40 protein-coding genes and 1 pseudogene are annotated in these 46,126 nt (G+C 53.2%); 17 read left to right on the top strand and 24 right to left on the bottom strand.

Annotated elements, in window-relative coordinates:
- Positions 1-1,011 (top strand): glycosyltransferase family 39 protein (locus tag BLS94_RS07210; RefSeq protein ID WP_371130240.1); only part of this gene is annotated, 1,011 nt, incomplete at its 5' end.
- A 31-nt stretch (positions 1,012-1,042) separates the two neighbouring features.
- Positions 1,043-2,506, top strand: a complete 1,464-nt coding sequence (locus tag BLS94_RS07205; RefSeq protein ID WP_090959005.1) for a DUF4139 domain-containing protein — start codon at positions 1,043-1,045, stop codon at positions 2,504-2,506.
- A 156-nt stretch (positions 2,507-2,662) separates the two neighbouring features.
- Here BLS94_RS07205 and BLS94_RS07200 read toward each other — a convergent pair whose 3' ends face one another.
- The 4 genes from BLS94_RS07200 to pdxJ form a co-directional block, all read right to left on the bottom strand.
- Positions 2,663-3,100 carry an Hsp20/alpha crystallin family protein gene (locus tag BLS94_RS07200; RefSeq protein ID WP_072768922.1) on the bottom strand — a complete coding sequence of 146 codons (438 nt, stop codon included), beginning with the start codon at positions 3,098-3,100 and terminating at the stop codon, positions 2,663-2,665.
- Between the two features lie 244 nt (positions 3,101-3,344).
- Positions 3,345-4,394 carry a beta-N-acetylhexosaminidase gene (gene nagZ / locus BLS94_RS07195; RefSeq protein WP_090959002.1) on the bottom strand — a complete coding sequence of 350 codons (1,050 nt, stop codon included), beginning with the start codon at positions 4,392-4,394 and terminating at the stop codon, positions 3,345-3,347.
- A 131-nt stretch (positions 4,395-4,525) separates the two neighbouring features.
- Positions 4,526-4,903 (bottom strand): holo-ACP synthase, encoded by a 378-nt coding sequence (gene acpS, locus BLS94_RS07190; protein ID WP_072768920.1) that lies wholly within the window; start codon positions 4,901-4,903, stop codon positions 4,526-4,528.
- Positions 4,900-5,625 (bottom strand): pyridoxine 5'-phosphate synthase, encoded by a 726-nt coding sequence (gene pdxJ / locus BLS94_RS07185; RefSeq protein ID WP_072768919.1) that lies wholly within the window; start codon positions 5,623-5,625, stop codon positions 4,900-4,902. The genes acpS and pdxJ overlap by 4 nt, the downstream gene beginning before the upstream one ends.
- A 403-nt stretch (positions 5,626-6,028) precedes the next feature.
- Here pdxJ and BLS94_RS07180 point away from each other — a divergent pair, with 403 nt between their 5' ends.
- Positions 6,029-6,391, top strand: a complete 363-nt coding sequence (locus BLS94_RS07180) for a YidH family protein (protein ID WP_090958999.1) — start codon at positions 6,029-6,031, stop codon at positions 6,389-6,391.
- Between the two features lie 124 nt (positions 6,392-6,515).
- On the opposite strand, the gene BLS94_RS07175 is transcribed toward BLS94_RS07180, so the two are convergent.
- From BLS94_RS07175 to BLS94_RS07120, 12 genes are all read right to left on the bottom strand, one after another.
- Positions 6,516-7,376, bottom strand: coding sequence for an MBL fold metallo-hydrolase (locus BLS94_RS07175; RefSeq protein ID WP_090958996.1), 861 nt, complete (start codon positions 7,374-7,376; stop codon positions 6,516-6,518).
- A 217-nt stretch (positions 7,377-7,593) separates the two neighbouring features.
- Positions 7,594-8,319 carry a DNA repair protein RecO gene (gene recO, locus BLS94_RS07170; protein ID WP_072768916.1) on the bottom strand — a complete coding sequence of 242 codons (726 nt, stop codon included), beginning with the start codon at positions 8,317-8,319 and terminating at the stop codon, positions 7,594-7,596.
- A gap of 16 nt (positions 8,320-8,335) precedes the next feature.
- Entirely contained in the window at positions 8,336-9,247 is a 912-nt protein-coding gene (era, locus tag BLS94_RS07165) for a GTPase Era (protein ID WP_072768924.1), read from the bottom strand.
- Positions 9,248-9,340: 93 nt separating this feature from the next.
- The gene (rnc, locus tag BLS94_RS07160; protein ID WP_072768915.1) at positions 9,341-10,015 is read right to left on the bottom strand and encodes a ribonuclease III; all 675 of its coding nucleotides are present in this window, start codon (positions 10,013-10,015) and stop codon (positions 9,341-9,343) included.
- Positions 10,016-10,111: 96 nt separating this feature from the next.
- Positions 10,112-10,915 (bottom strand): signal peptidase I, encoded by an 804-nt coding sequence (gene lepB, locus BLS94_RS07155; protein ID WP_072768914.1) that lies wholly within the window; start codon positions 10,913-10,915, stop codon positions 10,112-10,114.
- 97 nt (positions 10,916-11,012) lie between these two features.
- The gene (lepA, locus tag BLS94_RS07150) at positions 11,013-12,809 is read right to left on the bottom strand and encodes a translation elongation factor 4 (RefSeq protein WP_176767821.1); all 1,797 of its coding nucleotides are present in this window, start codon (positions 12,807-12,809) and stop codon (positions 11,013-11,015) included.
- A gap of 161 nt (positions 12,810-12,970) precedes the next feature.
- The gene (locus tag BLS94_RS07145; RefSeq protein WP_072768912.1) at positions 12,971-13,261 is read right to left on the bottom strand and encodes a glutaredoxin family protein; all 291 of its coding nucleotides are present in this window, start codon (positions 13,259-13,261) and stop codon (positions 12,971-12,973) included.
- Positions 13,242-14,657, bottom strand: coding sequence for a DegQ family serine endoprotease (locus tag BLS94_RS07140; RefSeq protein WP_072768911.1), 1,416 nt, complete (start codon positions 14,655-14,657; stop codon positions 13,242-13,244). The genes BLS94_RS07145 and BLS94_RS07140 overlap by 20 nt, the downstream gene beginning before the upstream one ends.
- A gap of 301 nt (positions 14,658-14,958) precedes the next feature.
- Positions 14,959-15,945 (bottom strand): MucB/RseB C-terminal domain-containing protein, encoded by a 987-nt coding sequence (locus BLS94_RS07135; protein WP_072768910.1) that lies wholly within the window; start codon positions 15,943-15,945, stop codon positions 14,959-14,961.
- Positions 15,942-16,469 (bottom strand): sigma-E factor negative regulatory protein, encoded by a 528-nt coding sequence (locus BLS94_RS07130; RefSeq protein ID WP_090958992.1) that lies wholly within the window; start codon positions 16,467-16,469, stop codon positions 15,942-15,944. Before BLS94_RS07130 ends, BLS94_RS07135 begins: the two co-directional genes overlap by 4 nt.
- A 1-nt stretch (position 16,470) precedes the next feature.
- Positions 16,471-17,073 carry an RNA polymerase sigma factor RpoE gene (gene rpoE, locus BLS94_RS07125; RefSeq protein WP_072768908.1) on the bottom strand — a complete coding sequence of 201 codons (603 nt, stop codon included), beginning with the start codon at positions 17,071-17,073 and terminating at the stop codon, positions 16,471-16,473.
- Positions 17,074-17,562: 489 nt separating this feature from the next.
- On the bottom strand, positions 17,563-17,907 hold the full coding sequence (locus BLS94_RS07120; protein WP_218124756.1) for a four-helix bundle copper-binding protein: 345 nt from the start codon (positions 17,905-17,907) through the stop codon (positions 17,563-17,565).
- A gap of 423 nt (positions 17,908-18,330) precedes the next feature.
- Here BLS94_RS07120 and nadB point away from each other — a divergent pair, with 423 nt between their 5' ends.
- Positions 18,331-20,031 (top strand): L-aspartate oxidase, encoded by a 1,701-nt coding sequence (gene nadB, locus BLS94_RS07115; RefSeq protein WP_090958986.1) that lies wholly within the window; start codon positions 18,331-18,333, stop codon positions 20,029-20,031.
- A gap of 195 nt (positions 20,032-20,226) precedes the next feature.
- Here nadB and BLS94_RS07110 read toward each other — a convergent pair whose 3' ends face one another.
- The 4 genes from BLS94_RS07110 to BLS94_RS07095 form a co-directional block, all read right to left on the bottom strand.
- The gene (locus BLS94_RS07110) at positions 20,227-20,580 is read right to left on the bottom strand and encodes a DUF1428 domain-containing protein (RefSeq protein WP_072768557.1); all 354 of its coding nucleotides are present in this window, start codon (positions 20,578-20,580) and stop codon (positions 20,227-20,229) included.
- Positions 20,581-20,753: 173 nt separating this feature from the next.
- Positions 20,754-21,866: an ADP-ribosylglycohydrolase family protein gene (locus BLS94_RS07105; protein WP_072768556.1), complete on the bottom strand. Its 1,113-nt coding sequence runs from the start codon at positions 21,864-21,866 to the stop codon at positions 20,754-20,756.
- Positions 21,867-22,016: 150 nt separating this feature from the next.
- Positions 22,017-22,448: a hypothetical protein gene (locus BLS94_RS07100; RefSeq protein WP_072768555.1), complete on the bottom strand. Its 432-nt coding sequence runs from the start codon at positions 22,446-22,448 to the stop codon at positions 22,017-22,019.
- Positions 22,445-23,377 carry a zinc dependent phospholipase C family protein gene (locus BLS94_RS07095; protein WP_072768554.1) on the bottom strand — a complete coding sequence of 311 codons (933 nt, stop codon included), beginning with the start codon at positions 23,375-23,377 and terminating at the stop codon, positions 22,445-22,447. The genes BLS94_RS07100 and BLS94_RS07095 overlap by 4 nt, the downstream gene beginning before the upstream one ends.
- 626 nt (positions 23,378-24,003) lie before the next feature.
- Between BLS94_RS07095 and BLS94_RS07090 the strand changes: the two genes are divergently transcribed.
- Positions 24,004-25,833 (top strand): ABC transporter ATP-binding protein, encoded by a 1,830-nt coding sequence (locus tag BLS94_RS07090; RefSeq protein WP_072768553.1) that lies wholly within the window; start codon positions 24,004-24,006, stop codon positions 25,831-25,833.
- Positions 25,834-25,953: 120 nt separating this feature from the next.
- On the opposite strand, the gene BLS94_RS07085 is transcribed toward BLS94_RS07090, so the two are convergent.
- The gene (locus BLS94_RS07085) at positions 25,954-26,898 is read right to left on the bottom strand and encodes a CysB family HTH-type transcriptional regulator (RefSeq protein WP_090958983.1); all 945 of its coding nucleotides are present in this window, start codon (positions 26,896-26,898) and stop codon (positions 25,954-25,956) included.
- Between the two features lie 235 nt (positions 26,899-27,133).
- Positions 27,134-27,279: pseudogene (locus BLS94_RS15210) on the bottom strand (aminotransferase class V-fold PLP-dependent enzyme); the annotation flags it as partial.
- Positions 27,280-27,311: 32 nt separating this feature from the next.
- Here BLS94_RS15210 and BLS94_RS07080 point away from each other — a divergent pair.
- Positions 27,312-27,650, top strand: a complete 339-nt coding sequence (locus tag BLS94_RS07080; protein WP_090958979.1) for a hypothetical protein — start codon at positions 27,312-27,314, stop codon at positions 27,648-27,650.
- Between the two features lie 148 nt (positions 27,651-27,798).
- Complete coding sequence (locus BLS94_RS07075; RefSeq protein ID WP_072768568.1) at positions 27,799-28,197, top strand: hypothetical protein; 399 nt, start codon at positions 27,799-27,801, stop codon at positions 28,195-28,197.
- A 211-nt stretch (positions 28,198-28,408) separates the two neighbouring features.
- On the opposite strand, the gene BLS94_RS07070 is transcribed toward BLS94_RS07075, so the two are convergent.
- Positions 28,409-28,948, bottom strand: a complete 540-nt coding sequence (locus BLS94_RS07070) for a protein YgfX (protein ID WP_256325318.1) — start codon at positions 28,946-28,948, stop codon at positions 28,409-28,411.
- An 89-nt stretch (positions 28,949-29,037) separates the two neighbouring features.
- On the opposite strand from BLS94_RS07070, the gene BLS94_RS07065 reads away from it, so the two are divergent.
- From BLS94_RS07065 to BLS94_RS07020, 10 genes are all read left to right on the top strand, one after another.
- Positions 29,038-30,090 carry a CAF17-like 4Fe-4S cluster assembly/insertion protein YgfZ gene (locus BLS94_RS07065; RefSeq protein ID WP_090958976.1) on the top strand — a complete coding sequence of 351 codons (1,053 nt, stop codon included), beginning with the start codon at positions 29,038-29,040 and terminating at the stop codon, positions 30,088-30,090.
- A gap of 448 nt (positions 30,091-30,538) precedes the next feature.
- On the top strand, positions 30,539-33,301 hold the full coding sequence (locus BLS94_RS07055; protein WP_256325317.1) for an endo alpha-1,4 polygalactosaminidase: 2,763 nt from the start codon (positions 30,539-30,541) through the stop codon (positions 33,299-33,301).
- Positions 33,291-36,008: a tetratricopeptide repeat protein gene (locus tag BLS94_RS07050; RefSeq protein WP_090958973.1), complete on the top strand. Its 2,718-nt coding sequence runs from the start codon at positions 33,291-33,293 to the stop codon at positions 36,006-36,008. The genes BLS94_RS07055 and BLS94_RS07050 overlap by 11 nt, the downstream gene beginning before the upstream one ends.
- Positions 36,005-37,276 (top strand): protein PelD, encoded by a 1,272-nt coding sequence (locus BLS94_RS07045; RefSeq protein ID WP_090958970.1) that lies wholly within the window; start codon positions 36,005-36,007, stop codon positions 37,274-37,276. Before BLS94_RS07050 ends, BLS94_RS07045 begins: the two co-directional genes overlap by 4 nt.
- Entirely contained in the window at positions 37,276-38,370 is a 1,095-nt protein-coding gene (locus BLS94_RS07040; protein ID WP_090958965.1) for a protein PelE, read from the top strand. The genes BLS94_RS07045 and BLS94_RS07040 overlap by 1 nt, the downstream gene beginning before the upstream one ends.
- Complete coding sequence (gene pelF, locus BLS94_RS07035; RefSeq protein ID WP_090958962.1) at positions 38,367-39,953, top strand: GT4 family glycosyltransferase PelF; 1,587 nt, start codon at positions 38,367-38,369, stop codon at positions 39,951-39,953. Before BLS94_RS07040 ends, pelF begins: the two co-directional genes overlap by 4 nt.
- A gap of 393 nt (positions 39,954-40,346) precedes the next feature.
- A complete protein-coding gene (gene pelG / locus BLS94_RS07030; protein ID WP_090958959.1) occupies positions 40,347-41,717 on the top strand; it encodes an exopolysaccharide Pel transporter PelG in 1,371 nt (456 codons plus the stop codon).
- Between the two features lie 276 nt (positions 41,718-41,993).
- Positions 41,994-43,223, top strand: coding sequence for an MFS transporter (locus BLS94_RS07025; protein WP_090959032.1), 1,230 nt, complete (start codon positions 41,994-41,996; stop codon positions 43,221-43,223).
- Positions 43,224-43,837: 614 nt separating this feature from the next.
- Complete coding sequence (locus BLS94_RS15385) at positions 43,838-44,344, top strand: glutathione S-transferase family protein (RefSeq protein WP_305367565.1); 507 nt, start codon at positions 43,838-43,840, stop codon at positions 44,342-44,344.
- The gene (locus BLS94_RS07020; protein ID WP_305367564.1) at positions 44,263-44,949 is read left to right on the top strand and encodes a glutathione S-transferase family protein; all 687 of its coding nucleotides are present in this window, start codon (positions 44,263-44,265) and stop codon (positions 44,947-44,949) included. The genes BLS94_RS15385 and BLS94_RS07020 overlap by 82 nt, the downstream gene beginning before the upstream one ends.
- A 42-nt stretch (positions 44,950-44,991) precedes the next feature.
- On the opposite strand, the gene BLS94_RS07015 is transcribed toward BLS94_RS07020, so the two are convergent.
- Positions 44,992-45,759, bottom strand: a complete 768-nt coding sequence (locus BLS94_RS07015; protein WP_176767819.1) for a PEP-CTERM sorting domain-containing protein — start codon at positions 45,757-45,759, stop codon at positions 44,992-44,994.
- Positions 45,760-46,126: the final 367 nt, after the last annotated feature.

Here is a 46,126-nt window from a genome sequence, read left to right as displayed (position 1 = left end):
GCGCTGCTGTTTGTGATCCTCGATCCTGCCTCACGCCGCTGGCTGCGCCGGCCGCATGCGTATCTGGCCGCTGCGCTTGCGCTACTGCTGTTTTCGCCGGTGATCATCTGGAATTTCCAGCACGACTGGGCCTCGATCCGATTTCAATCACAGCGGGCTACGGGAATAGGCAACCAATTTTCTTTGCAATGGTTGTTTCTTCATATTTTGCTGGTTTTAACGCCCGTAGGCATGTTGGCTGCCGGTCTGGCATTGCTCGGTAAAGATGGCGCCGACAACCCGTACATGCGCAGGCGACGCCTGTTCATACGTGTGTTCACCGCCGTGCCGCTCGCCGCATTTTTTTGGCTCAGCCTGTTTGGGGCGCCAAAGTTTCACTGGACGGCGCCGGTGTGGCTTGCGGTGCTGCCCACCATGGCGTGGATGATGGGTCAAACCGGCAATAGGCAAGTTCTGGCAAACCGCGTCAGAGCGGCGTGGAAACCTACCATCGGCGTTTGTTTATTTCTCTATGCATTCGCGCTTCACTATGTCGTGCTCGGCATACCCGGGGTTCCATACGCGGTTTTCAATCAGCACTATTTCTGGCGAGAGGCAACAGAGGAGGTCGAGCGGGTTGTATCGGCGGTTCGACAGCAGGCCGGGCAGGAGCCTATCGTGGTGGGAATGAGCCGGTGGTCGGTCGCCAGCGCCCTGTCTTTCTATAATAAAGAGGAGCCGATGGACATACGCTCGCGCAACATGTTCGGCCAGAACGCCGCGATGTACGATTTCTGGTATCCATCGGAGCCACCAACGACCCGGCCGATCATTCTGGTGGGCATGAAGCCCCATCAGCTCGAGCATGATATCGCGGGGGTAGACGATATTACACCCGCGCTGGTTCAACCGGGGCCAGTAAAGGAGTTGGCGCTCATGCGGGACGGTAAACCATTGCGGCATGTATATTATCGTGTCGCGCAGGGGTATTCAGGCCTCCGAGACAAGCCCACTATAGAGCTTGCTGAGTAACCGGGTAAGAAAACAGAAATCAGGTAATGAAATGCTGAAAATTTGGGTAACAGGAATTGTCACCGCGAGCTTCGCAATGGCTTCCTTCGGGGCCGTTGCGGCTTCTGGAGGAGCCGGTGAAGAGAAAGTCATCGCTGCCGCTGAACAAAAAGGCATGGCTGTCACGATTTACAATGATGATCTGGCGCTAGTGAAGGATACGCGCCGGGTCAAGCTTGACCTGGATTTCAACAAGCTGGCCTGGCGTGACATCTCCGGCCAGATACACCCTGAAACGGCGCAGCTGCGTAATCTGACTCACTCCGCGGGATTTCGATTACTGGAGCAGAATTTTAATTCCGAACTGTTGACGCCAGAAAAATTACTGGAAAAGTATGTCGGAAAGGAAGTAATCGCCATCCGCACCAACCCGGCGACCGGTACTGAAACCAGAGAAACGGCCATAGTGCTAGCGGCAAATAACGGGGCAGTACTCGAGTTCGGCGATCGTATCGAGACGGGTAATCCAGGCAGACTGGCGTTTCCAGGTGTGCCAGAGGGTTTGCGCGATAAGCCGACCCTGGTGATCTTGCTCATCAATTCAGCTCAGGGCGAACAGAATCTCGAGCTTTCCTATTTAACGTCGGGCCTTTCATGGCGTGCAGATTACGTGGCGGAATTGAACGATCGTGAGGATCATCTTGATTTCAACGGCTGGGTTACGCTGATCAATCAAAGTGGAATTGCTTATCCGAATGCCCGGTTGCAACTCGTGGCGGGTGATCTGAACCGGGGCCGCCAGCGGCTCCCAATGCAGCGTAAAGCGATGAGCATGACGGCGGAAATGGCGGATTTCACGCAGATGAAGCAGGAGTCGCTGCTTGATTATCACCTGTATACGCTCCCGCGATCCACAACGTTGGCGGAGGCTCAGACCAAGCAGGTAGCGCTGATGTCCGCGAATCATATTTCCGTCACAAAGCAATTTCTGCTGTCCGGAGCGGACTATTATTACTTCAGCCAGAGTGTGGATCTCGACCAGATATCGAAAGTTGGCGTAATTTTTGAGTTTCAAAACAGTGGCAAAGGGCTTGGTCTTCCGCTACCCAAGGGAGTAGTACGGGTTTACAAAAAAGACTCGCAGGGTAACGCGCAATTCGTGGGCGAGGATCAGATCGACCATACGGCGGAGAATGGATCTGTGCGCGTGAAACTGGGCGACGCGTTTGATTTGACTGCCGATAAAAAGCAGACGGACTTCAAAAGATCAGGCGGGGAAGGGCGCCACAATGGCATTGTCGAAGCTGCTTTTCAAATTGTATTGAAGAATGTAAAAAAAGAATCGGTTACAGTGGTTGTACGAGAACCCGTGCCAGGAGACTGGACGATGGTTTCGGAATCTCAACCTCATGTCAAGAGAACATCCGGCATTGCGGAATGGAAAATATCAATCCCCGCGAACGGCAAGGCCACTCTCACGTATCGCGTGCGCATCAACCATCTGCCATCAAGCTGAATCCGCAGTTGACCGCTCGTTTTTGAGCTCATTTGTCAATCAGCGCTATAACCGAAAAGGCTTTTTTGTACCCTGAGCTTCACCTTTCTGGTGAGTTTCCCGTCCAATATCGGATTCCGATCAAAAAAACGGAGCCCGAAGACTCCGTCAGATCACTCACTCGGCAGAGGTTACGCTGATTTTTTTTGGCTGGACAGCTTCACGTTTAGGGATGACAATTTCCAGCACCCCATGATTTGATTTTGCCGATATCGCGTCCGGATTTGCGGTATCGGGTAAGCTAAAGCGTCGGTAAAAAGAGCCATAAGTACGCTCAACCCGCTTGTATCCTTCTTTTTCAGTTTTGGCTTCGGTTTTCTTTTCGCCCTTGATAGTCAGCACGCCCTCTTCCATACTGATATCGATTTCTTCCGGTTTAACTCCTGGAAGGTCCGCCTGGAGAATGAATTTATCAGCATCCTCCTTGATATCGACTGCTGGCGCCCATTCGGCAGTAGCGGTCGATCCCTCGCCATCCCCGCCTTCACGTGCGCGGTCCAGTTCTCTATGTAGTTGATGCAACAGGCTCCAGGGTTCATAACGGGTTATAGCCATAATGCCTCCATATTGTTGATGTTGTACCCAATGCTGAGAAATTGAATCAGCACTTAACAATCAATATAGTTGCATTTACCGCTTTTTCAACCAGGCTCGGATAAATTTTGGCACTGGTCTACGGCTCTACGGGAGCAACGCAATGTTCTATTTGATGATTGAAAACACGCTTACGGATAAGCTTACCATCGCTCTACCGAGAGAGCCTGCTGACGTGGCGGGGGAGGAAAAGGAACCTGGCGCGTTATGCCAGCGGCAACTCGCCGCTCTGGATTCCAATGCTTGAAATCTGTTCGACTGCTTTCACAAAGCTGGCGTTCTCACGCAGTTCGGCGATCGAAGCGGGGTGGGGTCTTCCACGCATGCGCGCGAGGCGAATAATGCTGACCGCTGCAATGTCACATTTTAATTCCGCCAGTAATATATCCGCTGCCTCTGGATCATTGCACACCAGGACCATATCGCAACCCGCCGCTAGTGCTGTTTGTGCGCGCTGCACCACATCTCCGATAACTGTTGCGCCTTCCATGCTCAAATCATCGCTAAAAATACATCCTTCAAAGCCAAGTTCTCCGCGGAGAATTTTTTTCAGCCATATGTCGGAAAAGCCTGCCGGTCGCATATCCACCTTCGGGTAAACCACGTGCGACGGCATGATGCCAGCAAGGCCGAAATCGATCATTTTGCGAAATGGGCTCAGGTCGTTTGCTTCGATTTCCGCGTATGAACGTTCGTCTACCGGCATTTCAACATGGGAATCCGCCTGAATATAGCCGTGTCCCGGGAAATGCTTTCCCACCGCCGTCATGCCGCTGGATTTCAGGCCGGACATAAGGCTATGCGCCAGCTCGGTGATCGCTTGCGGTTTACGATGAAAGGAACGGTCACCGATGACGCAGCTCTGCCCATAATCCATATCCAGCACCGGGGTAAAGCTGAAATCCACCCCCGCTGCGCGCAGTTCTGCAGCCAATACGTAGCCCGTCTGCTGCGCCAGGTGTCGAGCGTGGCGGGGGTGTGCGTCCCAGATCCTGCCCAGTTCGCGCATAGGGGGCAGTCTCGTGAAATCCTCCCGGAAACGCTGTACTCTGCCGCCCTCATGATCTACTGCTATTAATAATGGTGGAGTTCGAAGTGCATGGATCTCGGCGGTCAGCTGCTTGAGCTGCATGAATGATGAGTAATTGCGCTTGAATAAGATCACGCCGCCGATCAGCGGGTGGTGGAGTTTTATTTTATCGTCGACAGTAAGTTGCGTGCCTTCGATGTCGAGCATGACAGGGCCGAGCGACATAGTGCGTCTCTATGAATTTGAATTGAAATTTTCGGGGAAGATAAGGCGCAAGAAATGTCGGTGCTGCAGGTTTTATGTTTTATGACAAGCTTCTTGAGTCATACAAGAAATTGATATTATAAAGTGGACAGCTATTTTTCCAGAATAACAAAAGCACAGGCAAGATTTAACTCGTCGCTAATGGAAAGATGATGGCTGGTAATGCCTTTGTTCGTGAAAAGCGTGCTCAATGCCGGGTGAAAGGTAAAGTACGGTTTGCCCAGGTCGTCATGGGTTATTCCAATATGGGTCAAGCTTACCGGGTAGCGCATACCCGTGCCGATTGCTTTGGACAAGGCTTCCTTGGCGGCAAAACGCTTGGCCAGAAACATGGCAGGCTGGCCGCTCTTGATGTAGTCCGGCCATTCCTCATTCGTTAGTAATCTTTTGGCAAAACGCTCGCCATATTTTTCCAGTAATCGCGCAATACGTGATGGCTCGACCAGATCGGTTCCGATCCCATAAATCATTTGCGCACTTCGATCATCAGCTTTTTCATCTCTCGTACTGCCTGTTCAAAACCGACAAATAGAGCGCGAGCCACGATTGAATGGCCGATATTGAGTTCGGATATGCCGCTCATCGCCGCGATGGATTGAACGTTGTGATAATGCAATCCATGGCCTGCATTGACCTGCAGCCCTTGGCGAAGGCCTTCCGCTACTGCGATGCGGACCCGCTCCAGCTCATGCTGTTGCTCGTCGGTGGTGTCCGCATCGGCATAATGACCGGTATGAATTTCGATAGCCGGCGCACCGGAGTCTGCTGCAGCATTGATCTGTGCATGATCCGCATCGATAAATAGCGATACGCGGATGCCAGCCTCCGCCAATTTGCGACAGGCGCGTTGCACTTGATCGAAGTGCTGCAGCACATCGAGCCCGCCCTCGGTTGTCAGTTCCTCCCGTCTTTCAGGCACAAGACAAACATCATGGGGTTTGATGCGGAGCGCAAAATCGATCATTTCATCGGTCACCGCGCTTTCGAGATTCATGCGGGTTTTAAGCGAGCCGCGCAAAAGTTCCACATCCTTGTCCTGGATGTGGCGACGGTCTTCGCGCAGGTGCAGCGTAATCGCATCCGCTCCGGCAGATTCGGCGATTAACGCCGCCTCTACAGGGTCGGGGTAGGACGTGCGTCGCGCTTGCCGGAGTGTGGCGACGTGATCAATATTGACGCCGAGTTTTATCATAATTCTTGCTTGTCTCAATAATTGCAGTCTGTGCGCGGTGGTCAAAATGATAGCGCATGCAGTAGCTGGGCATTTTGCCACTGTATCACGCCAATTACTCGATCAGCGCGTAGGAAAAACCTTTGCTTGCGGCAGGCACAGCGCTGACTGGCTGCTGGCAAAAACCAAGCCTGACCAAGGTTGCCGATGAACCTGTACATGCCTCGCGTTTTACAATAGCCAGGCGATGATGCTCAAATAAAAACTCACTATACTATAGTAGACTGTATTGGAAGGACAACATGCTTTGTGCGCGATTCCGATTACGGTGGTAAAAGGAGTATGAGATTCAGCTTGGTCGCACGGTATCGCTATAAAATTAACCCGTTCGGAAACCCGCAGGGAAGAGAGCGAGCTAGAAAAGATGTCGGATCCACGAGTTTTCTTCGCAGCTGAACGCACACTTTTAGCATGGGTGCGAACAGGGCTTACTATAACGGCGCTCGGTTTTGTCGTCGCCAGGTTCAGACTGTTTCTGAACCTCATGACGGCTTCAACCGGAATTTCGGCAGCGGCGCCTCATTGGTCTTCGGAAGCGCTTGGCATTATTCTTGTGCTGGCCGGTTCCTTAGTTATCCTGGGGGCTTTCCATAATCACAGGCTTTATATACGGTCTCTCCCGCCGGAGGATTTGCCCAAACTGGCCATACCATGGCTTACATCGTTTCTATCTGTATCTGTCGCCGGGGTGGGGGTACTACTGGCGGTGTATCTTTTATTCGCATGACACCTATCTATACAGGCTATACGGCAGTAAATCAGCCATTGAACAAATTCGCTGCCATTGCCAAAGGATAAAGGATAAAGGATAAAGGATAAAGGGTATCACGCAAGCGTCCACTCTCAGCTTATCAGATCAGGTTCAACGGTATTTTCAAATATGAAACACCATTCCCTTCCGGCGGTGGCATCCCTCCCGCCCGCACGTTAACCTGCACCGATGGAAGCAACAGCATCGGCATATCAAGCGTAGCGTCACGTGCTTCGCGCATGGCGACAAAACTGTCTTCGGAGATTCCGTCGTGCACATGTATATTCCGTGCACGCTGCTCAGCGACGGTACTTTCCCAGCGGGCCTGGCGGGTTGGGGGCGGGTAGTCGTGGCACATGAACAACCGGGTCTCCGCCGGTTGTTCCAACAGTTTGCGTATCGACCGAAATAGCTGGCGCGCATCCCCTCCAGGGAAATCGGCGCGTGCCGTGCCGAGATCGGGCATAAAGAGCGTATCGCCAATAAAGATGACGTCGCCGAACTGATAAGACAAGTCGGCAGGCGTATGGCCGGGGGTCGAAATCGCCTTTGCACTCAATTTACCGATTTCGAAGGTCTCGTCATTCCCCAGGAGATGATCAAAGTGGCGGCCATCCGGCATGAATTCGGGCCCAAGGTTGAATATCTCCTTGAAGATCCGTTGTACTTTTGGTACCTCACGCCCGATGCCGGTTTTTCCGCCCAGTTGACTCCTGAGATAATGTGCTGAAGTCAGATGGTCAGCGTGCACATGTGTTTCAAGAATCCACTCCACTTTCAGTCGCTGGTTTTCCACGAACGCAATCAGGCTGTCTGCGGATAAAGTATTCGTTCTGCCCGACCTGTGGTCGTAATCCAGCACGGGATCGATGATTGCGCAGGTGCCACCGGGTTCGTCGAAGACAATATAGCTAAGCGTCTGCGTCACTGGATCAAGAAATGCCTCGATATTCGGTTGCATCTATTTTCTTCCCGCTTCAAGTTGATCAATCATGCTTTCCTGGGACTCTCCACAGGTAATCTATCGTTTCAACCTCGCTTGCGGTAATGGTTTCGTGTCTGCCGTGGAGCCGTGTCTTCGTCCGCAAGACTTGAAGGCACGGCGCTCAAGCTTGCGGGTTTCAGGCGTTCATGTACGTTGAGCTGGCGCAAGCAGGAGTGATTATCTAATGGATATATCATAGCTGCTGAAGGTCTTTCAGCAGTTGGCGCGTATGGAGTGGTTTATCGCCGAGATAGTGGTTGAGTATATAGCGCATCAGCGCCTTGCTCTGTTGCCGTGTCAGCGTGTCGGAATAATCACCCCGCTCCATGTCCAGAAGCGTCTTGCCGTCCAATTGCAAGCCCTGATCGCAGTGATGTCCATTGAACGGTACCGGCCCACGCTCGATTTCATAGCAATAATCTTTATTCGCATCGATGGAATTGCCGGAGGCGTCGCGGTCAAGTGTCAAGGCATAACCGAGCTCTTGCAGCAGCCGTTGTTCAAAGCGCCGCAGTATGGGAATGTAATCTTTCCCGTTGCTCAGCGCGGACAGGGCCTCCTGGTAATATATGAATAGCTGTTCATGCGGATCGTTACGGTGCAACAGGCGCACCAGCAACTCGTTGAGGTAAAAACCGCAGATGAGGCCTGTCCCCTGCAACGGCATCTGGCCTGCCTGCCATTCCGCCTTGTGCAGCGTGCGCAGTTCCGTTTTTCCACCCCAACTGAGTTGCAGCGGCTGAAAAGCCCGTAATAGGCCCCTGAAGGCGGATTTTGGACGCTTGGCTCCCTTTGCCACCAGCGGCACTCGTCCGAAATTGCGCGTGAACGCTTCCACCACGAGGCTGGTTTCAAGGTATGGGTAAGTATGCAGCACGAATGCGGGCTGGGCGTCCTGACGCTGTTTGTCCGCGGTCATTATTCGTCAACCGGGTTTACGAATACCCCAGGGTTTTCAAAACCCGCGCGTCATCAGCCCAGCCACTTTTAACCTTTACCCAGATCTTGAGATATACCTTACCACCAAAATTTTCCTCCATATCCTTGCGTGCGGTGGTACCGATCAGCTTGAGCTTTTCCCCGCCCTTGCCAATGATGATCGCTTTCTGATTGGCCTTGTCCACGATGATGGAGGCGTCAATTTTGCGCAGCTCTCCCTCCATTTTGAATTGATCGATGATGACGCTGGTTGAATAGGGAATTTCTTCACCCAACAGCCTGAACAATTTTTCACGAACCAGCTCGGCGGCGATGAATCTCTCATCGCGGTCAGTTGCCTCGTCTTCGCTGAACAATGGCGGGTTTTGCGGCAAATACGGCCGAATTGTGTTTATAAGCGCCGATAACTGGGTTCCACGCTCAGCGCTTACCGGAACGATTGCCGCAAAAGGAAATTCCTTTGCCATTTTTTCGAGAAAGGGAAGCATCTGCGATTTATCGATCATCCGATCTACCTTGTTGACAGCAAGAATCACCGGCCGGTCTCCGGGCAAGAGTTTGACGACCATTTTGTCGCGATCATCAAAACGCATCGCCTCAATAACGAATATTACCGCATCCACATCGCGCAGGCTTTGAGTAACGATACGATTCATTGCGCTATTCAGACGATTCGTATGCCGTGTCTGAAAACCGGGAGTATCGACAAAAATAAACTGGGATCGCGCGTCGGTGAGAATGCCGTTGATGCGATGGCGCGTGGTCTGTGATTTTTTTGATGTGATACTGATCTTTTGCCCAACGAGGCTATTCAATAGCGTCGACTTGCCGACGTTGGGGCGTCCCACGATAGCGACATAGCCACTACTATGGTTGGGATCGGTAGAATGGTCGAGGTCAATATTCATGCAGGAAATGGTTAACGGGAAGGGAAAGCCGGTGATGGGCGAGCGTGCAGCGCAAAAAAACATAAAGGGACTTTCTGCCCTATCTGCCGTTTGCTAACGGCGCGAATGAAGCTGCTCATAAGCTTGTTTCGCTGCTTCCTGCTCCGCGCTACGCCTGGAGACACCTTCTCCCACAGTGCGGATATCAGGTTTTACAATCATGCATTCCACCTTGAATTGCTGCTGGTGAGCTTCGCCGGTGGTGGCGATAACAGAATACTGTGGCAGCGCCAGCCTGAGGCCCTGAAGATATTCCTGAAGAAGCGTTTTAGGGTCTTTGCCCAGCGTCTGCGCATTCAGCCCTTTCAGTAACGGAGCGAAAAGCGCTGTAATGACCTTCTCAGCCTGGGTAAAACCTCCATCGAGGTATATCGCTCCGAGTATCGCCTCCAGTGTGTCGGCGAGAATAGAAGGACGCTGCTCTCCGCCACTTTTGAGTTCTCCATCGCCAAATCTGATCAGCTTTCCCAATCCAAGTATCTGGGCTCGCTCGGCCAGTGCTTGCTGATTGACCAGGTTGGCCCGGACTCGTGATAGGTTACCTTCCGTGAGGTCCGGAAAGTGCCTGAATATCAATCCTGCGATGGCACAGTTGAGCACACTATCGCCGAGAAATTCGAGGCGCTCATTGTGTGGAAGGCTATGGCTTCGGTGAGTCAGTGCCTGACGCAGCAGCTCAGGTCGATTAAAAATGTAGCCTATTTTCCGGCACAGTGCATCACTGTTCATATCCTGGCAAGTTTTATACGATTTTTGATCCGGGCCGCAGCTGACCCTCTATTATCGTATGGCGCAATTGCCCGCCGTGATTCACCTTGGCCCCGGCTAGTCAATGGATAACCCGATTCGCTTGAGATCATTGAAATTCCACCAGATCATGAATGCCTTGCCGACAATATTGCGCTCCGGAACAAATCCCCAGTATCGGCTATCGCTGCTGCTGTCCCGGTTGTCGCCCATAGTGAAATAATTGCCTTCTGGCACCTTGCAGGTAAAACCATTGTCATTGTAGCTGCAATTCTCATGATGGGGGAATGGACGCACGCCGGCAAGCTGTATGGCAGGAACTTCAGAATTGATGAGAATCTTATAGCTATGATCTCCTACCGATTCGCTAAAACGACGGCTGTAGACGTAATTCAGGCCGGATTCCACATAAGTATATTCCCCGTCCGGCTGCGTTTTAACTGGAATATCATTTACAGCAAGCCTCTTGTTGTGATAGGTGACGGTATCACCCGGAACCCCGATAATGCGTTTGATATAATCCATCGAGGGGTTCTCCGGATAGCGGAACACCATTACTTCACCCCGCTGTGGCTCTTTCACGTCCAATAGTTTGAGATTGATGACGGGCAACCGAATACCATAGGTATATTTGTTCACCAGTATAAAATCCCCTACCAGCAGAGTCGGGATCATCGAGCCGGATGGGATTTTGAAAGGCTCCACCAAAAACGATCGTAGGCAAAAGACGACCAGGATCACGGGAAAAAAACTTTTGGGATACTCCACCCACCACGGTCCCTGGGCTTCCGGCGCGCGATGGCGTCGCAGCGCGAAGCGATCGAGCAATGCGATACCGCCGGTTGCTATCAGCAGTATCAGCATGATGAGAGGAAAGTTCATTCCGCGTTCCCGAGTGATAATATCTGGCGCCGTATTGAAGGCAAAAACTGCTCTGGCTGGCGTATATAAGCCTTTTGAATACTGATGCCCATCGTTGTTATTTGTCGCCCACTTGCAGAATAGCCAGAAAGGCTTCCTGGGGAATCTCGACATTCCCGACCTGCTTCATTCGTTTTTTTCCGGCTTTCTGTTTTTCGAGCAGCTTGCGTTTGCGGCTGATGTCGCCGCCATAGCACTTGGCAAGCACGTTCTTGCGCAGCGCCTTGATACTTTCTCTCGCGATGATATGCGCGCCGATGGCGGCTTGTACCGCAATATCGAACATTTGCCGAGGAATCAGTTCGCGCATTTTCTGCGCGAGTTCCCGTCCCCGGTACTGGCTGCTGGCCCGGTGCACAATCAGTGACAGTGCATCCACCTTCTCGCCGTTAATGAGAATGTCCAACCTAACCAGATCGGAAGCTCGAAATTCCTTGAACTCGTAATCCAGCGACGCATACCCGCGGCTTGTGGATTTTAACTTATCGAAAAAATCCATCACTACTTCATTGAGCGGCATTTCGTAGGTGAGCATCACCTGCCTGCCCATGTATTGCATGTTCTTCTGCGTTCCGCGCTTGCTGATGCAAAGCGTTATGACCGCACCCACATATTCTTGTGGAACGAGGATGGTAGCAGTAATGATCGGTTCGCGGATTTCCTCTATTTTCGAGAGATCAGGCAGTCTTGACGGATTCTCGATTTCAGTCGTCGAGCCGTCGCGCATCATTATCTGATATACAACTGTCGGGGCGGTGGTAATGAGATCCATGCCGTATTCCCGTTCCAGCCTTTCTTGTACGATATCGAGATGCAGCAGGCCGAGAAAACCGCAGCGGAAACCAAAACCCAGGGCTTGCGATGTTTCTGGCTCATATTGCAACGAGGAATCATTAAGCTTCAATTTCTCCAATGCATCGCGCAAAGCCTCATACTGGTTCGATTCCACTGGATAAAGGCCGGCAAATACCTGCGGTTTTATCTCTTTGAAGCCAAGCATCGGCTGGCTGGCCGGACGTTCCGCCAAAGTTACCGTATCGCCCACCTTGGCCGATTTCAATTCCTTGATGCCGGAAATAATAAAGCCCACCTCGCCTGCACCGAGAGATTCCCGGTTTTTTGACTTGGGCGTAAACACGCCGACCTGCTCGCATAGATGGACCGCTTTGCTGGCCATCAGCAATATCCTGTCTCTGGGTTTGAGTATCCCATCCAATACCCGCACCAGCATCACTACGCCAACATAGTTATCGAACCATGAATCAATGATCAGGGCCTTCAACGGCGCAGCAGGATCGCCTTTGGGTGGTGGGATACGTGTAATAACCGCTTCGAGGATATCCAGCACGCCCTCTCCGGTCTTGGCGCTGCAAAACAGCGCATCCTGGGCGTCGATGCCGATAATATCCTCTATCTCTTCAATTACGCGCGCTGGTTCGGCTGCAGGCAGATCGATCTTGTTCAGTACCGGCACTACCTCCACCCCCTGCTCGATGGCAGTGTAGCAATTTGCAACGGTCTGGGCTTCTACGCCCTGCGAGGCATCCACCACCAGCAGCGCGCCTTCACAAGCCGCCAGCGAGCGCGATACTTCGTAGGAAAAATCGACGTGTCCCGGCGTATCGATCAGGTTCAGCAGATAATGAGTACCATCGCGCGACGTGTACTCCAGCGCGGCCGTCTGCGCCTTGATCGTAATTCCGCGCTCGCGCTCCAGGTCCATGGAATCCAGTACCTGCTGCTCCATTTCGCGGTCCGACAGACCGCCGCACAAATGAATGATGCGATCGGCGAGGGTGGATTTACCATGGTCGATATGGGCAATGATGGAAAAATTACGAATGTGCTGCATCAGCGGTCAGGGAATCAGGATGGAATCAAAGAGGATGATGATCAGAATGGCGGGAATATAAACAACTAAAAAGGGCACTATTGTGCCCTCTTGAAAATGTATGGTATTGGTCCTCGCAGGTCTTGCGCGAATCCGGCAACCTCGTCTATTCAAGAATATGCATTCTAGCGAATTTTGGCGAAATAAGCATCAAGCGCAACAGGATCGAGGTGATAGTGGCAAATTTCCTCTCCTCCGGCTAGCAGTACCGGAACCTTTAAGCCGTAACGCGACTGTAGCTCTTCATCACTATCCACATCCACCACGTCGAGGTGAAAAAAAAGCCGCGCCTGTAATTCTCGCAGGGCGGCAATCATGTCCTGGCAGAGATGGCAATGCTCTCGGCTGTATACCACCAACGTCAATGGATAGGTGTCGGTATCGGAAGCGGCCGGGTTATTTGCTGTCGTTGCCATTGAGCTTCATCGTGATGAAAGTCGCGGTATCGCCGCGTCTGACGAGAAGTGCGATGTTACGCCCTTTTCCGGTCTTGTTGAGCAACTGATTGAATTGCTCGACGGTGGTAACATCCTGATTATTTATGCTTAGGATCACATCACCCGGGCGGACACCTGCGTGACTGGCGATGCCTGGCACCATGTCTTCCACCAGCAGGCCGTTGTCCACCTCCAATTGTTTCTTCTGGTCTGCGCTGAGTTCGCTCAAGCTGAGCCCGATACGATTGGATGTATCCGGCGCTTTACCGCGTTTACCGCCCAGGCCCACCGGTTTCTCATCCGGTGGCGTTTCGTCTACCGTCACCGTCATTTCTTTGGTGGCGCCGTTACGCCAAACCAGCACCGGCACCTTCGTCCCAGGCTTGGTGGCGCCTACAATACGCGGTAAATCGCCTGCAGCAGTCACGGGTTTGCCGTCAAACTTCAAAATGACGTCTCTCGCTTCCATACCCGCTTTCTCTGCGGGGCTGCCCTTTTGTACCGAAGCGACCAGCGCGCCGTCAGGTTTCGGCAATCCAAAGGATTCTGCGAGTTCCTTGGTCACTTCTTGTATCAGTACGCCAATCCTGCCACGGCTCACCTTGCCGGTAGCGATCAACTGATTTGAAATATTCGTGGCTACATCGATGGGGATAGCGAATGACAAGCCCATGAAGCCGCCGGTACGGCTGTAAATCTGAGAATTGATACCCACTACTTCGCCATTCATATTGAATAGTGGCCCACCCGAATTGCCGGGATTGATCGCCACGTCGGTCTGAATGAAAGGTACAAAATTTTCCTGCGTCAGAGAGCGCCCTTTGGCGCTGACGATGCCGGCGGTCACGCTGTTTTCAAAGCCGAAGGGCGAACCGATCGCCACTACCCATTCGCCAACTTTCATTTTGCTCGGATCGCCTTGGGTTACCTTAGGCAGGCCGCTGGCTTCGATTTTGAGAAGCGCGATATCGGTTTTCCGGTCGGCGCCTATCAGCTTGGCGCGGAATTCGCGTTTGTCGGTAAGCTTTACCGTAATTTCGTCGGCAGACTCCACCAGGTGCGCATTGGTCAGGATATAGCCATCAGAACTGATGATGAAGCCCGACCCCAGGGATTTCGACTCGAAATCCCTGGGTGCGCCATAGGGCTGCATGTGTCGGCGAAAAAATTCAAAAAATGGGTCATCCTCGGGAATATTAGGCATCCCTGGAAAATCCCGATTGGAAACCACGCTGGGTGCTTGCACCGTGCTTATATTCACCACGGCAGCGCCTTCTTTTTCAACGAGACTGGTAAAATCGGGTAATTCCCGGTTCTGTGCGAAAACGGTAGTTGACAATCCAATCAGCGTGATCAGAACAAATTTGCGTATCATTCTCTGTCTTCCATAGGAATAAAAACGAATAAACCTTCCATTCGAGATAAATAGCTGAGCTTCCGCAAGACTATCATACCGAACTTTTCGGTCTGGCGCGCCAGAAACGGTTCGTAACAGCCTCAGGAATCAAGCGGTATAGGCTGGGCATTTTTACTCACCGTCAGCACCCGGACCTGATGGCAGGCAACCTGAACGAGGACTACCGGACATGTTTTTCCGGTTCGTGGTTCGTCATTGGCGTGCATCGGAATACAACTCAAGCTGGTCTTGAGGTTCCAATCCGATTCCCATCCCGTTTCTAATCGGCCTTCCTGCTTACCGAGTTCCCGATTTGCATTACGGTGGCCGGCGGAACTTCGCCTACCGTTGTTACAACGTTGTCCGCCATAGTACGGCTATAGATGTTGATTGCACCGCGGCTGTGATAAAGCCCGTCACTCGGGGGGGGGGAATCCTTGGATACCGGCTCGATGAACACCGATACCGCCGCAAGGCCATCCGATAATGCGATATGCCCCACTGGTGCCGGCTTTCCTGAGAGATGACGCTTCATTTCGATGATCTTTTTGAATCCAGAAGGAGGATCTTTAACCTGCCAGCCGAGTTTGCCGCGTCCTACTGTAGACGATACGAGATTGGTGGTGCGCCACTCGGCAGCTTTCCCCGCGTATTTGGATTTCAATAGTTCTTTATCTACATTGCCGCCAATTTTCAATGCAGTAAAAACAAACTGTTCGACGATGCGGTCCTTATCCATCACTGCAGCTTTAAGCAGCAGGCCCGTATGGATATCTACCCATAGTTTCTGGCCATAGCGCTTATCGTCCCGGGGTTCCAGTTCGATTACCTGGCAAAGGTAATCGCTGACGCGCTCCTGCCCACCTTTCTTGACAATATAGTTCTCATCCAGATTATTCAAGGGCTGCGGCAGCAGTGCCGGAAAAACTTTTCGAAGCCAGCGCTTTTCAGTGACAACGGTCTTGCTTTCCGGCAAATAGCACCTCATCTCATCATTATTACGGATGATTTCCCGAGGTGCGCCATCCAGCACTTCGCTTCTTTCCTGCTCGCCGTCCTCATTCACGAAATGGACGATGCGAGAGGTCTCGATATGATCGCCGGATGAATAAATGAAAGTGCCGACGTAGTTATACTGACGAGGCGCGGCAGCAATCTTTTGCAGCCAGTTTAATGCCTCTGGGGATGAGCTGGGCGAATGTTGCGCAAATACAGGTTGAACGTTGGCGCATAACAGCAAGAGGGTAGCCAGCGCGACCCGTGTCATCTGGCAAAATTTTGGTGCGATTCCGCGGCCGTACGCATATAAGGTGCTACGCCATGCACCGAGGTACTAGGCGAAAACTCCCGATGCGCAAGAAGGTAATCGTTGATTTGCGCCGGAGCCGACACCGCTGCCGGAACCGCCGGAACAGCGGCTGCTGGAGCGGGATTGTTCTGCGCCATATTTTGCCGTGCTATCTCCGGTTGTTGCATCGTTTGCAGGCTCATCCATCCCGCGACGGCTACTGCCGCGATCGAGGCGGCGGCAGCGTAGGCAATCGGTTTATGCTTCATCGACAAGCGCCGTGCGCGCACCGCCGCTATATCCGGTTCGTTCGCTAACCTTGCGCCGACGCGACGTGTGATATCGAAAAGTTTTGCATCGGATTGCCCCAGCGAATCGCTGATCAGATGATAAAGCGCCCATTGCTCGCGTAAGCCATCCATTTTTTTGAATTGGTCGACGACAACCGCTGCCTCTTCAGGATCCAGCTCGCCGTCCATCAACGCTGATATTTTATCTTGCATGCTACCACCTCTTATCTTTGCCGGTCCCCAGCAGGGGCCGTAGTTTTTCCGCTATAGCTTCCCGGGCACGAAATATTCGCGACCGAACCGTACCGATGGGACAATTCATGATGACAGCAATTTCATCATAACTTAGCCCTTCAATTTCTCTCAGCGTAATTGCTGTACGCAATTCTTCAGGCAGTTCGTCCAGGGTCTGATTAACCGTCTGCGCGATCTGCTTGCTCGTCAGTTCGCTTTCCGGCGTGTTCATCTCCCGTAAATGACTACCCTCCTCAAAGCCTTCGGCGTCTTCGTTATCGAAGCCGGCGGTGGTCGTCGGCGCACGCCGACCTTGAGCCACCAAAAAATTTTTTGCCGTATTAATACCAATTCTGTACAACCAGGTATAAAACGCGCTGTCCCCACGGAACGACGGTAACGCGCGATAAGCCTTTATAAACGCTTCCTGGGTCACATCCTCCACTTCCGCCGAGTCGCGGATAAATTGCGATAGCAGTCGTGCAAGTTTGCGTTGATACTTGACCACCAGCAGATCGAACGCATGTTTGTCTCCTTGTTGCGCGCGCTCCACCAGCTGCTGATCGATTTCCCGGTCACCCATGCCGCCTAATCCCTGAATTTGTGTTTTTTATACTTGTGGCTGCTACATTACGAGGCAGCCCAGTCAAGTATACTCGTTCAAGGGTCCATCTGGGTGTTACGCGCAGACACGCTATTGGCGACCTGTGTGAACAGACAACGCATAATATAAATTAGTTCAGCTGAAAATGTGGTTATTCGATGTGGCAGAGTTCATGGCGCAATTCCGGATAGTTTTACAACTAAAAAACGACCTTAATAATAGTTCAAAAGTTAATTTAAGAGACCGAAGAATGGAAAAGGCCGATTCGATTGCCCTGGTTTCACTTTATCGGCATCCTCATTCTTGCAGGTGCTGCATAAAAACGTGACATAGCCAGACGAGGGTCGCGGTTCAAATTACTGCGCTCTACGTAACTTTACATCGCATCAACCGCAATCCCGGGGGTACTTGCTACTCACAGTGTTGCTGCTTCAATCCGGCATTCTGCCGAAAGTGGGGTTGCGAGAATCAGTGACTGTAGCCCGCCATGCTTCGGCAGCTTTCCGCGCATTTGCGACAGGCGCGGGCGCACTCTTCCATCCCATCCAGTTTTTCGCAATTTTCCGCGCAAGCATCGCAAATTCTGGCGCAGACACCACAGACGTGATTGCTCAGCCTTGAACCGCTCAGCATGAAATTAAGCGACGTCTGGCAGATTTCGGCGCAGTTTATCATGAGTCGGAAATGCTCGGGCTCCACATGTTTCCCGCCTGTTTCAAGGCAATGATTCATGGCGGTTTGCAGGCAGATCTGGTGGCAATGGCTGCACGCGTCGATGCATGCTTGCATGTCTTGGCTGTTATCACTAGGCATGAGGAAAAGTCTCCTTTTTTTGTTCGTCAATCGGTTTTTATGTGGCCAGGGCAAAAATCGGTGCAAGAAGATAATGTGCACCCGCGGCGCAGCGCGTTCTGTACGATAGCAGACATAGCCTTTGCTATTAAAATGGGGAGAAGAGCGGGGGCGTCCTTTCCAATATTTACTATAAGACCTGTTCCGACCTTCCCATCCGTTGACGCGTGAAGTTTCGGTGAGGTTGGAGTGAAGTGCAGCCCCTCAGGATTTTCTAATGCATGGATACCACGCAAAGGATTAGGCTGGTGGTGAAGCAAGCAATAGGAGTGAGGTTGAAATAAGCGGAATGATGGTTGCGCTTCGCTTTACTTATGCGGCTAACCCGCCGGTTCGACTTCCTGCCCCGTGTCGCTATCCCGTGTCGCAAAGCATGATGGCATAATGCGTATAAAGACCGGCGGCAGGTCTGTTATTATTGCATTCATTGGAATTAAAACAAGAATACTCAATTGCCCAATTGCCCAATTGCCACAGCTTAATTTCGACACTCTGATCATCGGCAGCGGTCTGGCTGGCCTCACCCTGGCGCTGAATCTGGCGCAAACCAACAAGGTGGGCCTCATTACCAAACGTGCGCTACTGGACGGCGCCAGCGGGTGGGCGCAGGGGGGGATTGCTGCGGTTTTGTCGGAGGAAGATTCGCCCGAAGCCCACATAAGGGACACGCTTACCGCCGGTGCGGGTCTCTGTAACGAAGCCGTTACGCGGTACGTGGTGGAAGAAGGACCCCGGGCCGTCCAGTGGCTCATTAGCCAGGGCGTTCCGTTCACTCGAAACCAGGGCAGCGGGACCGGGTATCATTTAACCCGGGAGGGCGGTCACAGTGTACGACGCGTGATCCACGCGGCGGATGCGACGGGGCAGGCCGTGCAGCTGACCCTGATCGAGAAGGCACGTACCCATCCAAATATCACCGTGCTTGAGCACCATGTCGCGATCGATCTCATTACCAGCGCGAAACTGGGCCGCACGGATAATAATGGCAACCGCTGCTATGGCGCCTATGTGCTGGACAGTGCAGCCGGACAGGTCTACACCATCGGCGCTAATAACATAGTATTGGCGACTGGCGGTGCCGGCAAGGTTTATCTCTATACCACCAATCCCGACACCGCTACCGGCGATGGCATCGCCATGGGTTGGCGCGCAGGCTGCCGCGTAGCCAATATGGAATTTATCCAGTTCCACCCCACCTGCCTTTATCACCCTCATGCCAAATCATTTCTCATCAGTGAGGCGGTACGTGGCGAAGGCGGTTTGCTGAAGCTTCCCGATGGCTCGCGGTTCATGCCCTGGCACGATGAACGCGCGGAGCTCGCGCCGCGGGATATTGTCGCCCGTGCAATCGATTTTGAAATGAAAAAACGCGGACTCGATTGCGTTTATCTCGATATATCCCACAAGCCGGCCAAATTCCTGAAAGAGCACTTCCCCAACATTTATAAACGCTGCCTGGAATTCGGCATCGATATCACCTTGCAACCCATTCCCGTCGTGCCCGCCGCTCACTACACCTGTGGTGGCGTTTTCACCGATCGGAAGGGCAAAACCGACATGGATAATCTTTATGCGATCGGCGAAACTGCCCATACCGGTCTGCATGGCGCCAATCGGTTGGCAAGCAACTCCCTGCTGGAGTGCCTGGTGTTCGGTCAGGCGGCAGCCAATGATATTATCGGGCAGACGCCAGCGCCCGCCGTTGAGTTGCCGCAATGGGACGAAAGCCGTGTTACCAATGCAGATGAGGAGATCGTCATCTCGCACAACTGGGACGAATTGCGGCGTTTCATGTGGAGCTACGTTGGTATTGTCCGCACTACCAAACGTCTGCAACGCGCACAGAACCGCATCAGTCTTCTACACGAAGAAATCAACGAGTATTACGCAAATTTTCGCGTAACCAGCGATCTGCTGGAACTACGAAATTTGGTGGATACCGCCGACCTTATCGTGCAAAGCGCCATGCTGCGGCATGAGAGCCGTGGTCTGCACTACAGCCGGGATTATCCGGAGCTGCTGCCGGAGGCGAAGGATACGGTAGTAAAGCGCGGGGCTACCGATTCTATCGCAACACAGGATTAGCCGAGTGTGAGCGAAGCTGCAAGCGGATTGGCTCGACAGAAGAGTGCCATTGATACTTCCAGAAACACCCAGCCATGCGAGGATTCTACTGCACCTTGCAGCTAATTACGGGGAGCAGGTAGAACCATACTTAGCACTGTTATTGTCGTTCCTAAAGTAGCAGAGAGCGCATAATACAAACTAAAAACGGCTATGTCACGCCTCTACCAGCACCTCGAATCCACCGTAGATCAGACGCTTGCCGTCAAATGGCATTGAGTTGGCCTCCGGCTGCATTCGCGGGTCGACCATTACCTTCTTCCAGGCTTCATCGCGCACTTGACGCGAGGGCCACGTCACCCACGAGAACACCACCGTCTCGTCCGCCTGGCACTTGACCGCCATCGGAAATGACGTCAGCTTGCCCTCGGGCACGTCATCACCCCAACACTCGACGACGTTCAGCGCGCCGTACTCCTTGAATACTATGGCAGCCTTTGCGGCATGCTCCCGATAGATTTCCCGATTGACCGTAGGCACGGCGACAACGAATCCATCAACGTAGTTCATGATTTATCTCCTCCATGGTTTAAATCGAATCTACACCGCCAAAGCCAAAGCGAACGAAAAAAACAATACCTTGCATTGTTTGTTCCAGTGTAGCAAAAGGGAATCCTTATGCGCTTCTAGAGGAGCCATTCGACTCACACACTCCGGGCGTACCTCTCCGATCGTTTTCCGGGCTACTGCTTTTTTGCTCTCTCTGGCGGGGCATGCGGTGTGCCTGCTTGCGCGGCCAGGTCCACTGCAAGCTGCCTGAGTGTTTCGCCTTCTTCCAGGCCGTCGAGGAAGCGCTGGGGGATGCCCGACAGCCCGGCTTGGGCTCCAGCTAGCGCCCCAGTCAAAATGGCGCGAGCCTGGTTTTGCCCTCCGCCATTTACGGCGTGCAGCACAGCGGATTCGAAATCCTGAGGGAAGCGGGCAGTAAGGTAGTAGGCCGCGGGAAGTTGGTGATAGATGGCGCAAGGCATGCCGTATACAAGTGACACTTTCCATGGAGGGTCTATCTGGATTCCCGGGTCCGTGGCGGCGATGGAAACATACGAGGGTGTCAGCAGGGCATCAGGTGATGCGAACCGCCCGGCGACGGGCGGGTCCGGGTCCCCGGGGCGGGGCGGTTGCAAATCTGATTGCGTTACCGCATGAAAAGGCAGTTCGCCCGTCTTCACTAATTGCATCAGCTTGCTGGACAGGTTTTTATCGAGCTTATGCCCTTGCACCAGGAGGCTGAGCACCGCCCCGTAAGCGACTGTCATCGAAAGCACGACATCGTCGATCTGGGTAAGGCGGGTATTGTCGGAAATAGCTGTCGCCAATTCGTGAGGCTGAGTCGCATAGCGGACGGCTAAGGCGAGCGTGCGTTCGATGGCTTCGGTAGTATCGGCATGGCCACCCGTCTGCCCCCAGGGCAGTTTCTGCTGGACGCGCTTGCGCCAGGCATTGCGGATGGACTGACTTGTATATCCGCCAGGTCCGTTCGCTGGAGTACCATCAAGCAAAGGAAACAGCTCTTCATCCATGCGCTTGCAGAAATCTGCTTCGTCATAGCCGCCTCGCTCGACGAGAGAACGGAGCATGAGCCTGAGAATAATGCCTGCCTGCGACAACTGACCTGCCTTGAGGCCATCATGGTAACGGCCCGGTTTGGGGTCCGTATAAGTTGTGATCCAGTCGCCGTAGTCGCGGTGAAGCTCCTCCAGGTCATAGTACCAGTGAGGGCCAAGGCCCAGAGCGTCTCCGATAAAGGCGCCCATGATGGCGCCGGCAGCACGGTCTTGAATGGCGGGTTCGGCCATGGTTCTGATCCTCCTCGTGGTCAAACTGGATTTATGAACGAACAGGTCAAACAGGTTGGAAACGTAGGCCCGGCGTTTGCAGAGGAAACGGAATGTCGCATGAGACTATATATTCCATTGATTCTGGCTGGGCGTAAATGAATATGAGTATCAATTTGCGCCACAAACCTGTTTCGTATCGATGGAGAACTCGCATGCCTCCGTCTTTCCGATCCAGCGCTCGTGATCCATCGGCCCGGAACAGCCCGCATCTTCCAGAAGAGCACGGGTGCCGGTCGCGTCGCATACGAGTACAACCGAGTGGCGTTCCTGCCGCAGCACCCTGAGCTTATAACCTTGAAAATTTTCCAGTAGCACCGGATCGTGCCGGGTGGCGAGTTCCAGCAATTCGCTGTCGCCAAGGCCGGGTGGGGGGTTTTTGTAGCGCACCGTCGACTCTACCGCGGCCGATAGTTTTGTCAGTGCGGAGGCTTTGACATACATTTCCTCACTATCGGGGCCTCGCTGGCTGACAGTGCAGGCCGCCAGGAAACCAATCGTAATCGTAACGCTAATGGCGCTGGCAGCAGTGGTTCTGCTCATGCGGGGCTCTTCCAATAGACATAGTTGCCGTCAACGTCTCTTCCGGTATCCAGATTCCAGTTGACGGATGCCGTCTGGTACTTGTCATCGTTCGTGAACACCGCACCGGCAATATATGACCAGGCGGTAAGGACGTTTTCCATCGCCCGTTCGAAAATCTGATCGTAATCCATCGAACCGAGAGGGGTGGCCAAACCCTTCAGATATTGATTGTCGAGATCGGCTATAGCCGGATAGGTCAACCCGATGTTCGCGGCGACGTGTCGCGCAAAGGGGGGAAGCGCGCCTCCTTCTTCCGCTTTGTCAACGATGAACTTGAATGCGCCATGCCAGTTGTCGATGATCGGGGAATTGCGCTGATAGGGGTCGGGATAGCATGTCTCAAGCATGCGTTGCCAGGTCATGACGATTATGGGATCGAGTTTTCCGCTGTCGGGTTTATCGCAGCATCCCCAGATTCCCGAATCCAGATGCTCGCCTAAACCAATTTCACCGATATTCAATCGCTGAAATATGTAGGCATCCTGATGCATCTCGCAGATTCTATGCTTATCCTTGTTCTTTTGATATTCGCCTACTTTCAGCTCGATAACGGGATGAATTGTCACATCTGTTACGACATGGCTCGTGTATCCCAGCAGCCAGGCAAATGTTTTCTGCTGCGATGCACCGCTCAGTTTTCTAATAAAATCAATTCCTGCTTTGATCATATCGCCGGTTTTTTGATAATGCATTCTATCCGCCCACTGACAAGCATCGGGATGAGCGAGATCCAGATAAGGATAATCCGGGCTGACCGCGCCAAGCTCGCAGAACCGGAAGTAATCCAGTACCGGAACGATTGCTTCAGGCGTTAAACCGCGGCTTTCGAGCCGGACCGGTTCCCTGATCAGATTAACCAGCGTGAGATGTGCATAGGCGCCAGGCATGTATGCTCCAGATTTCACTTCCTTGACCGCATGCCATTCAGCCTGACTGGACGGCGCCGCGATCGTTGATCGGATATCGCATTAGAGAATAGGTGCTATTGTATATTTTGTTTCAGCTTCAGGCTGCGATGGTCATAATCGTATTTCAATGTAGCCATGCGGCGGCCAAATATCAAATTTAATGCATTTTAGCAATCAGAGGTTTTGCCGTTACAGCCGCTATTGGATGATTTAAACCTAAATCCGGTAGTTGGACGTGGTGAAGTGTACGGTTTTTGGGGTGCAGGGCAAGGCGCAACGACGCGGAATGCGACCGCGCAGGGCGGAGCAGTGCCTTCCGCAGGAAGGTGCGACCCCGAAGCGGGAGGCGGGCGCCCCCTTGCGGGTGTAGCGCGATCGCGGCATCCCCTGCGCTGCCCGATCCCCGCTGCGCGGGGCCCCTCGGGCGACGCTTCGGGGCGCCGTTCCATTCCGAGGAGTTGCAACGAAGCCATGTGCCGCAAAAACTGTGCAATTCATCCCGTAGCGGCCTCACCCGGAAGGTGAGCGTCAAATAATATGAAATATTGTTATTAATCATAGCACTGATCTATAAAATAAGCGGTCAACTACCGGATTTAGGTTAAATGTTTAGTTACTTCGAAAAACTGATTTATCCCTATCCAGATTCCCAGGACAAAATTCCTCCAAAACGCTTTTCATCTTTCGTATGGGAAGCGACAGATGGCGTAAGACGATATCTTGTTGCGATGACCCTGCTTACCGCGTTTATAGGCGCGTTCGAGGCAATATTGTTTGCAATACTGGGGAAGGTGGTCGACTGGCTCAGCGAAATCCCGCCTTCTCTGCTATGGCAACAAGAACGGTACACGCTTCTCCTGTTTGCCGGGATATTGGCGGCAAGCCCCTTATTGGTCGGATTGCAAAATCTCATTAAACACCAGGTATTAGGGGGAAATTTTCCGATGCGGCTACGCTGGAATTTCCATCGGCTGATGCTAAATCAGAGCATGAATTTTTATCAGGACGAATTTGCGGGTCGCGTAGCGGCCAAGGTCATGCAAACCGCTCTCGCCCTACGTGACGTCTGTTTTATTCTGGGAGACATCCTCGTTTACGTAACGATTTACTTTTTTACGCTGGTTGCAGTGGTCGGTAATTTCAATGTCTGGATGTTGCTGCCTTTCATGGCGTGGTTAACCCTCTATATTTTCACATTGTGGTTTTTTGTTCCACGTATGAGCCGGGTTTCTCAATCCCAGGCCGATGCACGTTCCCTCATGACAGGACGCATAAGCGACGCCTACACCAATATTGCAACGGTCAAGCTCTTCTCTCATGCGGGCAGGGAAGCGAGCTACGCGAGATCGGCTATGCAGGAGTTTCTGAAAACGGTGCATAGCCAAATGCGATTGATCAGCAGCTTTGAGACGGTTAATCAGATCATGGGCGCGGCGCTTATCATCAGTGCGGTTGGCGTGGCGTTGTTGTTATGGACTAAGGGTGAAATAGGCGTCGGCGCGGTTGCTGTCGTCGGTGCAATGTCGCTACGGCTCAACGGCATGTCTCATTGGGTCATGTGGGAAATGGCTTCGCTATTCGAACATGTCGGCACTGTGAGAGATGGTATCAATACCTTATCCCGCGCGCACCTGGTAACCGATTATCCTGACGCAAAACCGTTGCGGATCAATAATGCTGATATCAAGTTTGAGGAAGTGCTCTTCTGTTATGGAGGAGATACACCCGTAATAGATCGCCTCTCGTTACATATCAAGCCGGGTGAAAAAATTGGACTGGTTGGACGTTCAGGCGCAGGTAAATCTACGCTCGTAAACCTGCTGCTCAGATTTTATGATATCGAGCAGGGGCGCATATTGATCGATGGACAGGATATTAAATATGTTACCCAAAACAGTTTGCGCGCCAACATCGGCATGGTCACGCAGGATACCTCACTCATGCATCGCTCAGTAAGGGATAACATTTCATACGGGCTGCCGGATGCGAGCGATGAGAATATGATCGCCGCTGCGAAAAGAGCCGAAGCACACGATTTTATAGCCGGGCTGACCGACCCCATGGGGCGTAAAGGCTATGATGCGCATGTGGGCGAGCGGGGGATAAAGCTTTCGGGTGGTCAACGCCAGCGGATTGCGATAGCTCGTGCCATGCTGAAAGATGCGCCGATCCTCCTGCTCGATGAAGCGACCAGCGCTCTGGACTCCGAGGTGGAATTAGCCATTCAGTCCAGCTTGTATCGACTGATGCAAGGCAAGACAGTGATCGCAATCGCCCATCGCTTGTCAACTATCGCTGCGATGGATCGCCTGATCGTGATAGATAAGGGTCGTATTGTAGAAGAAGGCCACCATCAAAGCCTCATAACGCTCAACGGCCTTTACGCGCGGCTATGGAATCATCAAAGCGGCGGATTCCTGGGAGGTGACGTGTAAATTTGTTTTGGCGTATGTCACGCCCGCACTGCACCATTCCTGCAAAATGAAATGACTGGAGCAACGGTTATGATTGAAGTTATGTAATGGAGACCGGGGGTACGAAGCAGGCGGTTCAGTTCATGTGCCAAGCTCTACATCCACCTCGGGCTTTACGCCTGTGCGAATAGCCGCCTCCGTCAGCGATGGCAGGCAAAGCTCGATAAAGCGGTAAGCATAGCCGCGCAGGTAATGGCCGCGCCGCACGGAGATATTGGTCGTATTTTTTTCGAACAGGTGCGAGCTATCGAGCAGATTGAGCTTCGCATCCCGCGCCGGGTTGAATGCCATGGAGGCGACAATGCCCACTCCCAGCCCGAGTTCGACGTAGGTCTTGATGACGTCGGCGTCCAGTGCCGACATAGCGATATCGAGTAACAATCCTGCCTTTGCAAATGTCTGGTCGATCCCTGTTCGCCCGGTGAAACCTTCGTGGTAAGTGATGACTGGAAACTCGGCAATTGCCTCAAGGGTAAGGAGAGAGACAGATTCTAATGGATGCCCGTGCGGCACAATGACGGCGTGATGCCAGGAGTAATAGGGAAAGGACGCCAACTCCGAAACGCTCTGCAGTGCCTCAGTGGCAATGCCGATATCTGCATGGCCGTCGAGCAACATCGATACGATCTCGCCGGGGCTGGCCTGATGCAGGACGAGATGCACCTGTGGAAACGCCTTTTTGAATTGGGTCACCACCGGTGGCAAGGCATACTGCGCCTGAGTATGCGTAGTTGCAATGGTTAGCCGCCCTTGCTTCCGGTTGCTGAATTGCTCAGCTAGACGTTTGACGTTCTTGGCATCGAGCAGGATGCGTTCGACTATCTTCACCAGTTCCTTCCCCGGATCGGTCAATCCGAGCAGTCGTTTCCCCTTGCGTATGAACAGCTCGACGCCCAGTTCATCTTCCAGATCTTTTATATGCTTGCTGACCCCGGATTGCGAAGTAAACAGGGCGTTTGCCGCTTCGGTTAGATTGTAGTTCTGCCGGACCGTTTCGTGGATGATGCGCAGTTGCTGAAAGTTCATGTTATTAAACTCATATTGTCATTCTGCCATTGCTCAAACGCACGTAATGATGAAGCCTTCCCCTCATATTCTGACATGAGGCAGACTTACTCACTTCTCTTTTAAAAAGCTGGCTTAATAATTATAGCGGCCGCTGTACAGACGGTTCAGCGGCGCTACCAGCACATCGATATCCGCATAAGTGTTGCATAGTGCCAGCGATGGACGCACGGTGTCGCGATTTTACCCGTGCCGCCGCACCATCCACCCGTACGCGAGCCCCGACACGGTGAGCCATTTCAATCATCTGGCGCAGGCCGGCTTTACGGTACCGAGTGCGTTTGGAACCTGCGAGAACGACACCAGTCTGGTACGCGATCCGAGCAGTTTCCCGTACTCATCTGCCGTCATCGTCGATAGTGGCTGAGCCCACTATGAGTCTTGTCTCGGGCGATATGGACGGAGGGCACGGTGTGGCTGCCGCCTACATTAACTATCTCTATACTCCCTTGCCTCAGGACATTGTAAGCAAGCATTTTTTTCGCCCCCGCGATGAGCATGTGAGCGCCGGATACGCGAACCGGTTCCCTCGCCTGGAGCTGTTCACCATCGACGATGTTTTTGGCGGCTGGCAGAAGGCACAGAAAATGCATTTCCCAAGGGTGGAATTTTCGAGCAGATCCAGAGCAATTGAAAGTGATACTGTACCGGCGTTACCTGTATCACTGGCTCATTCTCGATTCGTTGATCTTTTTTCGTTTCTTGCTTTTTGAGTGCCGTGATCTATATTATCAGTGGGAGTTGGCAAAGCCAGCGTCTCTAGCCAGCGCCTTTACGCTGCATATTGATAAGCTAATCCTCCTCTTTAATGCGGCCTATTATCGTCGTCTTGCGAGATTAACTTTAATGAAGGAGTTATCCATGCAACCGGACCAGCCTGCCACCCAGATCCCAAACCAGTATCAACTCAGCGGTAAGCATCTCCATGTTACATATTCAACCACCAGCTTTGACGGAAAGCCGCGTTTCACCTACCAGGACCGGCAGCAGACGCTCAGCTTTAGCGGAGAAGAGATTCGTAGTGTCGAGACCGAAGTCGGCATCCTTGTCAGTGTGACCATCCGCATGACTGTCGATACCGGTGGAACTACTTTCAGCATCCTGCTGCCGCATGTGCAGATACCGGGAGAGCAGACGGTACCCGTCAAGACTTTCGGTATAACGACCATACACAAGTTCTCGGTCATATCAATAAGCGGACAACGAGATTTTTACACGGTAACACGTCTGAGCGGCAGCGCCTCGCTGGTATTTTTCTAGTCGCCGCGCTTAAAACCAGTGTATCGGATGATGCTCGGCCCGATTTTTTTGGATTGGCTCAAGCCGTAGCTTTTGCTTTATTAAAATGGAAATTTCTGGAAATGCCGGTTCAATGGTAGCGCCAATATTTGACGGTACCCGAGCCGTCTGGGACTATGCCTGGGTACTCAGTTGAATATAGCATGCTCGGCACATATTGGAACGATATACCTCAACCTGGGCCTGTCAGGTTTTTTTCCTTCGGATCTTTCCATTTCCACCGCAGCAGCACTCGCAGCTGCCTGAACTGTTCGGCATCTATTCCGTCCGGTAGAATCACAATGCTGCGCGCGAAAAATCCTCGCCGTCGTTTCGGGTGGTTTGGAGGGAAAGGTAATTCTGTGTATTCCTGGCGCTTTAGCGGCTTTAGTTCGAGCAACGTCAGATAAGGCGCGACAAAGCTGCTGCCGAGGAGTGCACAAACGATGCGGTCGCCGCGACGTGTTTCAAGCGTGCAAATCATTTCTTCTGATAATTCGATATTCATTACCGAATCTGGCGAGCGTAACAAAGCGTAACGCCTCAGGTAGAAAACAAGGCTGAAGATCAGCATGGCGGAACCCGTCAGTTTGGCTGATGCGGGCAATATCAGCGGCCATAGCAGGCCGATCGCCGCGAAATGAGCGAAGCTCAGCATTACGGCAAGGCGCCTGGAGGGTTTGAGCCGGACAACCAGTAGCGGGGGAAGAGACAGAGGCACGAAGTCAGCCATGGTCGAATTATCTCATTCCTGGCGATTTGCCGCTCATCCGCAGCGTATGCTTTATAATTAATACTTTCCATAGCCATACATCGTTCTGTATGAACCTTATCTGGCAAGCATATTTGCGCAACCGTGGCGCCATTATCCAGGATGGCCGCGTCGTCGACTATGGCCATAACGCCGCCGAACTTGAGAGTACCCGTTCCGCTACGGTAGTAAGCGACCTCTCACACTTTGGCCTGATCCAATTCTCGGGGGAGGATGCGCAATCTTTCCTGCAGGGGCAGTTGAGTTGCGACGTGAACCAGGTCAATGCTTCCGCTGCTCTTTATGGAGGCTATTGCAATCCGAAAGGCAGGTTACTGGCAAGTTTTCTGATCTGGAGCCAGAGTAGCAGCAATGGCGGCGGTTACGTCATGCAATTGCCCGCAGAACTGGGGCCAGGCATACAGAAGCGTTTGGCCATGTATGTGTTGCGCGCCAAAGTAAAGCTTGGCGACACCAGCGATATTCAGATTCGTTTGGGCGTGGCGGGGGACGATGCCGAGGCGTTGGTGCGGAAAAATCTGGGGCAGATTCCCGCTTCTCGTCTCGGCGTGATTCAAGGCGAATCGGCGAGCATCATTCGCCTTGCGCAGAATCGATTTGAACTGGTCGTCGCGCCGGAGAAGGCGCCGGCAATATGGGAAGGTTTGAGCAAGGATGCCATACCGGTGGGTGCGTCCTGTTGGGACTGGCTGGAAATCAAAGCCGGTATTCCCATCATTACTCCCGCCACTCAGGAGCAGTTCGTGCCGCAAATGGCAAATCTGGAGGCCATCGGCGGAGTGAGTTTTCAAAAAGGTTGCTATCCCGGCCAGGAAATCGTGGCTCGCAGTCAATATTTAGGTAAAATCAAACGTCGCATGTATCTGGCGAATATCCGGCCGAGGGTATCCGAAAACCCGGTTGAGGCCGGAGACGAGCTATTCGGTGCTGATATGGGGGAACAATCCATAGGCATGGTAGTCAACGCATCACCTTCCCCTGATGGCGGCTTCGACGTGCTGGCGGTCATTCAGACAAGTAGTGTCGAGGCCGCAGTGGTTCACTGGAAATCGCTGGCTGGCCCATCGCTGGAGGTCACGCCGCTACCTTATCCACTAAGCTAATGAACGGGACAACTTTATGGAGGTTTTTTTTCATCATCATGCAACCGGGTCCCGCTATGAAATGTTGCGGAGGGTTGAGTGGGGCCTGCTGCCCCGGCATTTGATGTCTTTATGGGCTTTTTTTACGGGCAGCGAACCGATAAAGGCCTGTTGCCACACCGCACAGGGGGCATTCCTGGCAGGACTGCCAAGCGGAAACGCCCGGCAATTTGGTCGCCAAGGTAACACCATCAAATCATTCCCGTCGGGGAATGCCAGGAGCTCATCCAGCAAAGGGTATCCAGATCTGCAAGGATATCTCAACAAGTTTTGCTAACCGCCTCACCGAACCCAGTGTTGTCAAGGCTCAGCCAGCATCAAAGCTGCTAGCAGGTGGAACAGATCGACTGTTACAGATCAGCTCTGTTTCGTTTTTACTTGTTCCCCTAACGCTAGCAAAGGGACTTAAATGCTCAACAGCGAAATGTTATCTTTCCGTTTCTGCATCTGGCAGTTTTTGCTGCCGTTTCTGTTAATGACATCTGCGGTATTCGCTGATGTGCTCGAGCAGCGCGACATTGCTTTTTATTATGGCAGTCGGCCGCCGGTGGAGGATTTGCGCCATTTTGACCAGATCGTCATACAACCAAGCCAGATTTTGCCGCACGAGAAAACAGCATTGCTGAATCTGAATTCACTGATATTTGCTTATGTTTCATTCGGTGAGATTGCACGCAATAGCGAGGACATGGGGCGCATCAAAACGAAATGGTCGATCGGCGTCAACCCGGCATGGAATAGCCTGGTGATGAACATGAACGATCCCGCCTGGCACGAATATTTGCTGGAGCACCATTTTGGCCGCCTGTGGCAGGATGGGTACCGCGCGTTTTTCCTCGATACCGTCGACAGCTATCTGATTGTGACCAGTGAAGGCAAGCAGCGCGAGGAACAGGAAAAAGGACTGGTTGCATTGCTTGCAGAGGTAAAGCGCCGCTTTCCTGGCTGCAAGCTGATCCTCAATCGGGGTTTTGAAGTGCTGGACCGCGCCAGCCAATACGCGGATGGCATGGTAGCCGAATCTCTTTTTCACGGCTTTGATCCTGTGACGGGCAAGCATGCACCCACCAAGGAAGAAAATCGGGAATGGCTTCTCAACCAGCTCAAGCGTGCGCAAAACGAATTTAAAGTACCGATTACCGTGCTCGATTACGTCGAACCGGGCAACTGGGTTGAAGCCGAAAAAACAGCGCGTCAGATTGTCAAGCTCGGATTCATGCCGTGGGTCGCCAATGGCGACCTGACTTGGCTGGGGCAGGGCCGCCTGCGCCTGGCTCCGCGCAAATTACTCGCAGTCATTAACGGCACGCCCGCGCAACAGATGGATCATGAGCTATTCAAGCATGCAGCCATGCCGCTGGAATATCTTGGCCTTGCGCTGGACTATTGGTATGTCGATCAACTTCCTTTGCCTATCGAACCCCTCGTAGGCCGTTATGCCGGGGTCATCGCATGGCTGGGCGAAGACAGCGCGGACGGTACGGGCCGCTATGAGAACGTATGCGCGCGGTTGAAAACAGAAGTTGACGCCGACTTGCCGGTGGTATTCATGGGTAATTTGCCGGCAGGGATCGCCTGCCGCGATCTGATCGACTATCAGGGAGAACTGCAACCCACCACCAGCATGCTCAAGCTTGGCGACGTCAACGAGCGTCTGGGCCGGCCGAGTACGGCGCCGGTAGTGGGAAGCGGTACGCCTGGCGTTCGTGTTCGCGAGCGCAACCAGGCGTGGTTGACATTGAGCGATGGGGACCAGCTATTTCATCCGGTCTCCGTCGGCACGTGGGGAGGGTATGCGTTACACCCTCACATTTTAAGCGAAAACGCATCGGGCCGCCGTGAATGGCTGCTGGATCCTTTTTCTTTTTTTCAGGCTGCGTTGCGTCTGCCGATGCAGCCAGTGTTCGATATGACGACGGAAAACGGACGCCGCCTGGGTATTATCGAAGTGCGCGGCGACCGCCTGTTTGCTAAAGACGAGTATGGCGTTGAAGCAATCGGCCGGCTTCGAGCATGGATCGAAAAAAACAGCGCGCCGCTAACGCTGGGTGTAATAGAAGCAGAAGTGAGCAGTGAAGATCAGCGTAGCAAATTGCGGCAGTTGGCTGCGATGCCGCAGGTTCGATTGGCGAGCCACACATACAGCCATCCTTTTTATTGGGGGGTGTTCGAGGGGAAGACGGATGCCGATCAGCAGCCTTACCGCTATAGCGTGTTCATGGAAAGGTATGCGGCCGACATAACGCGTGAAATCGCGGGGACCATCCCGTTCCTGCAATCGGTTGCGCCCAGTTCCCCGCTGTTGCTTATCTGGTCTGGCGATGGCAAGCCAGGACCAGCAGCTTTGGCAGCGGCCAAAAAAGAAAGCCTGCCCAATTATGGTGGAGGCGGCCTGCGCTGGCAGAGCGGATCGTTATCTTTCGCCGATCTTTCCCCGGCGCTGCGTCCGACCGAATGGGGCACGCAAGTGTTGACGCCATTGACTGCCGAGCCGTTGTTTGCGCAACTCTGGTATGGGGAAGCGCTCAATTTCGGCAGGGTCAGCGATTGGAACCGGCAGCTCGATGCTCTCGATGTGGGACGGCGGTTGCGTGTTTCATCCATATCGATCAATGCTGATGCGCTATTGCACGCGCGGGGAGCGGAGCTTCTGGATCAGTTGGCCGATGAGCAGCGTAAAGAGAATGTGCTTGGCATCTGGGTCGACGAATACGTTCAGCGCGTGAGCGCTTTTCAAACAGCGAGCATTGCGCGCGATCTTGAAGGTGATTGGATGCTGTTTGGAGATGCGCTCAGGACGGTACGAGTACCTGCCTCGGAAATGAAACCGGAAATATCGGCCGATATTGTCGGGTATTCGGAACGAAATGCGGACCGTTATATTTATCTGGCACGCAATTATGCCGTCCTCAGCCAGAGGCGCAGCAAGCGAGATGCAAATTCAGCCTTGCGGTTGATAGAGGCCGGTGCGCCGCTGAAATCCTGGCATGTCAATTCCGATGGTTCAGCTACGCTATTGTTTGAAGCACGCGGAGAGCTGGCTGTCAGTGTGCCGATATCGTGCGCGTTGAGCATGGGTGGCAAGCCATTGACCCCGCGTCGTGAGGGCTCGCATTCCTTATATGTGGTATCCGCGGACAACGCATCCGGGGAATTTCAGCTTGAGTGTTGAAACGCAGCGAGAATCCTTGCTAAATGCACCCGCGCTAATGTTCCTGAGCGCGGTATTGCTGATTGCTTTCTGGGTTTTGTTTCCCCGGCAGCCTGCGTTCAGGGACCCAGCCAATCTATCGGCAAAAGACGCCTTGTCAGTCGCTTACCTTCGCGTTCTTGTCCAGTCGGACCCCGAGAACGCTCCATTGCGCTTGTCGTTCGTTCAGGTGCTGACAGAGGCGGGCATGACTGACGAGGCTGTCCTTGCTATCGATCCTTTGCGACGCGCTCCGGAATCGAAGCTGACCTATGAAATTCGCATGGCGGAGCTGAAACTCTCGCTGCAGCAGCTTTACCGGCATCCCGCCAAGGATGTCGAAGCGTCGTTGCGGACCCGCATTGCTGAACTCATCCCTTCACTATTACGCATTTCGCATAATGAAGCCGAACTGAACCAAGTGGTTGTCTTGGCGGAGCAGTTTGGCGAGCCCTCAGTATTGGCGGAAATTTTCGAGCAATTGCATGTCCGTCGAAATGAATCTGGCGAAAGGAAAGCGCGTTGGCTTGTTTTCGCCGCAAAGCAGCGCATAGCAGCAAATCAGCCCAGGTTGGCCGCACGCGATCTGTGCAAAGCATTTGTGATTGAACAAATGCCCGCGAAGAAAAAGGAAATTGCGAAATCCTGCTTGCGCGCCTATCTTCAGGCGGGCATCGATCGTGAGGCTTTGAAGGCCGCGGTGCAAGTCCTGAACGGCGGTGCTTCCAGCCCTGACAGTGTCAAGGGCGATGCGGAGCTTTTGTTGCTGGGCGCCAATATCGCCGAACCGCTTGCAGATCGCGAACATGCGTTGACCTGGCTGAAAAAATCGAGCGAATTATCGCCGGGAGACCGCGTGCTAGCCGAACGTGTTATACGATTGCAAATTTCGATGGGTATGTTGGACGAAAGTCTCTCCCGCGCGGCAATGTTGCGGTCATCCCTGGTCGTCGGCAGCGATCGCCACCGTTTGCTTGCCCATATTTATGACTGGAATGGGCAATCCGACGACGCGCTGGCTCTATGGTTGTCTTTCGCGCTTCATAAGGCGGATAACGAGGCGGAGACGCGAGCATTTGCACTTGCGCAGGCGAAACCGGATTACGACACGCTGGTAAAATTGATCGAGGCCATCATGCTGCGCCGCAGGCTTGCCACTGCCGAAACAGAGGCTTACGTCAAGGCTGGCCTCAGCATTGCCCAGCCTTCACATGTGGAACAGCAATTGCGGCGGCATGCAGAGCGCTTTGATAATCCTCCGCCAACAATGAAAGCATTGGCGGATTTATTGATTCTCCAGGGTAAGCCTCGCGCGGCGCTCAAGGTGTATGAGGAAATGCCCGATACGCGAAATGGACAGCAACAGTTGGCGCTGGCTCGGGTATATGAAGAAGCGGGGGAAACGCAAAAAAGCTTCGAGCTACTGCTTCGTGGAATCAAGTCCCCTGACCCAGCGTATGCTGAAGAGTACTGGTTATTGCTGGCTAGAGTCTCTACGCAGTTGGGCCAGGATACCTATGCAAGCAAAGCTTACGAAAAGGCACTGGCGCTTCGGCCAAACGATGTGGATATACTCGAACACCTGCAACGTCTGGCGGCACGTCATCGCGACGATAAAAAAGGTGAGCAACTTGCACGTTATGGATGGGATCGGCTGCAGCGTATAGAAGATTTGCAGCGACTCATGCGTTTTTCATGGAAGCGAAAAAATCTGGAAGAGCTCGATCAATGGCTCTCGCTGGCCGAACCACTGCCTTCGATAGCGCAAGCGCCAGATTACTGGTATTTCCGATCCATGCGGAAAATGGCAAGCGGAGAGCGAGACGCAGCGCGCCAGGCATTGCGGGAGCTCTTGCGACTGCGAGGTCCTGATCCTGAAGTTACGGAGGCAATGATCTGGCTGTTATTGTCCGACAAAAAAATGGATCAGGCATTGCTTGAGGTTGTCGTTCAACCGTACCGTAACCCATCTGGGAATCAATCGGTGGTAAACCCGCCCTTGACCGAAGCCCTGGCAGCGGCAGAGCACACTCTGGGCAAACCCGTTCAGGCAGCGGCGCGGTATTTGAGATCGTTAGAGACGAGGCCGCGGGATTTTTTGTGGACATTGACATTAGCCGATAATATGGAATGGTCAGATTGCCTCGCCAACGCAAACCAGGTCCGCTTCAGCGCCTTGCAAATGTTTGCTTCACAGCGTTTCGCCCAAACCGAAGTGGAATATCCTCCACGCCTGGCAGATTACTTTCGTGGACTGAAAGATCCGCTGGCGCAGTCCGGGAATGCGGATAACCTGGAAAAATGGCAATCGATGCGCGAGCGCTGGGGTTTTACAAAAGCGCTGGACAACGCGCGTTATTTTGCGCTGCGGCGTCAGCGCGAGCGCCTTCAAACGCCAGCATGGGAAGCATTCGCCGATACGGTAAAAAATAAAGATCATCCGGCTGTTTCCGCACAGTTATCTGCAATTTCCACTCATCTGGAGCAGCGGCCCGGGGCGCCTTCTTCCCCGAAAATATTACCGTTATCCATAGATGACGTTGACCGCGCCAATCGATGGCTCGCCGGAGAAGCAGCGCCTAATCAAAGCTCTTTAAATGCAGAATTGGAGGTATGTCGTGAAACCTTGGCGAAAATCCGTGAATTACAGATGACACCCCGTTCAGATAAAGAGCCTGCCAAGCCATGAAAAAACCTTGGCTGGAAGGTATTGAAGTTATCGATGTCAATACGCCTGTGTCGGTCTGGGGTGGTTGGTTCGAGACATTTGTACTGACCGCGATTGTGATCGCGGCATCATTCATTACCCAGCAGCATGATCCTTTCCGGCTGAATGGCGGGTTTCCGTGGCCGCTCCTCGCTCCTTTGCTGGCTGGGTTACGGTATGGATTCGTCTATGGTTTTGTCAGTGCTTTGCTTATATTGGCATTATTAGGGGTGGCTATCAATCAGCAGTGGCAAATTGCGGCCGGTTTTCCACTTCCATGGGCAATCGGCGTTGTTGTCGTGGCGATGGTGGCGGGAGAGTTTCGCGATATGTGGGGACGCCGGTTACATCGGCTGGAAGGCGCCTACCAATATCGCGCGGAACGCCTGGAGGAATTTACACGCAGTTATCAACTGTTACGCCTGTCGCACGACCGCCTGGAGCAAACTGTCGCTAATAGTGGATCTTCATTGCGTGAAGGCATCATGAACTTGCAATCGACGCTCGATGGTATTGATGGGCTGAATGCATCTTCGTTACAGCGGCTTATCGAGTTCATAGCAGAATATGGTGCGCTGACGCAAGCCTGTATAGTTGGGATAGCGGCCGACCGGATCGATACGGGCAGAATTCTGGCGTGTATCGGTGGAAATTTTTCGATAAGCGACGATGACCCCGTGGTGACGAGCGCGCTCGAAAGCGGCGAGCTGGCGGCGGTAAACCTTATAAGCGAATACGCCATGGATCAGAACCAGTTATTGGCCGCTATTCCTCTGGCTGACTCGACCGGCGAAATTCATGCAATGCTGGTGGTTAGATCCATGCCGTTCTTTGCTTTTCAAGAAAATAATTTAAGACTTATTGCGGTTCTTGTGGCGCATGGTGTCGACCATCTTCGTTTTGGTACAGCCGATTCTTCTACCGGACGCTTTATTGCTTCGTTTGAGCGTGTGCATCAGGATTTTTTAAGATTCAAGCTCGATGCAACGCTCCTGAGGTTGTCGGGCGCTCCCGTCGATATCCTGAACGTTTACGGGCAACTGCGGTCTTCGGTCCGCGCTGTCGACCTGATGTGTATGGCTAAAGATGAGGAAAAACCGGTCATCTGGCTTCTGCTCCCCTTGACCGATACCGCGAACGCGCGAGCATGGATGCAGCGGGTGGATGATATTCTTGGAAGAGTAACCAGCGAGCTGATAGCCATTAACGATATCGATCCGCAAACGATTCGTTCTTTGGAGCCGCACTGATGTATCGGCCGTCCATGCGATGGGGAGTGGCAGCCGAGGTACTGGCCGACTTACTGCTCTGGTTGAGTGCCAGCGATTGGATAGCGGCCTGGGCGGCGAACTGGATAGTGCTGGCGGCGGTGTTATCCCACTCTGTTTCATCCTATTTTCTTGCCCGGGGCTTCTGGCAATTGCTGCCGCGCCGTTACAAGTTGCCCGCGAGAAGAAGCCTGAGTTTTCTGGTTGCCTTTATATGGATTTTACCGGTCCTCGGTGCGCTTGGCATACTGTGGAGCATCACCAGCGCTTTACAACGCCCGCGCAGCCGTTCTTCCCACAATGTAAAGATCGTTGCCTTGCCTGAGCTGCCGTTTTCGCCGCCTGTCATTTTCCCGACACCACCCTACAGCCAGGGCGCGTTGCGCCAGATTGTGCATTTTGCCGGGCGGCCGTTGAAGCGACTGAAGGCGGTGATGGCAACGCGGCATATGGCGCCACGCGAAGCCATGACAATCTGGTCGAAGGCAACGTGCGATCCTGTCGATGATGTGCGACTGCTGGCTTACGCCATGAGAGACAGTAGCGAAAAAAATCTGACCAACCATATTTTGGTTCTGACCGAAGGACTGCCGGACGTTCCGGTGCGCATGCGCAATGCCTGCCATAAAGCGATTGCTGCTTTGTGTTGGGAACTGGTATATCACCGTCTGGCACAAGGGGCCGTGAAGCAGCATTGGCTGCAAACCGCGCGACGCCATATGGAAGCTGTACTTGCGGAAGCTGTACTCGCCTCCCCAGGCGATGAATCATCGGCTGGCGGGGCAACTGTACCGGATGTGGCGGATAAAGCAGGCGCATCCGTTATGTCAGATGCGGATAGCTGGCTTTTGTACGGGCGGATTTTGCTGGAATCAGGTGATCTCGCGCTCGCTGGAGAGGCATTCGCCAACGCACGAGCCGGGGGAACGGATGAGCAGAAAATCCTGCCGTGGCTTGCCGAAATAGCCTTCAGTGAGCGAAGATTCTCGGAAGTGAAGGTTTATTTATCGGCACTGACGCGGTCCGGCGAGAGAGGGCACGAACTGGCTTTGGTAAGGGCGTGGTGGAACAAATGAATGACATCGTTCGAGCCAAGGCAGCCGGGACGGTAGCAGGATCGGCGGCAGGTCCGGTGGCCGATATTGCCCTGTTACTGGAAGGTACCTACCCGTACGTTCGGGGTGGCGTATCCTCATGGGTACACCAGATCATCGCCGGTTTGCCGGAAATCAAATTTGCCGTTATTTTTATCGGCGGCGAAAGGAAAATGTACGGCCCCGCGCAGTATCAATTCCCGCCCAATGTAACGCACGTGGAAACACATTATTTGCTGCACCAGGATAAGCGGCTTAAACCGATTGCATGCAAAGGCGACCGCACGGCTTTCTCGGAAATGGACGAGCTGCATGCGCACATGCGCCAGTCGTTGACAATACCAGGTGAGAAAATGACAAAAGCGTTTTCTCGCCTGGGTTCCGCCGGTGGCATCAGCCACGAGGATTTTCTCTATAGCGAAGCTTCATGGGATTACATCACCCGCCAGTACCGCGAGCGTTGCACGGAGCCCTCGTTTGTTGCCTATTTCTGGGCAATACGCGCCATGCACGCGCCTCTGTTCGTGCTGGCGGATATCGCCGCCGGGCTGCCACCCGTACGCGCTGTACACGCCATCTCGACAGGGTATGCGGGATTGCTGGGTGCGATGATTCGCCTGCGCCGCAATATTCCCTTTGTGCTGACTGAGCACGGTATCTATACGAAGGAGCGGAAGATCGATCTGGCACAAGCCACATGGATCCAGGATCACAATGACGATGTATGTAATACCCTGCATGATGAAATGGGATATATCCGTGGCCTCTGGATAAGATTTTATGAACAGATCGGCCGCATGGCCTACGCGCAAGCATCGCCCATTGTCAGCCTGTACGAGGGCAATCGCCTGAGGCAGATCGCGGATGGGGCAGCGGCGGAAAAAACGCTTGTCATTACTAACGGGATCGATCTGCAGCGCTATCGGGTCGCGTTTGAAAAACGACCTGAAAAAATTCCGCCGGTGCTGGGATTGATCGGGCGGGTGGTGCCCATCAAGGACATCAAGACCTTCATTCGGACGTTACGCATGCTGGTCAATGAACGGCCCGATGCGGAAGGATGGATTGCCGGCCCGGAAGATGAAGACCCGTCCTATGTGAATGAGTGCAAAGAACTGGCATCAAGCCTCGGGCTGCAAAATCATGTCAAATTCATGGGCTTTCAAAACGTGCTTGAAATTCTTCCGCAACTGGGCCTGATGGTATTGACCTCAATCAGCGAAGCGTTACCCCTGGTCGTACTGGAGGCGTTTGCCAGTGGTGTTCCGTGTGTTGCCACCGATGTAGGCTCATGCCGCGAGCTTATCGAGGGAAACAGCGAGGAAGACCGCGCTCTCGGCGCGGCGGGAAGCGTGGTTTTCATCGCCGATCCCGAGGGAACGGCGAAAGCGGCGCTTGAACTGCTCAATAACACCGCGCGATGGCACGCGGCACAACAGGCTGGGCTTGAGCGAGTGAAGCGCTACTATGACGACAAGTTGATGTTCTCATCCTATCGGAATCTTTATGCGAAAGCATTGGATTCGGTGCCGGATTCAGCTAAACAACCCGTGAAAGTGGCTTGAACCTAAATCCGGTAGTTGACCGCTCATTTGATAGATCAGTGTTATGATTAATAACAATATTTCGCATTATTTAACGCTCACCTCCCGGGTGAGGGCACTACGGGGTGAATTGCACAGTTTTTGGGGCACATGGCTGCGTTGCAACTTCTTGGAATGGAACGACGCCCCGAAGCGTCGCCCGAGGGGCCCCGCGAAGCGGGGATTGGGCAGCGTCGGGGATGCTGCGATCGCGTTCCACACGCAAGGGGGCGTCCGCATTCCGCTTCGGGGTCGCACCTTCCTGCGGAAGGCACTGCTCCGCCCTGCGCGGTCGTATTCCGCGTCGTTGCGCCTTGCCCTGCACCCCAAAAACCGTACACTTCCCCTCGTCCAACTATTGGATTTAGGTTGAATATGGGTGGTATAGGTTTTGAGATTCGCAAAATGCTCGAGCGCGACAGCTATTGGTCGGTATTGCGCGCATACGGCTACGCGGGTCTGGTTAGCGGCGGTCCGTGGGTAATATCTATTCTGAGCATCATGATGATCGGCATTCTTGCCGTCGCGCTGGGGGTCGCCCAGCGGGAAGTCAATGCCTTCCAGATCTGCGTAACCTACCTTATGGCGACTTCATTAATCTGGACCGGCGGCATGCAGTTGATGTTTACGCGCTTTGTTGCGGATCGGGCTTATGCGAGCGCCCAGGCTGAGGTGTTACCCAACTTGTTTGGCGTCCTTACGATTACCATGGGGGGCGGTTTCCTATGGGCCGCGCCTGCCATTTTCTGGTTTTTTACCGGACCATTTTTCCAGAACTTGTTATTGCTGAGCAATTTTGTCGTGCTGAGCGGCGCTTGGATCACCCTTATTTTTCTATCAGGAATGAAGGCCTATCGCCGCATAGTCCGGACATTGGGAAAAGGTTATTTGCTTGGCATCGCGGTAGCGCTTGTGGTGTCGCCTTGGGAATTGAATGGGCTATTGCTGGGCGTGCTGACCGGGCACGCCTACCTGCTGTTTTCATTCCTGCGCCATATTGTCCGCGAATATCCCGGGAACTCGTTGCTCAAGTTTGATTTTCTCAACCAACGCAGGAGTTTCTATAGTTTATTTGCTGTCGGTACCCTTTATTATCTGGCCGTCTGGGTCGATAAGTTCATATTCTGGTTTGTGCCGCATACTTCCGAGGCAGTCATCGGTCCCTTGCGTGCTTCCATTATTTACGATCTTCCCATTTTTCTGGCCTATCTGTTCATTTTGCCCGGCATGGCCGTATTTCTGGTAAGCATGGAGGCTGATTTCGCGCAACAGCATGAGCGCTTTTACCGCGCAGTCCGGGAGGGCGATACACTTATGCATATTGAATATAGACGGGACCAGATGGTGTACGCCGCCCGGCAGGGAATCTACGAGATCTTCAAAGTACAGGGGCTGACGGTCATGCTGTGCCTGTTATGGGGCAGGGAGCTGCTGCACGCAGTAGGTATTTCCCCGCTATATATACATTTGTTCTATATCGACGTCGTTGCAGTCAGTGTACAGGTGCTGTTGATGGCGATACTCAACGTGCTGTTCTATCTTGACGCTCGCCGCGAGGTGCTGATCATTACTGCATGTTTCTTTATCACGAACCTGCTGTTCACCTTTGCCACATTGCACCTGGGCGCGGAAACCTTCGGTTATGGATTTGCCGCCTCGGTAACGTTATCCGCGTTTCTCAGCCTCTTTATCCTCTCGCATAAATTCAACCGCCTGGAGTACGAAACGTTCATGTTGCAGAATTAACACGATTACCACCGGTGAAGAATTGAAAGGAAACCGTCAATTGGCGGGAAACGCTTTCCTGAAGTTAAAAACAGTCGGTGTCGCGCAGGTGGTGTGGAAGGCGAGATTTGATTTCGATTACACCCGGGAATCCGTGGCTGAGCCAAAAATCGATTGAAGCTTTCCCCAACTGTACCGATATTATCCGCCTGATCGCGTTTATTCAACACGCAGTGGCGAACCGTGCCAGACCTGCTTCTGGTAAATCGGTGGCCTCCAATTAGAATAAAAGCCATCATGTCCGTAACGCCGCGCGAGACTGCCACCGATCCCTCGACCAAGGGAGAAATACCGCTTACCGGGCCCCTCACAGCGCTCTTCGCGACGTCGGTAGGGGTCGTCGTTACCAATCTCTACGCTCCGCAGACCTTAATCGGCCTGATCGGCCCATCGCTTGGCCTTGCTGAAGCAAGCGGCGGGCTCGTGTCTATGGCGACCTTGCTCGGCTACGCCTTTGGCCTCTTTCTTCTGGTTCCGCTGGCCGATCTCTTGGAAAATCGCAAGCTGATCGTCAGGATGATCGGATGCGCGGCGATAAGTGCTATCGCGGTCGCCTTCGCTCCGAGCGCTGCGTTGCTGCTGGCGATTCTTTTCATTCTTGGTGCCGCGTGTTCTGCTATCCACATCCTGGTCCCGCTCGCCGCCTCCATGGTGTCGCCCGAGCAGCGCGGCCGCGTCATTGGGGACATCATGGGCGGCCTAATGCTCGGCATTGTACTGTCGAGGCCACTTGCGAGCATCATCACCGCTAACTTTGGATGGCGCGCTTTTTACGGCGTGAGCGCTTTCGCCCTGGCGACGCTCGCGTTCACGCTCGCTGAGCGGCTGCCCGAACGCCGGCCAGTGGCGCGCTCGACTTATCCGTTTTTAATCGCCTCGCTTTGGCATCTATTGCGCGCGGAGCCTGTGCTGCGACGACGAGCGCTCACGGCGAGCTTGACCATGGCCGCATTTAGCCTATTCTGGACTGCTGTCGTGCTCAAGTTGATGCAACTGCCGTTTGAACTCGACCAACGTGAAATCGCTTTGTTCGCACTCGTCGGCGCAACCGGTGCAGCGATGACGCCGTTTGTCGGGCGAGCGGGCGATCTCGGCTGGACGCGATCGGGGACAATCGCATCCCATCTACTAGTGGTGGTGGCCTTCGCGCTTGCGGGATGGGCGGGATCTTCGCATGTCGCGACGCCGCTCTTGTCCCTTCTTCTCATGGGTGCGGGTGCGATTTTGCTCGATATCGGCGTCGTCGGTGACCACAACCTTGGCCGTCGAGTCATCAATCTTTTCCAGCCGGAGGCACTCGGCCGGCTCAACGGCCTTTTCGTAGGTCTTTTCTTCCTCGGCGGGGCGGCCGGCGCGGCCGCTGCGGGAATCGCCTGGGCTTGGGGCGGATGGACAGTGGTTTGCCTTATCGGCGCCGCATGCGGAGTTGGCGCGTTGCTTGTCGATTGGTCAGGTGAGGCAATGTGAGCCAGTTTTTTTTTGCACCTCCCCTGGAGATCAAGTTGAAACCATCTTACCCCTCAATGCAATAGAATCAGACATTGCGCCTGTTGCCGTCTTCCTGGATAGCGAATGTGCCCAGCTGTTTGCGTGCCTACGTCGGCTTACGCTGCGCTAATATGATAATTCGACCCAGGAGATTGGTGCCTGAAGTAGGTCGGGCTACGCCCGACCTACTTCACGATATTGATACCTTTATATTGTTGTGCTACCAAAATTTATCCGACCACTTCTATTAGAATTATTTCTAATAGAAGTGGTAGTTAATCCGTTCACTCGATCATCTGGGCCATCGAACTCTCAGCCAGCTTGCTGGGCAGTAACCATCGTTGATCCATTTGAGTGATCTTCAGAAGGCTCAGAATCGTGGTCAATCTGGGAGACGCGGTTTTCCAAGGCGGGCAAAATTATCGGCACAAAATTGGATGAAGAATAATCTTCGCAGAGAGCTTAATTTTTCAGGCTGGTAGCGCTGGTTTGGCGCAACACTTCAGGTTTACAGCTGCCCCTATACATATCGCCAGTCATACATGAACATGAGAGATAAATGAGGTATCAGATTGAGCTTGCCGCAAATATACATGGGTGACACCGACGTACTGCAACACTTGTCTCCGGCTGATCTTCCAGCCCTTCGTAACCATCCTAACTTACGTTACACTGCTAGACATCAAATCGGCGAGATAGAGGAGGTAGAGATGGGGTTGCTCGTCAAAGGCAAATGGGTAGACGAATGGTACAACACAAAATCGACGGGCGGCAGCTTCGTCCGTACGAATGCCCAGTTTCGCAACTGGATCACACGCGATGGCAGTCCCGGGCAGAGCGGTGAGGGCGGATTTCCCGCCGAGGCGGGCCGCTACCACCTCTATATTTCCCTGGCCTGCCCCTGGGCACATCGCACACTGATTTTTCGTGCGCTGAAAGGTTTGGGCGACATGATAAGCGTCTCCGTGGTCAATCCCTACATGGGCGACCACGGCTGGACGTTCGATCAGGCTCCGGCGTGGCGCCTGATCCTGTTGGCAAGGCGCGCTATCTTTATGAAGTCTACCTGCGCGCCGCTCCGGAATATAGCGGCAGGGTGACAGTGCCGGTGCTGTGGGATTTGCAGCGGAACACGATCGTCAGCAACGAATCAGGCGAGATTATCCGCATGCTGAATACTGCCTTTGATGGCATCGGCGCCACGAGAGAAAATTTTGCGCCGGATGCGCTGCTGCCGCAAATCGACGAGATTAACGACCGCGTCTATCACGACGTCAACAATGGGGTTTATAAGGCGGGCTTTGCCACCGATCAGCGGGTCTACGAGAATGCCGTCGCGGTTTTATTTCAACGCCTGGACGACCTGGATCAGCGTCTCTCACGTCAGCGCTATCTTGTAGGCGGGCATATCACCGAAGCCGACTGGCGGCTTTTTACCACGCTGGTTCGCTTCGATTCGGTCTACCATGGCCACTTTAAATGTAATCTCAGGCGTCTGACGGAGTACCCGAATCTTTGGGGTTTCACCCGCGAACTATACCAGTGGCCCAACATTGCAGAGACGGTGAACATGCAGCACATCAAGGCACACTATTACCGCAGCCATCCAACTATCAATCCTAACGGTATTGTTCCGGCAGGTCCGATCCTGGACTTTTATCAACCTCACGATCGAGCGCGGCTACCTGACTCTGATCAGAGTTAGGCAGATCGGATTAGCGCCACCTGATCCGGCAACCCAATTTTCTTAAGAGCTTCCTGCCGCATTAAGCGGCGTAATTCGATCCTGTAATCGTCTCGACATATTTCCGCATCTTCGAAAACTCAATCCGATCGTCATGCCAAGCAGAATGAGGAGCGGCGTAGGAGGCTCAGGCACCGCGAAAACATCGAATTCGCCAAAGATATTGAAGGTGAACTGGGAAGGGAACGATGAGGGCCCAGCAACTTGATTATCAAAAATCGCCTGCGTGGAATGATCGCCATGGAATTGGCTTCCTACTATATGCTGAGCATCTTTACCAAGAATAGTGCGAAGCAAATCACTATGAAGGAAATAGCCGGTGTTGTTTACCGTAATGTCGGCCCATGCCCGGTTGAGAGTGGATCCGTTCGGTTGCCTGTCGTTTACGCTTTCAAAAACCCCTCCCGGCTGTAGGCCGAGCCAAAATTGACCATCTGAAGCTCGATCATAGGCATTCGACGAGGAAGGATCGAAGTTCTTGGTCGATCCCTGTCCGACATAAAAATTAAAAAAGTCTCCTGGTAACAAGCCAAATTCAAGGTGGCTGAAATCGCTGGACTGATCGATTATGGAAAATTGAAAACGCCCTGTCAGTTCATTGTCTGCCAGCTGGCTTGAAAAGTCGGCTCCGCTTGCAGCGCCCTGAATTCGGGTGATATTCACTATGCCTTTAAATACGTCTCCCCTATCGGGCAGGTGGTTTCCGTTTTTGTCGTCGAAGAACTCCTGGCCAGCATAGCTTAAGCGGGTGATCTCGCCCTCCGGTAACACGATAAGCGGTGCTGCATGGCTCAGGCTGACGAGGCTAGCAAGCCCCAATCCAAAAATCCGTCGGGTAAGGGAATAGTTTCGTCGGGATTGCATGAGATTTCCTCTATGGATGTGTGTTCAACTAAACAAACGATTATGTGGACTAAGGAATACCTGTTTAATATTAAGAAGATTCGTTACGCCAGAAGATTTAATTTTACATTATGGCGCATTCTGTAGCTGGACAGTAAAAAGAACCCTCCCGGCTTCGCATCCGAGGACCCGTTGGCAATCCAGCCATCTCCGCGTGGCTTAAAGCGTTGCTAGTGCTTGAATTATGGCTAATCTGAATGATGACAATCAACGAGCAGGAAGTAGCATTTATAAC

Origin of the sequence: Nitrosospira sp. Nsp18 (assembly GCF_900103145.1) — a bacterium.
Lineage (GTDB): Bacteria > Pseudomonadota > Gammaproteobacteria > Burkholderiales > Nitrosomonadaceae > Nitrosospira.
Note: the sequence above shows the minus strand (reverse complement) of the source record. Positions and strands in the feature narration are given on the sequence as shown.

What these genes read in the sequence shown, in the direction of transcription:
- BLS94_RS07205 (WP_090959005.1), top strand. Translation starts at nt 1,043, where the DNA reads ATGCTGAAAATTTGGGTAACAGGAATTGTCACCGCGAGCTTCGCAATG.
- BLS94_RS07200 (WP_072768922.1), bottom strand. Translation starts at nt 3,100, where the DNA reads ATGGCTATAACCCGTTATGAACCCTGGAGCCTGTTGCATCAACTACAT.
- nagZ (WP_090959002.1), bottom strand. Translation starts at nt 4,394, where the DNA reads ATGTCGCTCGGCCCTGTCATGCTCGACATCGAAGGCACGCAACTTACT.
- acpS (WP_072768920.1), bottom strand. Translation starts at nt 4,903, where the DNA reads ATGATTTATGGGATCGGAACCGATCTGGTCGAGCCATCACGTATTGCG.
- pdxJ (WP_072768919.1), bottom strand. Translation starts at nt 5,625, where the DNA reads ATGATAAAACTCGGCGTCAATATTGATCACGTCGCCACACTCCGGCAA.
- BLS94_RS07180 (WP_090958999.1), top strand. Translation starts at nt 6,029, where the DNA reads ATGTCGGATCCACGAGTTTTCTTCGCAGCTGAACGCACACTTTTAGCA.
- BLS94_RS07175 (WP_090958996.1), bottom strand. Translation starts at nt 7,376, where the DNA reads ATGCAACCGAATATCGAGGCATTTCTTGATCCAGTGACGCAGACGCTT.
- recO (WP_072768916.1), bottom strand. Translation starts at nt 8,319, where the DNA reads ATGACCGCGGACAAACAGCGTCAGGACGCCCAGCCCGCATTCGTGCTG.
- era (WP_072768924.1), bottom strand. Translation starts at nt 9,247, where the DNA reads ATGAATATTGACCTCGACCATTCTACCGATCCCAACCATAGTAGTGGC.
- rnc (WP_072768915.1), bottom strand. Translation starts at nt 10,015, where the DNA reads ATGAACAGTGATGCACTGTGCCGGAAAATAGGCTACATTTTTAATCGA.
- lepB (WP_072768914.1), bottom strand. Translation starts at nt 10,915, where the DNA reads ATGAACTTTCCTCTCATCATGCTGATACTGCTGATAGCAACCGGCGGT.
- BLS94_RS07145 (WP_072768912.1), bottom strand. Translation starts at nt 13,261, where the DNA reads ATGGCAACGACAGCAAATAACCCGGCCGCTTCCGATACCGACACCTAT.
- BLS94_RS07140 (WP_072768911.1), bottom strand. Translation starts at nt 14,657, where the DNA reads ATGATACGCAAATTTGTTCTGATCACGCTGATTGGATTGTCAACTACC.
- BLS94_RS07135 (WP_072768910.1), bottom strand. Translation starts at nt 15,945, where the DNA reads ATGACACGGGTCGCGCTGGCTACCCTCTTGCTGTTATGCGCCAACGTT.
- BLS94_RS07130 (WP_090958992.1), bottom strand. Translation starts at nt 16,469, where the DNA reads ATGCAAGATAAAATATCAGCGTTGATGGACGGCGAGCTGGATCCTGAA.
- rpoE (WP_072768908.1), bottom strand. Translation starts at nt 17,073, where the DNA reads ATGGGTGACCGGGAAATCGATCAGCAGCTGGTGGAGCGCGCGCAACAA.
- BLS94_RS07120 (WP_218124756.1), bottom strand. Translation starts at nt 17,907, where the DNA reads ATGCCTAGTGATAACAGCCAAGACATGCAAGCATGCATCGACGCGTGC.
- nadB (WP_090958986.1), top strand. Translation starts at nt 18,331, where the DNA reads ATGCGTATAAAGACCGGCGGCAGGTCTGTTATTATTGCATTCATTGGA.
- BLS94_RS07110 (WP_072768557.1), bottom strand. Translation starts at nt 20,580, where the DNA reads ATGAACTACGTTGATGGATTCGTTGTCGCCGTGCCTACGGTCAATCGG.
- BLS94_RS07105 (WP_072768556.1), bottom strand. Translation starts at nt 21,866, where the DNA reads ATGGCCGAACCCGCCATTCAAGACCGTGCTGCCGGCGCCATCATGGGC.
- BLS94_RS07100 (WP_072768555.1), bottom strand. Translation starts at nt 22,448, where the DNA reads ATGAGCAGAACCACTGCTGCCAGCGCCATTAGCGTTACGATTACGATT.
- BLS94_RS07095 (WP_072768554.1), bottom strand. Translation starts at nt 23,377, where the DNA reads ATGCCTGGCGCCTATGCACATCTCACGCTGGTTAATCTGATCAGGGAA.
- BLS94_RS07090 (WP_072768553.1), top strand. Translation starts at nt 24,004, where the DNA reads ATGTTTAGTTACTTCGAAAAACTGATTTATCCCTATCCAGATTCCCAG.
- BLS94_RS07085 (WP_090958983.1), bottom strand. Translation starts at nt 26,898, where the DNA reads ATGAACTTTCAGCAACTGCGCATCATCCACGAAACGGTCCGGCAGAAC.
- BLS94_RS07080 (WP_090958979.1), top strand. Translation starts at nt 27,312, where the DNA reads ATGAGTCTTGTCTCGGGCGATATGGACGGAGGGCACGGTGTGGCTGCC.
- BLS94_RS07075 (WP_072768568.1), top strand. Translation starts at nt 27,799, where the DNA reads ATGCAACCGGACCAGCCTGCCACCCAGATCCCAAACCAGTATCAACTC.
- BLS94_RS07070 (WP_256325318.1), bottom strand. Translation starts at nt 28,948, where the DNA reads ATGGCTGACTTCGTGCCTCTGTCTCTTCCCCCGCTACTGGTTGTCCGG.
- BLS94_RS07065 (WP_090958976.1), top strand. Translation starts at nt 29,038, where the DNA reads ATGAACCTTATCTGGCAAGCATATTTGCGCAACCGTGGCGCCATTATC.
- BLS94_RS07055 (WP_256325317.1), top strand. Translation starts at nt 30,539, where the DNA reads ATGCTCAACAGCGAAATGTTATCTTTCCGTTTCTGCATCTGGCAGTTT.
- BLS94_RS07045 (WP_090958970.1), top strand. Translation starts at nt 36,005, where the DNA reads ATGAAAAAACCTTGGCTGGAAGGTATTGAAGTTATCGATGTCAATACG.
- BLS94_RS07040 (WP_090958965.1), top strand. Translation starts at nt 37,276, where the DNA reads ATGTATCGGCCGTCCATGCGATGGGGAGTGGCAGCCGAGGTACTGGCC.
- pelF (WP_090958962.1), top strand. Translation starts at nt 38,367, where the DNA reads ATGAATGACATCGTTCGAGCCAAGGCAGCCGGGACGGTAGCAGGATCG.
- pelG (WP_090958959.1), top strand. Translation starts at nt 40,347, where the DNA reads ATGGGTGGTATAGGTTTTGAGATTCGCAAAATGCTCGAGCGCGACAGC.
- BLS94_RS07025 (WP_090959032.1), top strand. Translation starts at nt 41,994, where the DNA reads ATGTCCGTAACGCCGCGCGAGACTGCCACCGATCCCTCGACCAAGGGA.
- BLS94_RS15385 (WP_305367565.1), top strand. Translation starts at nt 43,838, where the DNA reads ATGGGTGACACCGACGTACTGCAACACTTGTCTCCGGCTGATCTTCCA.